The 57671-nt window shown below is 70.5% G+C and carries 46 protein-coding genes, 1 tRNA gene and 2 pseudogenes (1 of these 49 running past the window's edge); 17 read left to right on the top strand and 32 right to left on the bottom strand.

Features of this window, described 5'->3' with window-relative positions:
* Positions 1–951, top strand: the 3' portion of a protein-coding gene (locus tag FHS13_RS04795; RefSeq protein ID WP_184288142.1) for an MFS transporter. It extends 288 nt beyond the left edge of the window; 951 of the gene's 1239 nt are visible here — the last part of the coding sequence; its start codon lies beyond the left edge, outside the window; its stop codon occupies positions 949–951.
* Positions 952–971: 20 nt separating this feature from the next.
* On the opposite strand, the gene FHS13_RS04790 is transcribed toward FHS13_RS04795, so the two are convergent.
* Positions 972–2408 (bottom strand): amidase, encoded by a 1437-nt coding sequence (locus FHS13_RS04790; RefSeq protein WP_184288139.1) that lies wholly within the window; start codon positions 2406–2408, stop codon positions 972–974.
* 168 nt (positions 2409–2576) lie between these two features.
* Here FHS13_RS04790 and FHS13_RS04785 point away from each other — a divergent pair, with 168 nt between their 5' ends.
* Both FHS13_RS04785 and ilvD read left to right on the top strand, forming a co-directional pair.
* On the top strand, positions 2577–3395 hold the full coding sequence (locus FHS13_RS04785) for a nuclease-related domain-containing protein (protein WP_184288136.1): 819 nt from the start codon (positions 2577–2579) through the stop codon (positions 3393–3395).
* A gap of 198 nt (positions 3396–3593) precedes the next feature.
* Positions 3594–5456: a dihydroxy-acid dehydratase gene (gene ilvD, locus FHS13_RS04780; protein WP_184288132.1), complete on the top strand. Its 1863-nt coding sequence runs from the start codon at positions 3594–3596 to the stop codon at positions 5454–5456.
* Between the two features lie 55 nt (positions 5457–5511).
* Here ilvD and FHS13_RS04775 read toward each other — a convergent pair whose 3' ends face one another.
* Together FHS13_RS04775 and FHS13_RS04770 are read right to left on the bottom strand one after the other, a co-directional pair.
* Positions 5512–5718, bottom strand: coding sequence for an FmdB family zinc ribbon protein (locus tag FHS13_RS04775; protein WP_184288130.1), 207 nt, complete (start codon positions 5716–5718; stop codon positions 5512–5514).
* Positions 5719–6022: 304 nt separating this feature from the next.
* Entirely contained in the window at positions 6023–6523 is a 501-nt protein-coding gene (locus FHS13_RS04770) for an HNH endonuclease (RefSeq protein WP_184289127.1), read from the bottom strand.
* Between the two features lie 377 nt (positions 6524–6900).
* Between FHS13_RS04770 and FHS13_RS04765 the strand changes: the two genes are divergently transcribed.
* A complete protein-coding gene (locus tag FHS13_RS04765) occupies positions 6901–8988 on the top strand; it encodes a prolyl oligopeptidase family serine peptidase (protein ID WP_184288127.1) in 2088 nt (695 codons plus the stop codon).
* A gap of 159 nt (positions 8989–9147) precedes the next feature.
* A complete protein-coding gene (locus tag FHS13_RS04760) occupies positions 9148–9585 on the top strand; it encodes a thioesterase family protein (protein WP_184288125.1) in 438 nt (145 codons plus the stop codon).
* Positions 9586–9591: 6 nt separating this feature from the next.
* Here FHS13_RS04760 and FHS13_RS04755 read toward each other — a convergent pair whose 3' ends face one another.
* From FHS13_RS04755 to cobT, 8 genes are all read right to left on the bottom strand, one after another.
* Positions 9592–10110 (bottom strand): globin, encoded by a 519-nt coding sequence (locus FHS13_RS04755; protein ID WP_221442400.1) that lies wholly within the window; start codon positions 10108–10110, stop codon positions 9592–9594.
* Positions 10111–10258: 148 nt separating this feature from the next.
* Complete coding sequence (gene ettA, locus FHS13_RS04750; RefSeq protein WP_184288122.1) at positions 10259–11923, bottom strand: energy-dependent translational throttle protein EttA; 1665 nt, start codon at positions 11921–11923, stop codon at positions 10259–10261.
* A gap of 111 nt (positions 11924–12034) precedes the next feature.
* Positions 12035–13249: a DUF4192 domain-containing protein gene (locus FHS13_RS04745; RefSeq protein WP_184288119.1), complete on the bottom strand. Its 1215-nt coding sequence runs from the start codon at positions 13247–13249 to the stop codon at positions 12035–12037.
* A gap of 91 nt (positions 13250–13340) precedes the next feature.
* Positions 13341–14696, bottom strand: coding sequence for a diguanylate cyclase (locus tag FHS13_RS04740; RefSeq protein ID WP_184288115.1), 1356 nt, complete (start codon positions 14694–14696; stop codon positions 13341–13343).
* 524 nt (positions 14697–15220) lie between these two features.
* Entirely contained in the window at positions 15221–17614 is a 2394-nt protein-coding gene (locus tag FHS13_RS04735) for a YfjP family GTPase (protein ID WP_184288112.1), read from the bottom strand.
* Positions 17611–19503 carry a GTPase gene (locus tag FHS13_RS04730; protein WP_184288109.1) on the bottom strand — a complete coding sequence of 631 codons (1893 nt, stop codon included), beginning with the start codon at positions 19501–19503 and terminating at the stop codon, positions 17611–17613. The genes FHS13_RS04735 and FHS13_RS04730 overlap by 4 nt, the downstream gene beginning before the upstream one ends.
* A 70-nt stretch (positions 19504–19573) precedes the next feature.
* The gene (cobA, locus tag FHS13_RS04725; RefSeq protein ID WP_184288107.1) at positions 19574–20851 is read right to left on the bottom strand and encodes a uroporphyrinogen-III C-methyltransferase; all 1278 of its coding nucleotides are present in this window, start codon (positions 20849–20851) and stop codon (positions 19574–19576) included.
* 189 nt (positions 20852–21040) lie between these two features.
* Positions 21041–23380, bottom strand: a complete 2340-nt coding sequence (gene cobT / locus FHS13_RS04720) for a nicotinate-nucleotide--dimethylbenzimidazole phosphoribosyltransferase (protein ID WP_184288104.1) — start codon at positions 23378–23380, stop codon at positions 21041–21043.
* 156 nt (positions 23381–23536) lie between these two features.
* Here cobT and FHS13_RS04715 point away from each other — a divergent pair, with 156 nt between their 5' ends.
* Entirely contained in the window at positions 23537–24121 is a 585-nt protein-coding gene (locus FHS13_RS04715) for a GNAT family N-acetyltransferase (protein WP_184288101.1), read from the top strand.
* A 55-nt stretch (positions 24122–24176) separates the two neighbouring features.
* Here the strand turns inward: FHS13_RS04715 and FHS13_RS04710 are convergent, their stop codons facing one another.
* A complete protein-coding gene (locus FHS13_RS04710; RefSeq protein ID WP_184288098.1) occupies positions 24177–24464 on the bottom strand; it encodes a DUF6504 family protein in 288 nt (95 codons plus the stop codon).
* Between the two features lie 536 nt (positions 24465–25000).
* Here FHS13_RS04710 and FHS13_RS04705 point away from each other — a divergent pair.
* Both FHS13_RS04705 and FHS13_RS04700 read left to right on the top strand, forming a co-directional pair.
* Positions 25001–27034 (top strand): protein kinase domain-containing protein, encoded by a 2034-nt coding sequence (locus tag FHS13_RS04705; RefSeq protein WP_184288095.1) that lies wholly within the window; start codon positions 25001–25003, stop codon positions 27032–27034.
* Positions 27035–27117: 83 nt separating this feature from the next.
* Entirely contained in the window at positions 27118–28083 is a 966-nt protein-coding gene (locus tag FHS13_RS04700) for a quinone oxidoreductase family protein (protein WP_184288092.1), read from the top strand.
* A gap of 33 nt (positions 28084–28116) precedes the next feature.
* Here the strand turns inward: FHS13_RS04700 and FHS13_RS04695 are convergent, their stop codons facing one another.
* The 3 genes from FHS13_RS04695 to FHS13_RS04685 form a co-directional block, all read right to left on the bottom strand.
* The gene (locus FHS13_RS04695; protein WP_221442398.1) at positions 28117–29181 is read right to left on the bottom strand and encodes an SPFH domain-containing protein; all 1065 of its coding nucleotides are present in this window, start codon (positions 29179–29181) and stop codon (positions 28117–28119) included.
* 53 nt (positions 29182–29234) lie between these two features.
* Entirely contained in the window at positions 29235–29675 is a 441-nt protein-coding gene (locus FHS13_RS04690; RefSeq protein ID WP_184288089.1) for an NfeD family protein, read from the bottom strand.
* A 170-nt stretch (positions 29676–29845) separates the two neighbouring features.
* Positions 29846–32776, bottom strand: coding sequence for a penicillin acylase family protein (locus FHS13_RS04685; RefSeq protein WP_184288087.1), 2931 nt, complete (start codon positions 32774–32776; stop codon positions 29846–29848).
* Positions 32777–33082: 306 nt separating this feature from the next.
* On the opposite strand from FHS13_RS04685, the gene FHS13_RS04680 reads away from it, so the two are divergent.
* Together FHS13_RS04680 and FHS13_RS04675 are read left to right on the top strand one after the other, a co-directional pair.
* Positions 33083–33583 carry a hypothetical protein gene (locus FHS13_RS04680; protein WP_184288084.1) on the top strand — a complete coding sequence of 167 codons (501 nt, stop codon included), beginning with the start codon at positions 33083–33085 and terminating at the stop codon, positions 33581–33583.
* Between the two features lie 897 nt (positions 33584–34480).
* A tRNA-Arg gene (locus tag FHS13_RS04675) sits at positions 34481–34553 on the top strand.
* 437 nt (positions 34554–34990) lie between these two features.
* Here FHS13_RS04675 and FHS13_RS04670 read toward each other — a convergent pair.
* From FHS13_RS04670 to FHS13_RS04660, 3 genes and pseudogenes are all read right to left on the bottom strand, one after another.
* Positions 34991–35350 carry a hypothetical protein gene (locus FHS13_RS04670; protein ID WP_184288081.1) on the bottom strand — a complete coding sequence of 120 codons (360 nt, stop codon included), beginning with the start codon at positions 35348–35350 and terminating at the stop codon, positions 34991–34993.
* A 10-nt stretch (positions 35351–35360) separates the two neighbouring features.
* Positions 35361–35915 (bottom strand): hypothetical protein, encoded by a 555-nt coding sequence (locus FHS13_RS04665; protein WP_184288079.1) that lies wholly within the window; start codon positions 35913–35915, stop codon positions 35361–35363.
* A 367-nt stretch (positions 35916–36282) separates the two neighbouring features.
* Positions 36283–36669 (bottom strand): annotated as a pseudogene (locus tag FHS13_RS04660) (tyrosine-type recombinase/integrase); the annotation flags it as partial.
* Between the two features lie 54 nt (positions 36670–36723).
* Here FHS13_RS04660 and FHS13_RS04655 point away from each other — a divergent pair.
* Positions 36724–37500 (top strand): annotated as a pseudogene (locus FHS13_RS04655) (IS5 family transposase).
* 356 nt (positions 37501–37856) lie between these two features.
* Here the strand turns inward: FHS13_RS04655 and FHS13_RS04650 are convergent.
* Together FHS13_RS04650 and FHS13_RS04645 are read right to left on the bottom strand one after the other, a co-directional pair.
* Complete coding sequence (locus FHS13_RS04650; RefSeq protein WP_184288076.1) at positions 37857–38390, bottom strand: hypothetical protein; 534 nt, start codon at positions 38388–38390, stop codon at positions 37857–37859.
* Between the two features lie 199 nt (positions 38391–38589).
* Complete coding sequence (locus FHS13_RS04645; protein ID WP_246404567.1) at positions 38590–39183, bottom strand: ATP-binding protein; 594 nt, start codon at positions 39181–39183, stop codon at positions 38590–38592.
* Between the two features lie 321 nt (positions 39184–39504).
* On the opposite strand from FHS13_RS04645, the gene FHS13_RS04640 reads away from it, so the two are divergent.
* A complete protein-coding gene (locus tag FHS13_RS04640) occupies positions 39505–40380 on the top strand; it encodes a Scr1 family TA system antitoxin-like transcriptional regulator (protein WP_184288073.1) in 876 nt (291 codons plus the stop codon).
* A 5-nt stretch (positions 40381–40385) separates the two neighbouring features.
* Positions 40386–40580 (top strand): DUF397 domain-containing protein, encoded by a 195-nt coding sequence (locus FHS13_RS04635; protein ID WP_184288070.1) that lies wholly within the window; start codon positions 40386–40388, stop codon positions 40578–40580.
* 12 nt (positions 40581–40592) lie between these two features.
* Here FHS13_RS04635 and FHS13_RS04630 read toward each other — a convergent pair whose 3' ends face one another.
* From FHS13_RS04630 to FHS13_RS21270, 7 genes are all read right to left on the bottom strand, one after another.
* Positions 40593–41732 (bottom strand): lanthionine synthetase C family protein, encoded by a 1140-nt coding sequence (locus FHS13_RS04630; protein ID WP_184288067.1) that lies wholly within the window; start codon positions 41730–41732, stop codon positions 40593–40595.
* Positions 41719–44496, bottom strand: a complete 2778-nt coding sequence (locus tag FHS13_RS04625; RefSeq protein WP_343064905.1) for a lantibiotic dehydratase — start codon at positions 44494–44496, stop codon at positions 41719–41721. Before FHS13_RS04625 ends, FHS13_RS04630 begins: the two co-directional genes overlap by 14 nt.
* An 89-nt stretch (positions 44497–44585) precedes the next feature.
* The gene (locus FHS13_RS04620) at positions 44586–44795 is read right to left on the bottom strand and encodes an FxLD family lanthipeptide (RefSeq protein ID WP_184288064.1); all 210 of its coding nucleotides are present in this window, start codon (positions 44793–44795) and stop codon (positions 44586–44588) included.
* Between the two features lie 11 nt (positions 44796–44806).
* The gene (locus tag FHS13_RS21280; RefSeq protein WP_246404564.1) at positions 44807–45367 is read right to left on the bottom strand and encodes a class I SAM-dependent methyltransferase; all 561 of its coding nucleotides are present in this window, start codon (positions 45365–45367) and stop codon (positions 44807–44809) included.
* A gap of 13 nt (positions 45368–45380) precedes the next feature.
* The gene (locus tag FHS13_RS21275) at positions 45381–46073 is read right to left on the bottom strand and encodes a class I SAM-dependent methyltransferase (protein ID WP_343064904.1); all 693 of its coding nucleotides are present in this window, start codon (positions 46071–46073) and stop codon (positions 45381–45383) included.
* Positions 46074–46311: 238 nt separating this feature from the next.
* Positions 46312–46839, bottom strand: a complete 528-nt coding sequence (locus FHS13_RS04610) for an NUDIX domain-containing protein (RefSeq protein ID WP_184288062.1) — start codon at positions 46837–46839, stop codon at positions 46312–46314.
* The gene (locus tag FHS13_RS21270; RefSeq protein ID WP_343064903.1) at positions 46832–48061 is read right to left on the bottom strand and encodes a helix-turn-helix domain-containing protein; all 1230 of its coding nucleotides are present in this window, start codon (positions 48059–48061) and stop codon (positions 46832–46834) included. The genes FHS13_RS04610 and FHS13_RS21270 overlap by 8 nt, the downstream gene beginning before the upstream one ends.
* Positions 48062–48265: 204 nt before the next feature.
* Between FHS13_RS21270 and FHS13_RS04600 the strand changes: the two genes are divergently transcribed.
* The 3 genes from FHS13_RS04600 to FHS13_RS04590 all read left to right on the top strand — a co-directional run bounded on the left by FHS13_RS04600 (position 48266) and on the right by FHS13_RS04590 (position 49958).
* Positions 48266–48793 carry an NsdA family TPR-like regulatory protein gene (locus tag FHS13_RS04600; RefSeq protein ID WP_484549404.1) on the top strand — a complete coding sequence of 176 codons (528 nt, stop codon included), beginning with the start codon at positions 48266–48268 and terminating at the stop codon, positions 48791–48793.
* Positions 48790–49719: a phosphotransferase gene (locus FHS13_RS04595; RefSeq protein WP_184288053.1), complete on the top strand. Its 930-nt coding sequence runs from the start codon at positions 48790–48792 to the stop codon at positions 49717–49719. The genes FHS13_RS04600 and FHS13_RS04595 overlap by 4 nt, the downstream gene beginning before the upstream one ends.
* Before the next feature lie 77 nt (positions 49720–49796).
* A complete protein-coding gene (locus FHS13_RS04590; protein ID WP_184288050.1) occupies positions 49797–49958 on the top strand; it encodes a hypothetical protein in 162 nt (53 codons plus the stop codon).
* Between the two features lie 634 nt (positions 49959–50592).
* On the opposite strand, the gene FHS13_RS04585 is transcribed toward FHS13_RS04590, so the two are convergent.
* The 4 genes from FHS13_RS04585 to FHS13_RS04570 all read right to left on the bottom strand — a co-directional run bounded on the left by FHS13_RS04585 (position 50593) and on the right by FHS13_RS04570 (position 54958).
* On the bottom strand, positions 50593–50949 hold the full coding sequence (locus FHS13_RS04585; protein ID WP_184288047.1) for an aminotransferase class III-fold pyridoxal phosphate-dependent enzyme: 357 nt from the start codon (positions 50947–50949) through the stop codon (positions 50593–50595).
* Positions 50950–50963: 14 nt separating this feature from the next.
* Complete coding sequence (locus FHS13_RS04580; RefSeq protein ID WP_184288044.1) at positions 50964–52763, bottom strand: ATP-binding cassette domain-containing protein; 1800 nt, start codon at positions 52761–52763, stop codon at positions 50964–50966.
* On the bottom strand, positions 52753–54546 hold the full coding sequence (locus tag FHS13_RS04575) for an ABC transporter ATP-binding protein (protein WP_184288041.1): 1794 nt from the start codon (positions 54544–54546) through the stop codon (positions 52753–52755). The genes FHS13_RS04580 and FHS13_RS04575 overlap by 11 nt, the downstream gene beginning before the upstream one ends.
* A 196-nt stretch (positions 54547–54742) precedes the next feature.
* The gene (locus FHS13_RS04570; protein ID WP_343064902.1) at positions 54743–54958 is read right to left on the bottom strand and encodes a DUF2637 domain-containing protein; all 216 of its coding nucleotides are present in this window, start codon (positions 54956–54958) and stop codon (positions 54743–54745) included.
* Positions 54959–55436: 478 nt separating this feature from the next.
* Between FHS13_RS04570 and FHS13_RS04565 the strand changes: the two genes are divergently transcribed.
* Positions 55437–56276 (top strand): hypothetical protein, encoded by an 840-nt coding sequence (locus FHS13_RS04565; RefSeq protein WP_184288038.1) that lies wholly within the window; start codon positions 55437–55439, stop codon positions 56274–56276.
* Between the two features lie 114 nt (positions 56277–56390).
* Here the strand turns inward: FHS13_RS04565 and FHS13_RS04560 are convergent, their stop codons facing one another.
* Positions 56391–56993, bottom strand: a complete 603-nt coding sequence (locus FHS13_RS04560; protein WP_184288035.1) for a hypothetical protein — start codon at positions 56991–56993, stop codon at positions 56391–56393.
* Positions 56994–57671: the final 678 nt, after the last annotated feature.

Genomic DNA, 57671 nt, shown 5'->3' with positions numbered 1-57671 from the left:
CTGCCGGGATCGCTGTGGTGGCTGTCCCTGCCGCTGGCCCTGGGCACCGGCCTGTTCGGCACCCCGGCGAACCAGGTCGTGCGGGCCCTGTGGCCCCGACTGACGCACGGACCCGAGCGGCAGGCGATCTACGCGGCCGAGGCCACCACGCAGGAGCTGCTGTTCGTGTTCTCGCCGATCCTCACCGCCGGCGTGGTGGCCTTCGCCGGCTCCCGCTGGGCACTGGTGATGCTGTCCTTGCTGGGTCTGCTGGGAGCGGTGGGGTTCGCGCTGGCACTGCGCCGCGCTGGCGTGACGGGCCCGGCCCCGGCCGAACCCGCGGCCGGCGGCGGACCGGGCAGGCGGCGCAGCCTGCTGCGCCGTCCCGCACTGGTGGTGCTGCTGGTGATGTGCATGCTGATGGTCAGCGGGATCATGGGGGTGGACATGGTCATCGTGGCCTGGTCCAACGAGTTGGAGGCCCCCCACTACGTGATGGTGCTCGCCTCGGTGTGGGCGCTGGGGTCACTGGTGGGCGGCGCGGCCGTCGGCGCCATGCGCGGCCGCCCCCACCTGGTGCGGCGCTCTTTCGCGGCGGCGCTGGGCGTCGTCGTCCTGGTGCCCTTCGTGCCGCCGTTCACGGTGCTGCCCACCCCTCTGCTCATCGCGCCGCTGCTGTTCCTGTCGGGGCTGGCGATGGCTCCGATGCTGGCCGTGGTGATGGGCCGCCTCGGCGAGCTCGCCCCGGCCGACCGCAGGGCCGAGGCGTTCGGCTGGATGGCCTCCGCCCTCGGCGCCGGCGGTGCCGCGGCCGGTCCGCTGGCCGGCGCCCTCATCGACGGTTTCGGCATCGCGGGCGGCGTCGTGGGGGCGGGTGTCCTGGTACTGGCCGCCGCTCTGCTGAGCATCTTCGTCCCCGAACCCGAACCCGAGCCCGAGCCCCGCGGTGCCGTCCCCGCCCCGCAGGCCTGACCCCGGGTCCCGGGCGGCGCTCAGTGGTGCCACAGGGGCGGGGCCCGGTGGGACCAGGGGCAGGCCTGCTCCAGCTGGGCGGCCAGGGAGAGCAGGGTCCCCTCTCCACCGTGCCGGCCGGTGAGCATGGCGCCGATCGGAAGGCCGTCGGGTGACAGGTGCAGGGGGAGACTGACCGAGGGGCGGCCCGAGACGTTGTGGACCGAGGCGAACGGGGTGAACTCGTTCATCAGGCGGAACTCCTCCTCCGGACCGCCGCCGGTGAAGTGGCCGATGGGTACCGGCGGCAGGGCCAGGGCGGGTGAGAGCACCGCGTCGTAGGGCTCGGTGGCGGCGGCGAGAGAGCGCACGCCCTGCTGGAGACGGCCCCAGGCGGCCATGAGAACGGGCACCGGAGTGGCGCGGGCGCGCTCGCGCAGCCAGCGGTTGACCGGTTCGAGCTCGTGCTCGCGGGCCGGGTCGACGGGCACGGCCGAGGCCATCGCGGTCCACAGCACCCGGAAGTCGTCCCTGTAGGTACCGCCGAAGTGGGCGTCACCGGGTTCGGGGATCTCCTCGACCCGGTGTCCGAGGGCGTCCAGGAGCCGCAGCGCCTCCTCGTGGGCGGCCAGCACGTGGGGGTGGACGGGGATCTCCGCCGATCCTGTGTGCGCGTAGTGGCCGATGCGCAGGCGGCCGGGTTCCCTCGCGGCGCAGGCGGTGAAGGTTCCTCCGGGCGGCGGAGGCGGGGCCGCGTGGTGGTCGCCGGAGCCGCTGCCCGACATGGCGTCCAGCACGAGGGCGGCGTCGAGGACCGTCCGGGTGAGGGGGCCCGCGGTGGCCAGGCCCATGAGGTCGGCCCTGCCGGGACCGCCCGAGACCCGCCCCCGGGTGGGTTTGAGGCCGACGAGGCCGCAGGCGGAGGCGGGGATGCGCAGGGAGCCGCCTCCGTCGCTGCCGTGGGCGACGGAGGCCAGGCCCGCGGCGACGGCAGCGGCGGAGCCGCCGCTGGAGCCGCCCGGGGACAGGTCGGGGTTCCAGGGGTTGCGGGTGGGCGGGGCGACGGAGTTCTCGGTGTAGCAGGTGGAGCCGAACTCGGGGGTGTTGGTCTTGCCGAGGAAGAGGGCGCCCGCCGCGCGCAGGCGCGCGACCGTTCCCGAGTCGGCGGGCGCGGGGGCCGCCGAGGCGGTACGGGAGCCGTAGGTGGTGGGGACACCCGCGACGGGGTCGAGGTCCTTGACCGCCAGGGGGACGCCCAGGAGCGGAGGCAGGTCGCCCGATGCGTCCATGACCCGCTTCTCCGCTTTACGGGCCTGATCCAAAGCCATTTCCTCTGTGACCGCAACATACGCTCCCAGAGCCGGATCAAGCCGTTCCACCCTCTTCAGGTAGTACTCGGCGATCTCACGAGGAGACAGTTCACGACTTCTGACCAGGGCAGCCACACGGTGGGCCGAAAGGTCATGGACGAGGGTCATGCCGACCCAGGTTAGCGGGCACGGCACCGGGAACCACGGTGATGGAGCAGAAGTTCTCCGAAGCGATCGGCAGAGTTTTCTTCCTTCCCCGTCCAGGTCCGCCGAAAACCGGCGGGCACCGGGAGCAGGGCAGGAAGAGCACGGGAAGCAATGCACTAGGACTCGGGTATGGAACGACACCATCTGGCCGACGTGGAATCGGCGAACAAGGAGCACCCGCCACGGCAGAGGTCCGAACCGAAAAGGCCGGAGGAACTCTTTTTCCGCAGCAAGCGCAAGAATCCGGACGTCTCAGGCGCGAAGGCCCTGTACGGAGCCCTCAAGGAACACGAGACCGCCTACAAGTGGGCCGTCCGGCTCGGCGCGGCCGCCGTGGTCACGCTGGTCGTCGGCCTGGTGCTGGCCGACCTGCTCCTCGGCGCGCTCTTCGGCCTCGCCGTGCTGGTCGGCATCACCTCCTACCAGTCGCGCCGTGAGTCCGAGGTCCCCCGCTGGCGCAAACCCTCCGCCGCCCAGCGCAAGACCGAGGCCCAGCTCAAGGTCATGAAGCAGCTGGGCTACCGCGTGCTGCACGCGCGCGCCGTCCCCGGCGGCAACGGGCAGATCGACCACTTCATCGTGGGGCGTCGCGGCGCGTTCGCCATCGACTCCGAGTCCTGGGACAAGCGCCTGCCCCTGTACAACAAGCTGGAGAAGCTCTACCACGGCCGCTTCAGCAAGAACGAGCGCATCGACGAGGCCCTGGAGGAGGCCAAGCGCGCGGAGGAGCTCATCAGCAAGGAGCTCGGCCGCCCGATCAAGGTGCGCGCCTCCCTCGCCATCTACGGCCCCGGCATGCCGTGGGACAGCCACCGGCTGCGGGGCGTCGACATCATCACCGGCACCAAGGTCCGCAAGTGGCTGCGCACGGGCCGGGACCGGCTCACCGAGGAGGAGATCGAGGAGATCTACCAGGCGGCCCAGAAGGTGCTCCGCCCCCGGTACTGAACCTGCTCCCGGGGCCCGGAAAGGCGTGTCCGCGCGCCTCTCCGGGCCTTCTCCGTGCCCGCCTCCGGCCGGAGATGGGCACGCCGGAGCACCCACGTCTCATTATCCGGATGCTCCGTCTTTCCCATCGAGACCGGACCGCTCCCCCGGGGCGACTACCATCGGAGGGAAACACTCGTCACGACGGGAGTCAGCCCCATGCCACCCCTACGCTCACGCACCGTCACCCACGGCAGGAACATGGCAGGCGCGCGTGCCCTCATGCGCGCCACCGGCGTGGAGCGCGAGGACTTCGGCAAGCCCATCGTCGCCGTCGCCAACAGCTTCACCCAGTTCGTTCCCGGTCACGTCCACCTGCGCGAGGTCGCCGACGTGGTCGCCGACTCCGTGCGCGCCGCCGGCGGCGTCCCGCGCGAGTTCAACACGATCGCCGTCGACGACGGCATCGCGATGGGCCACAGCGGCATGCTCTACTCGCTGCCCAGCCGCGAGCTGATCGCCGACGCCGTCGAGTACATGGTCAACGCCCACTGCGCCGACGCCCTGGTGTGCGTGTCCAACTGCGACAAGATCACGCCCGGCATGCTGCTGGCCGCACTGCGCCTGAACATCCCCACGGTGTTCGTCTCGGGCGGCCCGATGGAGGCCGGCAAGGTCACCGTGGTCGACGGCACCGCCACCACCGTGCGCAAGCTCGACCTGATCAACCCCATGATCGCCGCGGCCGACGAGAGCGTCTCCCAGGCCGAGCTGGACGAGATGGAGGAGGCGGCCTGCCCCACCTGCGGCTCCTGCTCGGGCATGTTCACCGCCAACTCGATGAACTGCCTCACGGAGGCGATGGGCCTGGCCCTGCCCGGCAACGGCACCGTCCTGGCCACGCACACCGCCCGCCGCGCCCTGTACGAGGACGCGGGCCGCCTGGTCGTGGAGGCCGCCAAGCGCTACTACGAGGACGACGACTCCTCGGTCCTGCCGCTGTCGGTCGCCACCCCGGCCGCGTTCGGCAACGCCATGGCCCTGGACGTGGCCATGGGCGGCTCCACCAACACGATCCTGCACCTGCTGGCCGCCGCCACCGAGGCCGGTGTGGACTTCGGCCTGCCCGAGATCGACGAGGTCTCCCGGCGCGTCCCGTGCCTGTGCAAGGTCGCGCCCAACACCGACAAGTACCACATCGAGGACGTCCACCGGGCCGGGGGCATCCCCGCCATCCTGGGCGAGCTGGCCCGCGGCGGACTGCTCGACACCTCGCTGCCCACGGTGCACGGCAAGACCGTCGGGGAGTTCATCGCCGACTGGGACATCGCCTCCGACACCGTCCTGCCCGAGGCCGTGGAGCTGTTCCACGCCGCTCCCGGCGGGCGCCGCAGCACGAAGGCCTACTCCCAGAGCACCCGCTGGGACAGCCTCGACAGCGACCGCGAGAAGGGGTGCATCCGCTCGGTGGAGCACGCCTACACCAAGGACGGCGGCCTGGCGGTGCTGTTCGGCAACCTCGCCCCGGACGGCGCCATCGTCAAGACCGCCGGTGTCGAGAAGGAGCTGTGGACCTTCTCCGGCCCGGCCAAGGTGTACGAGTCGCAGGAGGATGCCGTCGACGGCATCCTCGGCAAGAAGGTCGAGCCCGGTGACGTGGTGGTCATCCGCTACGAGGGCCCCAAGGGCGGTCCGGGCATGCAGGAGATGCTGTACCCGACCAGCTTCCTCAAGGGCCGCGGCCTGGGCAAGGCGTGTGCGCTGATCACCGACGGCCGCTTCTCCGGCGGCACCTCGGGCCTGTCCATCGGACACGCCTCCCCCGAAGCGGCCGCGGGCGGCGACATCGCCCTGGTCGAGGACGGCGACGTCATCAGCATCGACATCCCGAACCGCAGCATCGTGCTGGAGGTCCCCGAGGACGAGCTGAACACCCGCCGCGAGCGCCTGCTCAAGGAACTGGGCGGTTTCCGTCCGCGCGACCGCGAGCGCCCGGTGACGGCGGCGCTGCGCGCCTACGCCGCGATGGCCACCTCGGCCTCCACCGGCGCGGCCCGCGACGTGTCGCAGATCGAGAAGTAGCCTTCCGGCACGCGGAGGGGGCGGGCCCGGCCGGGCCCGCCCCCTCCTGTGTTCCTCAGGAACAGCAGCCGCCTCCGCAGCATCCGCCGCCCCCGCTGCCCGCGGGTTCGGCGGCGCGGCCGCCGACGGCGACCGTGGACAGCAGGCGTACCGTGTCGTCGTGCCCCTGCGGGCAGGCTGCCGGGTCGGCGGAGGCGGCCATCGGACGGGAGACCTCGAAGGTGTCGCCGCATTCGCGGCATCGGAAGTCGTATCTGGGCATGCCCCCAGGATACGACCGACCCCGTCGGCGGTTCCGCCCTCCGGCGCCCCGGAAGGGGCACCGGAGGGCGGAACCGCCGCGAGCGGGCCGGGTGGGACGCGGAGAGTCCCCGGCCCTTTCGCCAGGTCCTGTTTTTTGGATGCTCTCGCCGTATCGGCGGAGCCGATCCCCCGGCGAACGGCCGACCAGGTGTTCCCTTGCGAGGCGGGGAGCGCAGCTCGGCCCGGTGGGCTTCGCAAGCTCTCCGACGCGGCAAGGGGGCACCTGGCGGCCGTGCAGCCCGAGATGATCCAAAAAACAGGGCCTAGGCCGCGAGGTGGGCCATGTACGGTTCCCACTGCGGGTCACCGTGGAGGTCGCCGTTGATGAGCCGCCAGTGCGGTCCCTTGGGCACCTTGGGCGTCACCTGCAGCTCCCAGCCGAGTTCGTCCAGGAACTTGTCGGCCTTGCGGTGGTTGCAGGGCTTGCACGCCGCCACCACGTTCTCCCACACGTGCGCACCGCCGCGGCTGCGGGGGATGACGTGGTCGATGGTCTCGGCCTTCCTGCCGCAGTAGCCGCAGATGTGGCGGTCCCGCCGCATCAGCGCCATGCGGGTGAGGGGGACCCTGCGGGTGTAGGGGACGCTGATGTAGCGCCTGAGCCGGATGACGGACGGCACCTCGTAGGAGCGCGTCGCCGAGTGCAGGAGCTCCCCGGCTCCGTCCTTGTGGACGACCTCCGCCTTCTCCCTCAGGACCAGCAGGACCGCCCTGCGGAGCGGCAGTGTCGTCAGTGGTTCGAAGCTGGCGTTGAGCAGCAGCACGTGTCGGCGGGCGGCGCCTGCACCGCCCTCCCGGCTGCCCCGGGTGCTCATCGCGTCACCCCGGCCGTCGGCGTCGACGGCCGTGTCCTCTCCCCCGCCGGCCGAACCGCCGGTGGGGAGACCTCCCTCTGCGCCGGTTCGGGAACCAGCGATTGCCTATGCTTTGCCACACGGACCTCCCGGTGGTGCCGCCGAGTTGCGTCCCGCACTCAGTTTGCTTGTTCGGAGCGTCTCGGCGCCACCCCAATTTGCGCCGCGCCGCCCAGAAAACACGTGCCGTCGCCTTTTCCGGACAAAGGACAGGCTCGTGAAACCCTGTTCCATGTTCCTGTCGCGTTGTACGGCCAGGGGAGATAGCGGTGGATAGAGTGCGAAGCATGCCTGAACTCCGCTATCCCTCGGCCGAACGTCTCGACCTCGTCGAGAATCTGCACGGCCATGCCGTCGCCGACCCCTATCGGTGGTTGGAGGACGCCGGTTCCGCCCGCACCAAGGAATGGTCAGCCGCCCAGGACACCCTGTACGCCGAGGCCTCCGCCCGGTACCGGGGCCGGGAGCGCTTCGCCGACCGCATACGCGCCCTGATGGGCGCCGGAGCCGTGGGTGCCCCGGTGTGGCGGGGCGAGCGCCGCTTCTTCGGCCGCCGCACCGCCGAGCAGGAGCACGCCGTGCTCTACGTCCAGGACGGTGACGGACCCGAGCGCCCCCTGATCGACCCCGGTGCGATCGATCCCGAGGGCCTCACCACCCTGGACGCGTGGAAGGTCGACCCGAGCGGGCGGCTGCTCGCCTACCAGCTGTCCGAGGGCGGCAGCGAGGAGTCGGTCCTGCGGGTCATGGACGTCGACACCGGCGAGACCGTCGACGGCCCCGTCGACCGGGCCCGCTACAGCCCCGTCGCCTGGCTGCCCGACTCCTCCGCGTTCTACTACGTGCGCAGGCTTCCCCCCGAGGAGGTCCCCGAGGGCGAGGAGGACTACCACCGGCGCGTCTACCTGCACCGGCTGGGCAGCCCCGCCGACCAGGACGTCCTCGTCTTCGGCGAGGGCCGCGACAAGACCGAGTACTTCGACGTCTCCGTGAGCCGGGACGGCCGCCGGCTGATCCTGTCCGCCTCCAAGGGCACCTCCCCGGCCACGGATCTGTGGATCGCCGACCTGGCGGAGGGAGATCCCGGAGCGCCCCGGCTGGTCCCCGTCCAGGAGGGGGTGGACGCCTACCTGTCCGCGCACGTGGGCCGGGACGGGCGCATGTACCTGATGACCGACCGCGACGCCCCGCGCGGCCGCCTGTGCGTCGCCGACCCCGACTCCCCGCAGGAGTGGACCACCCTCCTGCCCGAGGACCCCGGTGCGGTGCTGGAGGACTACGCGCTCCTCGACGGCCCCGGCATGGAACGCCCGGAGCTGCTGGCGGTGTGGAGCCGCCACGCGGTGAGCGAGATCTCCCGGCACGACATGGCCACCGGCGAGCGCCTCGGCATGCTGGAGATGCCGGGCCTGGGCAGCTCCGGCCCACTCATGGAGCGCCCCGAGGGCGGGCACGAGGCCTGGTTCGGCTACACCGACAGCACGCACCCCTCGTCGGTGTACCGCTACGACGCGACCAGCGGGGAGGTGTCCCTGTGGGCCGCGGCCCCCGGCGACGTGGACCTGCCCGGGGTGCGGGTGGAGCAGGTCGCCTTCACCTCACGGGACGGGACCGAGGTGCGCATGCTGGTGATGGCGCCCGAGGAACCCGCCGACGGCCCTCGGCCGACCATCCTGTACGGGTACGGGGGCTTCCGGATCTCCCTCACGCCCGGCTACTCCGCGACCGCTCTGGCCTGGGTGCGCGCGGGCGGCGTGTACGCCGTCGCCAACCTGCGCGGAGGCCTGGAGGAGGGCGAGGAGTGGCACCGCGCCGGAATGCTCGCCGACAAGCAGAACGTCTTCGACGACTGCGCCGCGGCGGCCGAGCACCTCGTCGCCACCGGGGTCACCGACCCCGAGCACCTGGCCGTCATGGGCGGAAGCAACGGCGGCCTCCTGGTGGGCGCCATGGTCACGCAGCGGCCGGACCTGTTCGCGGCCGCCGTCTGCTCGGCCCCGCTGCTGGACATGGTGCGCTACGAGCGCTTCGGGCTGGGCCAGCTGTGGAACGTGGAGTACGGCTCGGCCGACGACCCCGAGCAGCTGGGCTGGCTGCTGGGCTACTCGCCGTACCACAACGTGGACAAGGGCACCCGGTACCCGGCCACCCTGTTCACCGTGTTCGACAACGACACCCGGGTCGACCCTCTGCACGCGCGCAAGCTGTGCGCTCTGATGCAGTGGGCCACAGGGGCTCCGGCCGACGACCGGCCGATCCTGCTGCGCCGCGAGGCCGAGGTCGGGCACAGTGCGCGCTCGGTGAGCCGCAGCGTGGCGCTCAACGCGGAGCAGCTGGCGTTCCTGGCCCATCACCTGGGGCTCTCCGCCGACTGACCCGCGGGGGCCGCGGGGCCGGGTCCCGGCCCCGCGGCCCGCTCGGGAGAGCAACGACACAGCCCGGGGGCGCATCCGGCCGCATGTTTCCCACCGGACCGCTGGGACAATCGAAATGTCCGTGAAACCCCAGGTGGGCAGCGTGAGAGGAACCAGGAAGTGACACAGACCGAGGCCGCGGCGGCCGATACCGGATCCAAGCGGCACGTACACCTGGCCCAGGTCCGCTACGCCGACCTCGACCCCCAGCACCACGTCAACAACGTCCGGATGCTCACCTACCTGGAGGACGCGCGCATCTCGTTCCTGCAGTTCGCGCTCGGGCCCGGGGACGACGGGTTCTTCGGCGCGACGGTGGTCGCCCGCCAGGAGGCCGACTACGTCGCTCCGCTGCTTCCCCGGACCGAGCCCGTCCGCGTGGAGCTGTGGGTGACCGAGGTGCGCAACGCCAGTTTCCACATCTCCTACGAGATCCTCGACGACGAGAAGGTGTACCTGCGCGCCCGCACGGTGCTGGTCGGCTTCGACGTGCCGACGCAGAGCGCCCGCCGGCTCAGCGACCGCGAGCGTGAGTTCCTCGGCCGCTACCTCGTCTGATCCCTCTCATTTGAGGGAGATGGTGACGGCCTCACCGTCGTCCCCCTCGTCGTCGGAGGACACCGACACCCGTGTCGGATTGTCCACGCGGGGAGGCCGGACCTCCTCGGGAACGTTCATCAGGCTGTGCGCGGCCGTGACCATGTACTCCCACAGCTGGCGTTCGAGCACCTCGGGCAGGTCGAGGGAGTCCACCGCGTCGCGCATGTGCTTGAGCCACAGGTCGCGTTCGACCGCCCCGATGCGGAAGGGTACGTGACGCATCCGCAGCCGCGGGTGCCCTCGCCGCTCGTTGTAGGTCCGGGGGCCGCCCCAGTACTGGATGAAGAACAGGCGCAGCCGCTCCTCGGCGGGGCCCAGGTCCTCCTCCGGGTACATGGGGCGCAGCTGGGGGTCGTCGGCCACGCCCTCGTAGAAACGGCGGACGAGGCGGACGAAGGTCTCCTCGCCGCCCACCGCCTCGTAGAACGTCATACGCACGGGCTCCTCGCCGGGGCCCTGCCGGTCATCACGTACGGAAGTCATCGCTCCCAGGGTATGCCACTTCCGCGTGCTCGGGCCGGGCCGTGGGGAGCGGCCCCGGGGGCCCTTGGACTCTTCCCGGGAACGCTGCGGCCCCTCCCCCGTCGGGGGAGGGGCCGCAGCGGGTGTTCGCGGACCGGACGTCCGCGGATCAGTCGCGGGTGAGCTTGCGGTGGGTGACCGCGTGCGGGCGCGCGGCCTCCGGGCCCAGGCGCTCGATCTTGTTCTTCTCGTAGGACTCGAAGTTGCCCTCGAACCAGAACCAGTTGGCACCGCCCTCCCACGCGAGGATGTGCGTGGCGACGCGGTCGAGGAACCAGCGGTCGTGGGAGGTGATCACGGCGCAGCCCGGGAAGTCCAGGAGCGCGTTCTCCAGCGAGCCGAGGGTCTCGACGTCCAGGTCGTTGGTGGGCTCGTCCAGGAGCAGCAGGTTGCCGCCCTGCTTGAGGGTGAGCGCCAGGTTGACGCGGTTGCGCTCACCGCCGGAGAGCACACCCGAGGGCTTCTGCTGGTCGGAGCCCTTGAAGCCGAACGCGGCGACGTAGGCGCGGCTGGGGATCTCGACCTTGCCGACCTGGATGAAGGTCTCGCCGTCGGAGATGCTCTCCCAGACGTTCTTGCTGTCGTCGATGCGGCCCCGGTACTGGTCGACGTAGGAGATCTCCACGGTGTCGCCGATGGTGATGCTGCCCTTGTCGGGGGTCTCCTCGCCGACGATCATCTTGAACAGCGTCGTCTTGCCGACACCGTTGGGGCCGATGACACCGACGATGCCGTTGGGAGGCAGGGAGAAGCTGAGGTCGTCGATGAGCACCCGGTCACCGAAGCCCTTGGTGAGGTTCTTGACCTCGACGACGGTGTTGCCCAGGCGCGGACCCGGAGGGATCTGGATCTCCTCGAAGTCCAGCTTGCGGGTCTTGTCCGCCTCGGCGGCCATCTCCTCGTAGCGCTGGAGGCGCGCCTTGCTCTTGGTCTGGCGGGCCTTGGCGTTGGAGCGGACCCACTCGAGCTCGTCCTTGATCCGCTTGGCGCGCTTGGCGTCCTTCTGGCCCTCGACCTTCAGGCGCGACTGCTTGGTCTCCAGGTAGGTGCTGTAGTTGCCCTCGTAGGGGTAGAACTGGCCGCGGTCCAGCTCGAGGATCCACGTGGCGACGTGGTCGAGGAAGTAGCGGTCGTGGGTGATCGCGACGATCGTACCGGGGTACTTGGCCAGGTGCTGCTCCAGCCAGTTCACACTCTCGGCGTCGAGGTGGTTGGTGGGCTCGTCGAGCAGCAGCAGGTCGGGCTGCTCCAGGAGAAGCTTGCACAGGGCCACGCGGCGCTTCTCACCACCGGAGAGCTTGGTGACGTCGGCGTCCCCCGGCGGGCAGCGCAGCGCGTCCATCGCCTGTTCGAGCTGGCTGTCCAGGTCCCAGGCGTTGCGGTGGTCGAGCTGCTCCTGCAGCTTGCCCATCTCCTCGAGCAGGTCGTCGGAGTAGTCCGTCGCCATCTGCTCGGCGATCTCGTTGAAGCGGGTGAGCATCGCCTTGGTCTCGGCGACGCCGTCCTCGACGTTCTCCAGAACCGTCTTGGCGGGGTCGAGCTGGGGCTCCTGGGCCAGCAGCCCCACGGTGAACCCGGGCATGAGTCGCGCCTCGCCGTTGGACGGCTGCTCGATGCCGGCCATGATCTTCAGCAGCGTCGACTTACCAGCGCCGTTGGGGCCAACGACACCGATCTTGGCTCCGGGCAGGAACGAACCCGAGACGTTGTCCAGGACGACCTTGTCGCCGTGCGCCTTGCGCACGTTGTTCATGGTGTAGATGTACTCCGGCATGCCTCCAAGCCTAGGCCGTCGGGGACCGTGCCCCTGCCACAGAGGGCCTCGGGGCGGTTCCGCTCCGGCTCCGGGAAGGTCCCGGGCACCCCCGCCCCTGTCGCGCACCGCTCACTCCTGCGGATCCCCGCCGTGCTCCCCCGGCCGCTGCGGCGCGAACTCGCGCCACCGCTCCACCGGGAGCCCCCAGGCCAGGGCCCGGCCCATGAGCCTGGCCATCGAGTACTCGGGGTCGGCGGCCAGCGCGACCCCGACCGCCGCTGCCGCGAGCGTGTTGTCGTGCTGCTGCCAGGCGGCGACCGCCAGCAGCGAGGCCGGTGCGGCGCGCTGGTGCTCGGGCAGGTGGCGGGTGAGCCTGGCCCACAGCTCCTGGTGGACGGAGGCACTGTGCTCCGTGATGTCGGCCCAGGCCGCGTCCCGGACCCGTATCCGGGTGAGGTGGACACCGAGCCAGGCCAGCTCCTCGGGGCCGGTGAGGCCGCGGCCCCGCCCCTCCTCCTCGACGGCTCTGCGCACCGCCGCGAGTCCGCGCCGGATGAGGACCTGCTCCCTGCCCTCGGCCAGCATCCTCCCCGCCAGGGACACCGCTTCCTCCGAGGCCGCGTCCTGCTCCGCCCTCGCCGGTCCCCGCAGCGGTTCCAGGATGCCGCGCACCCTCTCCAGGTCTGCCACGGTGTCCTTGAAGGACGGCACCGGGGCGATGCCGCTCAGAACGGCGTCGGCGGGGACCGGGGAGCTGTCGACGTTGACGACGGTGCCCTCCGCCGGACAGCAGGAGGGGATCGGACAGGTGTAGGACCAGTACCGCCCCTCGGTGACCCGCAGGGCGTCGACGACCGTGACACCGCACTCCAGCGCGGCGGTGCGCACGGCGTCCACGTAGGGGGTGACCTGGAGCGCCGGCCCGTAGGCGACCACGAGCACACCGGCGCATCCGTCGGCGACGACCTGCTGGAGCAGGGGCCGGGCCCTGCGCACCGGGTCCACGTCCCGGTACCTGCTGTCGAGGGCGCCGCAGTAGGCGGTGTGGATCCCCTCGCCGCGGATCGCCAGGACGACGATCCCCGGATCGGGGGGCTCTCCCACGAGGTAGGGCATGGTGGCGATGATGTCGGTGGGGTTCCTCAGCTTCAGGCGCGCGGGCGGAGCCGCGCTCCGGCGGGGCGGCGGCACCCGCGAGGGCGCACCGCCGGACGGGGGCCTGTCCGCGGAGGCGCCGTCCGCCGGGCGGGGGCATCCGCGCGGCAGCTCCGGAAGGGCTTCGGAGGCACGGGGGGAGGGGTCGGGGTCGGAGGGGCCGGGGGATCGCTCCTGGTCGAAGTGCATGTATTCACGGTGCGTGATCGAGGCGATGCGCGCAACCGGTCGGAGTGGGGCTGTGGAAAACCGCCTCCGGTGGAGGACGGGACGGAAGTTCCTAGGAGCCGCTCGGCGGGTCCACCTCTCCCCCGCTGCGGGAGCCGGGGATCCTGCCCTCCGGAGCCGTCCGGCCCGCAGGCATACACACCCGGTTGCGGCCGGTCTCCTTGGCCCGGTAGAGGGCGAGGTCGGCGGCGGTGAGCAGCTCCACGAGGTCGTTGCCGTGCTCGCCGACGACCGCGACGCCCACGGAGATGGTGACGGACACCGGCACGTTGTCCACCGTGATCTCCATGGACCCCACCTGGGAACGCAACCGTTCGGCGGCCTGCCACGCCTCCCCTGTGTCGGAGCCGGGCAGGAGCACCACGAACTCCTCGCCGCCGAAGCGCCCGAGCAGGTCGGACTGGCGCAGCTGCTGGGCGATGGTCGTGGCCACCCCCAGCAGCACCTGGTCGCCGAACAGGTGCCCGTGGGTGTCGTTGACCCGCTTGAAGTGGTCGATGTCGACGATGAGGACCGCCGCCCGGCCCCGGGTGGAGCGGGCCCTGGCGATCTCCACGGAGGCCTCCTGCTCCCAGGTGGGCGCGTTGAGCAGTCCTGTCTTGGGATCGGTGCGCACGGCCATCTGGAGCTGCTGGTAGAGCAGGCTCCGCTGGAGCAGCAGCACCGGCGGAACCGCGATGACCAGGAGGTACAGGGAGAGGTGGGCCAGGATGGCGATGGTGACGCCGACGCACAGCTCGACGCAGTCCACCGTGACGGCCTCCCGGTCCCAGAGGGGGCGCATGCCGTGCCTGGAAGGGTTGCTGATGCGCGCGGCTCCGGCGACGATGAGGGTGTTGAGCACCGTGAAACCGGCGCAGCACAGGAGTGCGACGACGACTCCCGGACCGCTGGCGAGGGCCTCGACGGCCTCGGCGTCGCCCCTCAGGCCTCCGACGAGGCTGCCGCTCCAGACGGAGTACCAGGTCACGGAGACCAGGAAGCTGGACAGCCCCACGGAGGCCGCGGTGAAGACCCGCCGGTGCACGAGGGTCTGCCGGGTCCGCTGCTGCAGGAGCAGGTAGACCGGGATCGGAATGATGAGCGAGTACAGCGGGGGCAGCAGGAGGACCACCGGGAACCACCAGGCCCCCAGCAGGTCGCGGTTGAACCCCGCGGGTGTGGGCACGCCCAGCCTGCGGCTGCCCTCCACGCAGATCGCCGCCCCGGCGACGAACGCGACGAACGTGAGCAGGTCCATCGCCGAGAACTCGGTCATCGCGAACGCCATGCCGAACAGGAACAGCGCGGTGAGCAGCACCAGCCCCATGTACACGACGAGCCGCCCGGGCCCCTGGAGGATCGGCCGGCGCGACCGCCCATCGGGGGCGCGCTCGATCGGTGCCGTCGGCTTCTCCGAGATACTCACGGTTCCGTCCTCCTCTCCGCTGTCACCCTCTGCCATCCGTCCCTCACACCGCTTCTGATGGGTCGCCACCCCTTCACGGTTCTTCCTTCGACGGGTCTTTCTCGCCCGGCGTTCCTCTGCTGCCCCTCCGGGTCTCGGCTTCTCGTCGGGTGTCCGCGGAGGAGCAGAGGCGGGACACGAGCGGACACTCCCACACTTTACATTACGTTGGGTAATAGACTAATTGCTTATTGTGTGAGAATCGCAAGCGATGGACCTTTTCGGGGGGACCAAGTTCCCCGAAGGGGTTGGCGAGAGGGAAGTTCTAGGGCATTCTGCTCTGGGGTACGGCGGTAGCCACTCAGGCACGGAGCGTCGAACATTTGGCAACTCCGATCGCCGCACCCCGTCGGCACTCGACAGAAGGAGTACACATGGTCACCTCTGGCGCCACTTGGATCTGAGATCCGCTGTCCACATGAGACGCCCGGGGGCGGACGGCATCCACACCGTCCGCCCCCGGGCCCCTGGGTCCGGCCCTCGGATCAGCCGCCGATCCCCCTCGCCACCTCGTAGGAGGCACGGAACTCCTGGTAGCGCGCCAGTTCGGCCTCCATCGGCTGCACCACCCGCTGCGCCGCGATCTCCCTGATCCGCTTCTCGGCGGCGCGCTCCACCTCCTCCCGGCGCTGCACCGCCGCCACCTCCACGAGGTTTCCGCAGCCCACACCGGTCAGCCAGCCCGCCAGCAGCGCCGCCACGACCAGCGCGGAGGCGTAGGCGAGGAACACCGGGTCGTCGAACAGCTCCAGCCCGGTGATGCCACCGCCGATCCAGCTCACCAGCGCCACGACCGCCCACAGCAGTCCCGCCCCGGCCGTCGCCGCCAGCGCGTACTGGGCGGACCTGGCAACGCCCCACCAGGACGGGGTCTCGCGGGCATCGCCCACCGCGGAGGAGACGGCCTCCCCCAGTTCCGCCGGCAGTTCGGGCACACCCGTGCGCGCGGCGGCCCGCATCCGGCGCCGCCACATGTCGGGCATCTCCTCGGAGACCGTGTCGGCGACCTCCCCCAGGACCTTCTCCAGCTCTGCCTCGTGCGCGTCGACGGGGCCGCCGACCGCGTGTTCGCCGTCCTTGCGCAGGAAGTCGAGCTGCACGGCCGCGAGCGGGTCCTTGCGCAGCTTGGCCACCGCACGAAGGACCGGCCAACCGACCTGGCGCCGGCCGCGCCGCACGTCTCCCGCCTCGACCCCGTCGGCGACCGCGTCGACCCCGGCCGCCTCGGCCAGGCCCTCCTGGACGCGGCCGTGCACCTCCTCGGGCACGACCGCCGGGACCTCCTTGCCGTGGAACTCGGCGAAGGGCTCCACGATCTGGTCCAGGTCCGCGACCAGGCGGTCGACCTGTGCCCGGCGCTCTCCCACGGCCTCGGCCAGGAACTCGCGCAGGTCCCGGATGCCGTGGTCGGTCACGGTGGAGGTGGTCAGGACCCGCGGGTGCACCCCCGACTCCGTCTCCAGCAGGCGCCGCAGGTCGGTGAGGAGTTCCTTGAGCTCGTCCGGCTCCACCCTGTCGACCTGGTTGAGGACGGCGACGGTGACCGCACCGTGCCCGGCCATCTTGGCCAGGTAGCGGTGGTGGACCGCCGCGTCGGCGTACTTCTGCGGGTCGAGCACCCACACGAGCAGGTCGACCGAGCCGATGAGCCGGTCGGCCTCCGCCGTGTGCATGCTGCGCACCGAGTCGTGGTCGGGCAGGTCGAGCAGGACCAGACCGGTGAGCGGGGAGTCCCCCGAGTCCAGGACACTGGTGCGCGAGTGGCGGTAGCGGGTGGGAACACCCAACCAGCTCAGGAGTGCGTCGGCACCCTCGTGTCCCCACACGCAGGCGTGCGCCTTGGAGGTGGTGGGCCGGGTGATCCCCGTCTGGGACAGCTCCAGCCCGCACAGCGCGTTGAACAGGGAGGACTTTCCGCTGCCGGTTCCGCCGGCGAGGGCGACGACGGTGTGCTCGGCGGACAGGCGGAGGCGCGCACCCGCGTGGTCGAGCAGCTTTCCGGCCCGTTCGGTGAGGTCCTGGGGCAGGTCGGAGCGGCCGATCTCGACGAGGGTGGAGAGCGCGTCGAGCCGCTCGATGAGTTCGGCCCGGGTGGTACTGCTGGTGTGCTCCCAGCGGTCGTGCGTGGTCGGCCGGTACTCGTCCTCGTCCTCGTCCGCCGAGGTGTTCGGCCCCACGGCCCGGAAGGCCCCGGAGACCGCAGAGGGGCCGGGAACCCGCCGGGGCAGGGGGGCGGACGCGTCGTCCTCGGCCTCGGAGGCCTCGTCCGGGCCGGGACCGGGCACCCGCGCGGAGGCACCGGGCCGGGTCGGAGCGTCGGGACCGACCGCTGTCTCCGGCCCCGCGGCCGTGTCCTCCGCCGCCCGGGTTTCCTCGACCTGCCCCTCCTGCGGTTCGGGGCGGGCCGGAGGGCGTTCGCCCTCCGCTCCGCGCGCCGCCGGCGGAACGGTCGCGAAGGTGCCGCTGGTACGTCCGGCGATCCGGGTGTCGTCGGCGGCCTCGGCGAGACTGCCGACCCAGCCGGCGAGGCCGTCGGGGTCCTCCTCCTCGCGGGGCGCGCGCCGTTCACGGCCGGCCTCGGCCGGGGGCCGCGCGTGTCTGCCCGACTGCTTCTGGGGCTGGACGGCGGCGGGGTCCTGCGCACCGCCCTCGTCGGGACGCTCCTTGGGAGCGCCGGAGGGGTAGCCCGCGATCCCGTCGTAGGAGGGCTCCTCGGAACCCTCGCCGACGTGCGCGTGCTCCGGATGTTCGGGAACCGGCATGGTGTAGCCCCGCCACGGGCCCGTCCCGGAGGCGGTCGGTCCGTCCCGACGCGCCTCCTCGGACTCGGCCGCTTCGGGGTCCACGTGCGCATGCTCGGGATGCCTGGAAGTCGTCATCGTGCTATCTCAAGGTTGTACGTGGCCTGGTAGAGCTGTACGGCGGTGTCCTCGGAGGGGATGCCGGCCGACGCCAAGGCGCTGTCGAAGGGAACGCGCTCCCGCTGGAGCAGTCCGAGGACGCGGCGGCGCAGGTTGTCCCGCGCCGTCGCGCCGATGCTGCGGAGCGACTGGGCCCCGAACAGCCCCTTGAGCAGGCGCTGCGGAGATGTCCCGGAGGTGTCCGCCGCGTGTGCGCCGCCTCCGGAGTGGGACTGCTCGTAGCCGAGCAGGTCGATGATCAGGATCAGGGTGACGATGTCGGGGTCGAAGGTGACGAACCTGGCCACGGAGCGCTTGGTCGCGCCGCTGGCGGTCGTCATCTCGGCGATCTCGCGCTGCCATTCGGCGATCTCCTGGCGGGTCTGCTGCGCCAGGAGCCCGGTGCCGGGCTGGTTGAGCGCCCGGGAGGCCATCGCCTGGCCGCCGGGCACCTCGCGCCAGCGGCCCTCGATCTCCTCGGAGGCGTGCTCGCAGGCGGAGACCACCAGGGCCTCCAGGGCGTCGCGGACCGCGTCCTCCAGCGCGGCGACGCGCTGGCCCCGTTCGGCCTGCTCGGCGCGGCCGCTCCTGCGGGCGCGCTTGCCGCGCAGGCTGCGGGCCAGCTCACCGCTGGCGGCGACCTCCTGCCAGCGGGCCAGCAGCGGCCCCCGCAGGAGGGAGCCGTCGCCCAGGCCCGTGTCGATGCGCCGGCGGGCGGTGGCGTAGGCGTCGTCGACGGCGCTGCCGAGCGCGCGGCCGGCCTCGATCTGCGCCTCGACCTGGCGGGCCAGTTCGGGAATGCGCGTGCGGAAGCTGTCGATGACGCCGATGAAGGTGCGCCGGGAGACCCGGTCGCGCTGCTCGGCCTCCCCCGCCACGTCCGCCAGGAACTCGCGGATGTGGTCGGCGACGTTGGAGGTGAAGCGCTCGCCCTGGATCTGATCGGTCTCGGGGATCGCGAACCGCGTCGCGCCGCCCAGGCCGTTGGCCTCCAGCATCGCGCCGAAGTGGTCGAGCAGCTGGCGGCGGCCCTTGCGGGGAACGCGGGAGAGCACGACCGAGAGAGAGGTGTCGCGGTCCCGGGCGACCTGGAGGAACTCCCACACCCGTGCGTCGGCGTAGCGGGTGCTGGTGGTGACGAAGACCCACAGGTCGGCGGCGTCGAGGAACTTGGCCGCGAACTCGTGGTGGGCCGCGACGGCCGAGTCGACGTCGGGCGTGTCGAGGAGCGCCACCCCCGGCGGCATGGCCTCCGTCGCGGCGAGGACGAGCATGCCGTCCTTGCCCGGCATGGCCAGGCCCTGCTGCCGCACGCGCGGCAGCGACGGGATGAAGGACGCCTCGCCGAACCAGTCGACGTCGGCGGGGTTGCACGCCAGGACCGGGCTGTTGGTGGTGGGCCGGCGTACGCCGGTGGTGGTGACCTGCTCCCCCACCAGGCTGTTGACCAGCGTGGACTTGCCTGCCCCGGTGGAACCGGCGACCGCGATGAGCAGCGGGATGTCGGGGCGGCGGACCCGGGGCAGGACGTAGTCGGTGAGCTGGGCGAGCACGTCGGCCTGGAGGACGCGCCCCTCCTCCGACCCGGGCAGCCCTTCGGCGAACTCCAGGTCGCGGATCTGTCTGCGCAGCGTCTCCAGGATCTGTTCGAAGCGGCCGTCCTCCGGGGCGGGGGCACGGTGCTTGGCCGGTCCGGCGGGAACCGGGACGGTGGGCCCCCGGCGGGCCTGGGCTATGGCCCTGGGGTCCTCACCCGGTCCGGGTGCGGAGGCGTGGGAATGCTGGTCCGAGGTGGCGGCCGGTCCGGTACCGAACCGGCCGGTGGGACCGGATCCGGAGGTGTCCGGAGCGGCCGACGGCCGGGTCATGATCGGTGTGCCCTCCTCATCGCTGCTGACGTTCCCGCCGGAACGAGCGGTACACGCCGTCGACGGGGTACTACTGGAGATCGCGCCCGGTCGCCAGTCTGGATACGAACTGGTTACCTGTGTGCAGTATCTCAAGTTCCCGGGCTGTTGTGACCACATCTCCGATGATCACCACAGCCGGTGACCGGACACCGGCCGACCTGGCCGCGTGCGCGATGGTCGCCAGCGTACCTGTCAGAACCCTCTGTGAGGGCAGTGTTGCGTCTTGAACCACCGCGGCGGGAGTGTCGGCGTCCCGTCCGCGGGTCGCCAGGAAGTCGGCCACGGCGGCCAGGCTCTCCGTGCCCATGAGTACGACGACGGTTCCGCCGGACCGGGCCAGTGCCTCCCAGTCGACGGTCGAGCGGGGGTCGCCCGGGGGGACGTGGGCGGAGACGACGTGCAGGTCCTGGGCCACGCCGCGGTGGGTGGCGGGGATGCCCGCGGCCGCCGGCGCCGCGAGCGCGCTGGTCACGCCGGGCACCACGGTGACGGGGACTCCGGCGGCGGCGCAGGCGGCCGCCTCCTCGCCGCCGCGCCCGAACAGGAAGGGGTCGCCCCCTTTGAGGCGGACGACGAACTTCCCCTGCCTCGCCCGGTCGACGAGGATCCGGTTGATCTCCTCCTGCGCCATGGAGCGCCCGTAGGGGACCTTCGCGGCGTCGACGATCTCGACGTCGGCGGGCAGCCCGTCCAGGAGCGAGGTCGGGGCGAGCCGGTCGACGACCACGACGTCGGCCTGGGAGAGGAGCTGCCGGCCGCGGACGGTGATGAGGCCGGGGTCGCCGGGGCCGCCGCCGACCAGCGCCACTCCGGCGAACCGCTCGCGGCCCCGGCGGACGTCGAGGGTTCCGTCGGCCAGGCCGCCGACGACGGCGTCGCGCAGACCCGCCGAGCGACGGGGGTCCCCGGAGGCCACGACCCCGACGGTGACGCCGTTCGCGCTCCCGGAGGCGGGCGTCCAGGCAGTGGAGGCGTGCCGGTCGTCGGCGCGCACGCACCAGATGCGGGCGCCCTCGGCCTCCTCGGCGACGGCGGCGTTGACCACGGGGTCGTCGGTGGCCGCGTGGACCAGCCAGTAGGGGGGAGCAGCGGGCCCGGCGACGTCACCGGGCTCGTAGGTGCGCCGGAGCCAGGTGATGCGGCCGCCGTCGGCGAGGTCCTCCAGCGCTGCGGACACGTCGGGGGCGACGAGGGTGACCCGCGCACCCGCTTCCAGGAGCACGGGGATCCGGCGCTGGGCGACCCTGCCCCCGCCGGCGACGAGGACGTCGCGGCCTTCCATGCGCAGACCGAGCATATAGGTCATGGGACGCGCCCTTTCCGGTCGTCCGTTCCGGTCCCCGGCAGCGGCGGCGGGATCCCGAGGGGAGGGGAGATTCACCAGTGATTGCTTCAACGTACCTTGTCAGCACGTTGTTACGTGCTCGTAAAAAAGGGGGGTGCGCCGGATGGAGGGCCGCCCGCACCGCCGATCCGGGTGCGGGCGGCCTCCGCGTCACGGGGCGGTGGAGACCCCGGCGTCGTCGAAGGTGGCGACGTCGCGCAGGACGCGGGCCGCGCTCTGGAGCAGGGGCAGGGCCAGCAGGGCGCCGGACCCCTCGCCCAGGCGCATCTCCAGGTCCACCAGCGGGCGCAGGCCCAGGTGCTCCAGGATCAGGCCGTGTCCGGGCTCGCTGGAGCGGTGCCCGGCGAAGAATGCGCTCACCGACTCCGGGGAGATGGCCGCGGCGGCCAGGGCGGCCGAACCGGCGATGACGCCGTCGAGCAGGACGGGCACCCGCAGCGCCGCGCCCCCGAGGACGAAGCCGGCCAGGGCGGCGTGCTCCAGCCCGCCCAGCGCGGCGAGCGTGCCGATCGGGTCACCGGCGTCGACCGGGTTGGCGGCCAGGGCGCGCCGCACGACCTCGATCTTGTGCTTGTACACGGTGTCGTCGGCCCCGGTTCCCCTGCCGGTGGCCCGCTCCGGGTCGGCGCCGGTGTAGGCGCAGACCAGGGCGGCGGAGGGGGTGGTGTTGGCGATGCCCATGTCACCGGTGATGAGGCAGCGGTTTCCGGCGGCGACCAGGTCGCGGGCGATCTCGATGCCGCTCTCGAGGGCCTGCATGGCCTGCTCGCGGGTCATGGCGGGGCCCTGGGTGAAGTCCGCGGTGCCGCGCGCGACCTTGCGCGGCAGCAGCCCGGGGGCGCGCGGCAGGTCGGCCGCGACGCCGACGTCGACGACGGTGACCTCGGCCCCCACCTGGGCCGCGAAGGCGTTGACGACGGCTCCGCCCCGGAGGAAGTTGTGCACCATCTGCCCGGTGACCTCCTGCGGCCAGGAGCTCACCCCTTGGGCGTGGACGCCGTGATCGCCGGCGAACACGGCGACGGCGGCCGGTTCGGGCACGGGAGGCGGGCACTCACCGGCGAGCCCGGCGAGCCGGACGGACACCTCCTCGAGGACACCGAGGGAACCGGGCGGCTTGGTCATCCGGTTCTGCCGGTCCCTGGCCTCCTCCACCGCACGGGTGTTCAGGGCTCCGATGGCGGTGATGGTCTCCTCCAGCAGGGTCGTGGGCTTCTGACCCGGCAGACCGCGGCGACCGTAGCGGTCGCGGTGCACCGCCCAGGACAGGGGGCGCCCCCGGGTCCATTCCGAGACACCCGGCCCGGGCTCGGGTTCGGCGGGGAACTCCTCGACGTAGCCCACGCACAGGTAGGCGACGACCTCCAGGTGGTCGGGGAGTTCGAGGGCGCGGGCGACGTCGTGCTCGTCCACGAGGCCGACCCAGCCGACGCCGAGTCCCTCGGCTCGGGCGGCCAGCCAGAGGTTCTCCACCGCGAGCGCGGAGGCGTAGGAGGCCGGTCTGGAGTGGCGTCCGGCCGCGTGGTGGACACCGCGGGCGGGGTCGACGGTGACCGCGATGTTGAGGGGCGCCTCCAGGACGGCCTCGACCTCGAGCCCGGGGACGGCGTGGGAGCGGGTGCCGGGCAGGGCCCGGGTGTACTCCTCGCGCTCGCGCGCGGCGAGGTCCCGGACGCGGGCGCGCAGGCCGGGGTCGTCGACGACGACGAAGTCCCACGGGCGGGAGCCGCCGATGCTGGGGGCCTGGTGGGCCGCCTCCAGGACGCGGGTCAGCACGTCGTCGGGGACGGGGTCGGGGCGGAAGCCCGCCTCGATGTCGCGCCGGTCGCGGATGGCCCGGTAGACGGCGGCGCGCTCGGCGTCGCCGTAGGCGTGTCCGGGCGCCGTCGCCGCGGACGGTGTCGGACGTGCCTGGGGCGGGCCCATGTGCTGGGACTCGGGCGCTGCTGCTTCGTGTAGGTGCATGCTCTGTTCTGGTTCGGTGGTCACGGAACCTCGGTCCGCGTCTCCCCCGGCGGCCGTCGCCGCCGGGGAGCCGGGTCCGGGCGGGCCCGGTTCCCGGGGGGCCGCGGAGGTCTCGGGTGCGGGGGGCGGAGAGGCGGGTGCGGAGGGCTCGGGAGCCGGCGCGGAGGCCTCAGGGGCAGGTGCCGGAGTCTCGGGCGCGGGGGCCTCGGGCGCGGGCGCGGGAGCCTCGGCGGCAGGTGCCGGGGGCTCGGCGACGGGCACGGTGGGCGCGGCGGGAGGCTTCGCGGCGGGAGGCTCTGCCGCGGGAGGTTTCGCGGCGGACGCCGGCGCCGGTTCGGCCGCGGGCTGCCTCACCTGCCGAAAGGGGTTCGCGGACGGGCCCGCAGCGCTCTGCGGCCGGGCTCCCCGACCGCTCTCGGGCAGCCCGTCGAGCAGGCCGCCGAACGTACCGGCGCTCGCGCGGGACGGCGGTTCGTGCCCGCCCTCCCCGCCGCGCCGGGCGTCCTCCCGGTCGTCGTTGGTCATGATCGCTCCCCATCGGGTGTGTCGACTGCCCGCTCAGTCCCTCATTTGTCCGTTAAGCGTAGTCCGAGAGCGCATGTGGAAAATCTGTGGGGGGCTTTCGGCTCCTGCACATAGGGTGAGCGCACACGCCGTCGATGACCTGGAGAAGGACCCAGCGTGAGCAGCACCCAGCAGAAGCCGATCCTGCCGTCCGTCATCCTGGAGACGGAGCGCCTCCGGCTGCGCGCCTTCGTCGAGGCGGACATCGACGACGTGTACGCGAGCTGCACCGATCCCCTCCTCCAGAGGTGGATCCCCCTCCCTGCCCCGGGCCTCCCCTACACCCGCCGGGACGCCGAGCAGTGGTGCCGTGAGACCGCCCCCGGGATGCGCACCGGCGGCGACGGCCAGCAGTGGGCCGTGACGGAGAAGGGCTCGGACCGCCTCCTCGGGTCGATCGGGCTGGTGCGCACCCTGTGGTCGGCGATGAACACGGAGATCGGCTACTGGTCCGCACCGTGGGCGAGGGGGTCGGGGTACACCTCCGAGGCTGCCGTGGCGGTCTCCCGCTGGGCCCTCGAACAGGGCTTCCGGCGCGTGGAGATCAAGGCCGCCCCGGGCAACACCGCCTCGTGCCGGGTGGCGGAGAAGGCCGGGTTCACCTTCGAGGGGGTCGAACGCAGCGCCATGCCCCTGCACGAGGGCCGCACCGACCTGGCCGTCTACAGCCTCCTGCCGGCCGATCTGGCCGCGGCGGGCTGACGGCGGGGGCCGGCGCCTCCGCACCCGCCCCGGGCACGCGTTCGCCCCCGGGCGCTCAGCCCCGGACCCGCGAGAGGAACCACCGTCCCGTCGGCGTGTCGTGGCGCAGTTCGTACACCCCCCGCGCGTCGGCCGCTCCCGCCTCCACCCTCCAGTGCCGGCGTTCGGGCACCTGGGCACTGCTCTCGGGCGACCAGTCCGTACGCAGGGTCACCCAGTGGTCGATGATCCTGCGCACGCCGTACACCCTGCCGTTCCACGTGAAGCGGACCGGACGCCCCTCGTCCTCGGTGACCGCGATCTCCGTCCTGTGGCAACGACCCACGGCACTTCCCCTCGGCATCGACCCCTCCGGGTTCGGGTACGGGCCGCCGGACCTGCTTCCCATGGGGAAGACACGAACAGGCGTTCGAACATGTGTTCCCACACTAGCGAATCCCGCGGCTCCGCGGAACCGTTTCGGCATCTCCGGCATCAGCGAATACAGGGGGCGGATCCCCTGGCGCGCACAAGCGCCCCGACCTGGCTCTTCCACCCGGCGGAAGCTCCGCGACACGGCGGACACCGGCATCGATACGCTTGTCGGGAGCCACCTCCCGGTCCGCACGAAAGATCCCGGCTCGCCCCCTCCTCCGCCCCGGGGCGGAGGATTCCCGTCCTGTGCCGCCCGGTCGCCCGGCAAGCGGCCGGGGCCGACGCGGTCGGCACCGGCCGGAGGGGAACCGGCCCGGTTTCCCCTGAGAAGAAGGAGGTTGCTGTGCTGGCTCGGTCCTCGCTCGGCACGTTCCCACGCCATGACCCCCCGCCCGGGCGCCCTCGCGGTCCGCGCGGCCGGACCCCCCTCCGCCCCGAAGGGCCCCGCATCCTCCGGAGGAAACCGTGACGTCGAACGGGCAGCACACCGGCAGACCCCTGCGCGCGAGCGATCCGCGCGCGCTCGGCGGGTACCGCATCGTCAGCCGCCTCGGCCGGGGCGGCATGGGCACCGTCTACCTCGCCGAGGACGCCTCGGACCGCCTCGTCGCCGTCAAACTGATCCACCCCGACCTCGCCGAGGACGAGACGTTCCGCCGGCGCTTCGCACGCGAGGTCGAGTCGGCCCGGCGCGTGGCCCGCTTCTCCACGGCGGGGGTGATCGACGCCCGGCTCGACGAGGAACCGCTCTTCATCGTCTCCGAGTACGTCCCCGGCCCCAACCTCCACGAGGCCGTCCGCCGCAGCGGCCCCATGTCCGGCGGCACCCTCGACAGCCTGGCGATGGGCGTGGCCGCGGCACTCACCGCCATCCACGGGTCCGGGGTGGTCCACCGCGACCTCAAGCCCGCGAACGTGCTGCTGTCGCCGGTGGGCCCCAAGGTCATCGACTTCGGCATCGCCCGGGCCCTGGACGGCTCCGACGGCGCGGCCACGCGCTCCAGCCAGCTCATCGGCACCCCCTCCTACATGGCTCCGGAGCTGATTCTCGGGGAGCAGCCGACGGCGGCCGCCGACGTGTTCGCCTGGGGCTGCCTGGTGGCCTTCGCCGGAACGGGCGCGGCCCCCTTCGACGCGCCCACCGTCCCCGCGGTCCTGCACAACATCTCCTCCGCCGAGCCGCGCCTGGAGGGCCTGGACCCGGGCCTGCACGACCTGGTGTCGGCCGCGCTCGCCAAGGACCCCGCCGCGCGGCCGACCTCCCCGCAGCTCCTGGCCCGGCTGACCGGGCAGGAGGAACCCGCACCCTCCGAGGTCGACCGCACCATCGTCCGCGGCTGGGATCCGCCCGGCGGCTCCCCCGTCGCGGGCGCTCCCCCCGAGAGCGCCCCCGTTCCCGGCCACCGGCCCGCCGACCGGGAGGCGCCCCCGCCTTCCGACGCACGCCTCCAGCCGCCCGCTCCGGCCGCGCCACCCGCTCCGGCCGCGCCGCCCACTCCGGCCGGGGCGCACGGGCAGCGCCCGCACGGTGGGGCGCCGGGCGGACACGGACAGGCGGCCCCTCCCCCGTACCCGGCCCCCGGGCACCCGTCCCCGCCGTACGGTCAGCCCGCGTTCGGCCCTCCTTCCGGGCCCGGAGCACCCCTTCCCCCGGCAGAGCCGAGGAAGCGGGGAAGAGCGATCGTGATCGGCGCCGCGGCCGTCGCCGCCGTGCTCGCGGTCGGCACAGGTGTCGTGGCGCTGATGAACGGCGGCCGTCCCGTGCCGGACTCCGTCCCCCTCTACGAGACGGACTTCAACGTCGACCAGGAGTGGCAGAACGACGGCTACTCCCCCGGTGAGTCGGACGGCTACTGGCCCGAGAAGCGCGGGCTCCTGCTGCGGCTGGAACCGGACGACGAGACCAGCCGGGGCATCCCCGCACCCGTGGAACCGCCCGAGGGCATGCCCGACGGGGTCGTGGTCAGCGCCACGGGATACGCGGTCGAGGGTCCGGGCGAGGCGGTGTTCGGCGTCCGCTGCTGGGACAGCGAGAACGACGGCACCCGCACCCAGTACGAGGCCCTGCTGCGCCACGACGGCCTGCGCGCCGAGATCCGCCGGATGAACGAGGACCAGGGCGACCGGACGCTCGCGCAGACCACGGAGGTGGACGGCTTCTCCCCCTACCCCCTCTACGACGAGGAGGCCCGGACCGACGACTACGATCCCCAGCGGCCCTACAGGTTCGACGCCGAGGCGGTGCCCACCAACACCGTCACGCTCTCCTGCCACCACCGCGCCGCCGAGGACGGGGCGGGCGAGCGCATGGAACTGTCCATGTGGGTCAACGGCGAGCACGTGCTGGAGGTCGTGGACGAGGATCCCCTTCCCGACCCGCCCGAGGACGAGGACGACCGCCGCCGGGTCGGCATCGTGACCCGCACGGGATCGGGGCCCGAACCCGTCGCCGTGCTCTACACGCACTTCGGCGTCGCCGAGATCACCGAGGAGTCCTGAGGCCCTCCGGGCGCGGTCGTGGCGGCGAACCGCGCCGGGCTGGCATGATGCGGGAAGATCCGGACCTGAGGAGCAGTGGTTCCATGCGCGCCATGGTGATCGAGGAGAACGGCGGACCCGAGGTCCTGCGGCCGAGCGAGGTTCCCGACCCCGTGCCGGGGCCCGGGGAGGTGGTCGTCGACGTCACGGCCCGCGGGGTCAACTTCATCGACATCTACCAGCGCAGCGGCCTGTACGAGGTTCCGCTCCCCTTCGTCCCCGGCATGGAGGCCGCGGGTGTCGTCACCGCCGTCGGCGAGGGCGTCGAGGACCTGTCCGCCGGGCAGCGCGTCGGCTGGGCGATGGCCCCGGGGGCCTACGCCGAACGCGCGGCGGTCAAGGCGTCCCTGGTGGTCCCCGTCCCCGACGGGGTGTCCGACGAGCAGGCCGCCGCCCTGCTGCTCCAGGGCATGACCGCCCACAGCCTGACCCACTCGGTCCACCCGGTCTCCGAGGGCGAGACCGTGCTGGTGCACGCCGCGGCGGGCGGTACGGGGCTGCTCCTCACCCAGCTGGCCAAGGCGCGGGGCGCCCGCGTCATCGGCACGGTGTCCACCGAGGCCAAGGAGCGGATCGCCCGGGAGGCCGGCGCGGACGAGGTCGTCCGCTACACCGAGACCCCCGTGGCCGAGGCGGTGCGCGAGCTCACCGGCGGCGAGGGGGTGGCCGCGGTGTACGACGGCGTGGGCCGGGACACCTTCGACGCCGGCCTGGCGTCGCTGCGCCCGCGCGGCGTACTGGTGCTGTTCGGGCAGTCGTCGGGGCCGGTGGCGCCGGTGGACCCGCAGCGGCTGAACGCGGCAGGCTCGGTGTACCTGACCCGGCCCTCCCTGGCCCACTTCGTGGCCGACCGCCAGGAGCTGCTGGGCCGGGCCGGGGACCTGTTCTCCCTGCTGGCGCAGGGCCGGCTGGACGTGCGGATCGGGGGGCGCTACCCGCTGGCCGACGCCGGCCGCGCCCACACCGATCTCGCCTCGCGCCGGACCAGCGGCAAGCTCCTGCTGGTCTGAGCTCACCGCGGCGGGGGCGGTGTCCCCGCCGCGCTACTCCCCGCTGCTGCGCTGCCCGGGCGGGGTGCCCGCCCTGCGCACGTCGCTGCGCGCGTCGTCGACCGCGCGCTGGGCCGCCTCGGCGGCGTCCACCGCGGCCTGCACCGCCGAGGAGCGGTGGGGATCGGGCGCGGCGATCTGGGCCGGACCGTCGCTGTCCTCCTTCTCCGTGGAGGGCGTGCCCGCGGCGGCGTCGCCGGCGAAGGCGTGGCTGACGTTCTTGATCGCCTCGGTGAACTCACCGGGGATGACCCAGAACGTGTTCCCCTCGCCCTTGGCCAGGTCCGGCAGTGTCTCCAGGTACTTGTAGGCGAGCAGCTTGGCGTCGGCGTTGTTGGCGTGCACGGCTTGGAAGACCCGCTCGATGGCCTGGGCCTCGCCGTCGGCGCGCAGAATGGCGGCCTGCTGCTCTCCCTGCGCCTCCAGGATGGCCTGCTGGCGGGCGCCCTCGGCCCGCAGGATGCGGGACTGCCGCTCGCCCTCGGCGTGGAGGATGGCCGCGCGCTTGTCGCGGTCGGCGCGCATCTGCTTCTCCATCGCCTCCTTGATGGTGGGCGGCGGGTCGATCGCCTTGATCTCGACCCGGTTGACCCGGATGCCCCACTTTCCGGTGGTCTCGTCCAGGACTCCGCGCAGGCGCGTGTTGATCTCCTCGCGCGAGGTGAGGGTGCGCTCCAGGTCCATGGAGCCGATGACGTTGCGCAGGGTGGTGACGGTGAGCTGGTCGATCGCCTGGATGTAGTTGGCGATCTCGTAGGCGGCGTCCTTGGCGTCGGTGACCTGGTAGTAGAGGACGGTGTCGATGTTGACGACCAGGTTGTCCTCGGTGATCACGGGCTGGGGACGCGAGGTGAAGACCTGTTCACGCAGGTCGAACTTGGTGTTGACGCGGTCGACGCCCGGGATGATGAAGTTCAGCCCCGGGCCCAGGGTCCGCGTGTAGCGGCCGAAGCGCTCGATGTTGTACGCCCGTGCCTGCGGCACGATGCGAATCGACGCCAGGGCGAGGGCGACGAGCAGGACGGCGATGATGGCCAAGGGTACGGCCGGGTCGATCATTTCTCAGCTCCTGGCCTGGGTGTCGGGAATGCGGCTGCGGGCCCGTACCGCGCTCACGGCAGGGGCTCGCGGGGATAGACCACGGCGGTGGCCCCGTCGATCTCCACGACGTCGACGTGTGTTCCGGCCGGGATCACCATGTCCTCGTCGATGCTCCGCGCCGACCACTCCTCCCCGGAGAGCTTGACCAGGCCGCTGTCGGCATCGACCTGCCGGAGGACGACCGCGGAGCGGCCCACCAGGGCCTGGGCCCCCGAGAGGACGCGGGGGCCTTTGTCGGACTGGCGCCGCACCAGGGGCCGGACGACGTAGATCCCGGCGGCGGCCGCGGCGGTGAACCCGAGGATCTGCACCGCCACCGGCAGACCGAGGGCGCCGAGCAGCGCGCCGGCCAGCGCGGCGACCGCCAGGAGCCCGAGCACGAAGGTCAGGGTGAAGACCTCGGCGATGCCCAGCGCAGCCGCGAGGATCAGCCAGAGCACCCAGGCGTCCATGTGCGGCCCTCCATCGGGTTGCGGGTACCCCTTATCTACCCGCACAACTCCCGCAGGGCAAGTGCTTTCGCGTCCCGGCGGCCCGCCGGGTCGGGGGGCTCCGGTTCCGGACGGCCGGACGCGGCCCCGGCCCCCTCGGGGGTTCCGGGACCGCGTCCGGCCCGCCCGCGCTACCTGCCGCCGGAGAACTGGTAGACGAGCTGGTAGGTGGGCCGGTTCTGCCAGGCGATCGGCCACATGTTGATGCCGCCCACGGCCTGGTGGATCACCGTGTCGGCGCACAGCTGGTCGCCGGCGTCGCAGTGGGCATCGCCCGGGTAGACCTCGCCCGCCGGGGTGGCGGCGGCCTCGGCGAGCGTGTCGAGCAGCAGGGTGCGGCACTCCTGCACGTCGCCGCCACCGCAGTAGGCCTCCTCGCCCAGGGGCCCCTCGACGCCGTGGCCGAGCAGGGTGCGCAGGTCCTTGTCCACGTAGGACCACCACCCGTACTGGAAGGCGGAGCCGCGGTGGGGCTGGCCCTGGTTCAGGCTGCCGGGCTCGCTGCCCCCGGTGGCGCCCGAGGGCGACTCGTCGGTCTGGGAGACCCGGGTCAGCTCGGTGTACAGGTCCTCGCCGAGCTCCGGCTCGAACTGGGCCCGCACCAGCAGCGGCCACCAGGCGTCCAGGACGCGGATGGAGTCGGCGTAGGAGTAGTAGCCGGCGTCGCGGAACGGCTCGCGCCGCAGCGCACCGGCCTCGTGCCACGTCCGCAGGCCCTCCACGGCGGAGGCGAGCTCGGGGTCCTCCACCTCCGCGGTGTCGATGACCTCCAGGAGCAGCGGCAGGACCTCCTCGGCGCGCAGGTCGGCCGTGCCCGCCTCCATCATCGTCCGGGTGAGGCTCGCGGTGGTGAACTCGTGCCCGCCGGCGATCAGCGAGGACACGCGCGAGTCGAGCAGGTCGCCGCGGTGCACCGATCCCGTGGACCAGCCGGAGGTGTATCCCTGTGCGGGCTTGTTGTTCCAGTTGACGATGTAAGCGGGGTCGACCGCCTGCGGGTGGTCCTCCGGCGGGTGGAGGTCGGCGTCGTTGGTCTGGGGGTCCCAGCCCGACCAGCCGGCCCCGGAGTAGGCGTCGACGGGCAGGTTGGGGTTGGTGCCCTCGGTCCGGACCGGGTTGGCGCCGGAGTTGACGAAGGCGATGTCCTCGTGGTCGACGTAGTGCCAGTTGAACGCGTAGCCGATGTCGGAGGCCGCGTCCGTGAACGTCTCGGCCGAGGTGATCTCGTCCGGGTCGTTGAAGCGCTGGAACCCGATGATCGAGTCGACCTCGTGCATGTAGGTGGAGCGCCGGGTCGTGAACGCGACGGGCTCCCCTCCGACGGTCGCGAAGGAGTGCACCAGGCCGAACTCCGAGCGCAGCGAGGTGAGCGTGTAGCCGCCGGCCGGGGTGCTGTCGGCGACCGTGGGCTCCCACGTGTTGGTGACGCTCAGCTCCTCGAAGGGCACGCAGTCGCCGGAGCCGTCGACGTAGGCGCGCGAACCGGTGGTGGGTTCGGAGCCGTCGGTCTCGCACAGCGCCACCGCGAAGGTGTCGGTGAGGTCCTGGCCCGCCGAGGTGGCGCTCCAGGCGTAGTCGACGCCGCGCCCCATCTGGACGTAGAAGCTCACGCCCGCGAAGGAGGCGCCCCGGGCGCTGATGCCCGGCCCCCGGAGTTCCTGCAGCATGAGGAGCTGGGGTGAGAAGTAACCGGTCTGGGGGCCCATGACGGCGACGGGGTTGCCGCTCTCGGTGTGCTCTCCCGAGACCAGGAGGGCGTTGGACATGCCGCGCGGGTCGGTGAAGCCCTCCGGCAGCACGCCGTCGTCGAAGATGCCCTCGGCGGCGGAGAGGTCGCCCTCCTCCACCATCTCCTCGAGTTCCTGCTGCTGGGCGGCCGGCAGGTCGTCGTTGGTGGGCGCTTCCTCCCCCTCCTCGGGGGCCTCGACCGCGGCGGCCGGGGGTTCGGCCGCCTCCGCCGCCCGCGCCCCGGTCGCCGCCGATCCGTGCTCGCCGTGGACGATGTCGTAGTACTCGACCGAACCGGGGTCGGGCAGGACCTCGCCGACGGGGTCGTCGGGCGTTCCGCTGTAGGGGAACTCGCCGGGGACGCTGACGACCGCCTCGGGGTCGTTCTCCATCCGCCAGGCCTGCCAGAGCTCCCGGCCCTCCTGCGCGCCGTAGCGGTCCTGGAATCCGGCCAGGACGACGGCGGACCGGACCTCGCCGCCGCCTCCGCCGCCGAAGATCCCGCCGACCATGGAGGCGATGCCGACGACGTCGGTGGCGGTGAAGGGTTCGATCTCGCCGGCGTTGGTGATGGCGTTCTTGTGGCCGGTCAGGACGTACTCGCCGGGGAAGTTGCGCCTGCGGTCGGCCTCGGCGATGTAGGCGTTGACGCCCTCCAGATAGGCGTCGACGTCGGCGAGGGCCTGCCGGCCCCTCTCGCCCTGCGCGGCGACCCGGTCGATCTGGGCCTGCTTGTCCTCCTCGGTGTAGGGGGCGCCCCGCCACAGGTCCTGCTCCATGCCCCGGTTGCCCTCGGCCCCTCCGGCGAAGGAGGTGAGCTCGCCCCGGCCGATCCGGCGCAGGACGTCCATGAGGAAGAGGCGGTCCTCGGCGGCCACGTACCCGGCGCCGAACATGGTGCCCTCGCGGGTGGTGCCCTCGACGTGGGGGATGCCGTGGGCGGCGTCGCGGGTGACGGTGACGTCGGCGCGCGGCCGGTAGGTGCGTCCGACGTCGTCGGGGTCCACTCCGAACGTGGCGTCGAGGAAGAAGTCGTCCAGCCCTTCCTCGGTGAGGCCGTCGTAGTGGTGGACGAGGTTGTCGTACATGTCCAGCTGGCTGGAGGAGTGCCTCGGCCGGGTGCCGAAGGCCTGGTGGCCGAGGATCTCCACGAGGGTGGCCGTGCCGTCCTGGCCGGCCGGAAGGATGTCGTGGCAGCCCTCGGGGGCGCAGTAGTCCGGGACCGGGTCGGCGGCGGCGGGGAGTGCGGGGAGCACGGAGACGGTGGCGGTCGCCACGGCGAGCACGAGGCCTGCGGCGCCCGCGCGTCTCCGGCGGTCGGGGGAAGGGGGCATGTGGATCACCACCTGTGGGTGCGGGCGATGGTCAGCGGCATGCTAAGCACGGGAACGGAAATCGCGAAAGAGTTTCATGTTTTGGCGGGGCGCCCGGACCGCACCGTCGCGTGGCCCCGCACAACGCTATGTTTGGCGTGACGTACGACACACACAGCGTGAACCTTCCGGGGCGTCCCCCGGCAGCCCCGCGCGCCCGCCCGGCCCGTGGCCGGAAGTGGCCACATCCGGCCAGAGCGTGCATTTCCGGCACCCGGTATCGGCCGACCCCTGATGCCTCCCCCCGCCTTTGAGAGAATCGAGCCCATGGACCAGCACCCCACCCCCGGCCAGGGCGAGCCCTGGCAGCAGCCGCACGACCCCGGCGCCGCGCACTGGGACGCGCCGCCCCAGCAGGGCTACGGCAACTCCCTGGAGCCCCACGGCGGTTACGTGCCGATGCAGCCGGACGCCCCGCACGAGGCCGTTCTCTGCACCATCGGCGACATCGCGTTCACCCAGACCACCGTCATCACCCCCGGCGGCCGCTTCCCCCTCAAGGGGAGCGTGTGGACGGTCACCGACATGAGCCGCACCGAACGCAGCACCCCGGTCTGGGCCATCGTCGTGGCGATCCTCGTCTTCTGGTGGACCTGCCTGCTGGGCCTGCTCTTCCTCCTCGTGAAGGAGCAGAGAACGAGCGGCCACGTCCAGGTCACCGTCCAGAACCACGGCCACTACCACGCGACCTCCGTCCCGGCCTCCTACCCCGGCCTGGCGGAGCAGATCAACCAGCAGGTCAACTACGCGCGCAGCCTCGCGGCCTGAGGCCCCACAGGGACCGGAAGGCCGTGCGGATCCTGGCTTGCGGCCCCGCGGGTTCCGGGCCGCGAAGACGCAGGTTTAATACGCAGAGTAACTATGAATACAGAGGGTGACGTAACTTTCCCGAAGGAGAGAGCTGATGCTCGTCACCCTTGCCCACATCGCCATCCTGCTCGGCCAGTGGTGGTACCTCTGAGCGCACGCCACGAGGGCTTCGCCGCTGCCCGGTGCGGGGTACGGGGGCGGCCGTGTGGGCCGAGCGGCTGCCCTCGCCCCGGCAGGTCGAGGCGGTGCCGGCGGCTCCGCGCTGCCGCACGAAGGCCGTTGGGGTGCTGCTTGCAGGCTCGTGTACGGCAGCCGGTGCAGGATGCGGGTGTGCGCTGCACGGACAGGTCCGCACAGGCCAGGGGCTCGGCGCGGGGCGCCGGCCTTCTGCTGCGGTGGCCGTCCGTGCGATTGCCCGCCGTGCCTTCGGCGTGGTACCGCACGCCGGCGTGCCTACCTGCTGCGGACCCACCGGCCGGGGCGTGGCAGTGTAGAAGGCGAGGCGCCTGCCGATCCCTCTTCCCGGGAGGCGGGGACACACCCCGCGACCGGACAGGGATCCGCATGCGGGCCCGGCCTGCCCGACGCCGAGCAGTTGGCGAAACACGTGGGCGCAGCGCCGCAACGGGTGTTAATCACCGGTAACGTTGTGTACGGGGTCACGGGAGACCGTTTTGGCGGGGCGAGTACGCCAACGAGGGACAACTACGAATCACCGTAGTTGATGAAGCTTTGCCCAGCCGTGGGCGGGATCGCCGGAATACCCTAGAATGTCTGCCCGAGACACCGTCAACCGCGGCACCCACCCGGCCGCAGGTTCCGTCTCCGGCACACCGCGGCCGACAACCGAATCAGGCACCCGTAGCTCAGTGGATAGAGCACCGGACTTCTAATCCGACGGTCGCAGGTTCGAATCCTGCCGGGTGCGCCCCAAAACCCCAGGTCATAGGGGGTGCGCGAGTCGAGCAGGCGAGACGCGCGGCCCTGATCGGGGTCTGAAATGCTCCGTGTGTGCTCCGCAGTGCAAGGTCCAGTACAGGTGGAGAAGCACCTCGCGGAGCATTTTGCCGTCCCGTAACACTGCGGGCGCGCCCCAAGTCCGACCCCGGGGTGGCCCAGTGCCCGCCCACCGACACAGGCGCCGCCCCGCGCAACGACAGCGCGGCCGCTTCCGCCGCCGCTTTCGCCACCTCCGGAAGCACCGACTGGTACTCGTCCTGCATGAAATGGACGGTCGTGTGGCCGAGTTCGCCCGAGGCCGCCTTCAACGTCCGACCCCGCCGAACGCGAGCGAGGCTGCCCTGTGGCGCGGCCCGCGCAACGTGATCGGCGGCAACCTCCTGCCCTGGAGGTGTCGGCCCTGCGTTAAACACTGCGATCGGTCCGCGGTGGAGCATCCGGCTGTGCGTACACCCCGGCCGGGCCGATCACCAAGTGCCGGTGGCCCTCCGGAGCGGTCTCGACGGCTTCCTCGATATGGACGAGGAGCAATCGAAGCGCACCGATCTCAGGGGTGGTGTCCGGGAACACTTCGCTGATGGCCTCCATGGACCGCAGATGCTCCCCCAGCGTGAGCGGATCCACATGCAACACGTACGGCGGATCCAGGTCACGGCCCTGCCACCGGCGAAGAAGGACACCCACCCGGTCTGGAGCCTCCTCGGCCGAGCCGTCATCCAGGTTGAGCCGGTGCACGAGTTCGGTGAACAGAAGTGTGTCGTGCATACGCCTTCGCTTACCCTCGCCGGGGATAGGCCGTGATGATGTTGCGTGACTCGTTGGCGACGGATACCACAGGCCGGTAGGTCCTGACGACGTTCCCGTCGCCGTCTCGAATCTGCACTGGCGCCGTGAACGCATAGGTGTCGTTCCCAGCCCTGTAGGAGACACTTTCGGGTGCGATAAGAATCTGTTCGATCGCGAAGTCAGCGAAAGACCTCCAGTTATCTCCTATCTGGGCGGCGATGTTGTTCCAGTCATCCATGTGCCTGTCCTTGATATGGCGATACCCCCAGCCTTGCGAGCCACATTTGAGGTAGGCGCTTTTTCCGGACGGGCCGCCGTTTTTAGTGAAAGTACGGACAAGCTTGTGGCTGTCGTCCCGCGCCCCGCAGGCCGCCCATGTCTGAGAACGCTCCTGCGACGGTCGGTATTCGACTCCGTTGATCTCTACGTAGTAGTCCTCGACTGTGGCCGCTGGTAGAACATGTGTGGCATGGGCCTGTGGCATTGAGCCAAGGAGGGCGAGTGCCATCAGGATGGCAATCACACCGGGGATCTTTTTGAGCATTTCGGGCGAACTCCTCGAATCCCGCATTCGATGGATGGAAGCACACCGGGCTCATTCCACGATCCGACCGCGAGAAACCCAGCTTCGCGAGGTGCGTATCCTTGTGCGCATGCCAATATGTCTCCTTGATGGGAGATCGTCCCAAGGCAGGAAGCTATGCTCGGATCACCCGAAAGAGACCTCACCACCGGTTTCGGAAGAAAACGGAGTGGAACCGGCTGCAAGGCCCAGCTCAGCCCAGGAGACCTTTGATCCGATGGTCCACCAGCCCCGGACGTGAGGAAGCCCCAGGCCAGAACGGGTGAACCCGTCTGCTGACCTGGGGTGAGAGCCGCTCCCTCGCTCCTGGTGTGCTCCCCGGTACCGTCTACCGCACCGGCACCAGACCACTCACCGGTGCCGAAGTGCCGCGTAGGAGCGCAGCGGTCGCCTCAGCCGCCGCCTTGGCCACCTCGGGGAACACCGTCTGGTAAGTGTCCTGGGTGAAATGGGTCGTGGAGTGGCCCAGCTCGGCCGAGACCACCTTCACGTCCGTGCCCGCCGCCAGCGCCATCGAGGCGGCCCCATGCCGGAGCCCGTGCAACGTGATCGGCGGCAAGCCGGCCGCGCGGGCGATACGGGCGAACCAGTCACTCACATGCGAGGGATGCCAACCCGTCCCGTCTTGGCGGGTGAACACCAACCCCGAGTCCTGCCACTCCGAACCCGCCTTGAGGCGGGCCTGGTTCTGGAACTTCTTCCAACTGTTTCGTACCGGGTTCTTTAGAGCTCATCTCATTTGGATTCTCGGTAATCTGGCCGCGTGTCGATGGTGGAACGCCTTGTGCCTGATGAGCTGTGGGAACTGTTCCAGCGAGTGGTGCCCGAACCGCCCACCCGTCCCCAGGGCGGTGGCAGGCGCAGACATGGCGATCGTGAGGTGCTGGCTGCGATCATCTTCGTGGCCACCAGCGGCTGCACCTGGGCCCAGCTCCCGCCCGTGTTCGGCCCGTCCGGGCCTACGGCACACCGGCGCTTTGCCGAGTGGACCCGGGCCCGGGTCTGGGCCAAGCTCCACCGGCTCGTGCTGGACGAACTCGGTGCCCGCGGCGAGGTGGACTGGTCGCGGTGCGCGATCGACTCGGTGAACATGCGAGCCCTCACAGGGGGGACCTGACGGGTCCGAATCCTGTTGATCGGGCAAGAAGGGGTCGAAGATCCATCTGATCACCGACCGGGCGGGTCTACCCCTGTCCGTGGCGACCTCGGGGGCCAACACCCACGACAGCCAGGCCCTGCAACCCCTGGTGCAGGGGATTCCCCCGATCCGGTCTCGTCGTGGCCCACGACGTCGTCGCCCGGCCAAGCTGCACGGCGACAAGGGCTACGATTACGCCCACCTGCGCCGGCGGGGGATCGTGCACCGCTTGGCCCGCAAGGGCGTGGAGTCCTCACAGCGGCTGGGATGACACCGGTGGCAGGTGGAGCGCACGATGGCGTGGCTGGCCGGGTGCCCCCGCCTACACCGCCGCTACCGGCCGACCACTTCCTGGCCTTCACCGGCATCGCCTGCACACTCATTTGTTACCGCAGACCCACCAAATGAGATGAGCTCTAAGTCTGGATTCCTACAGGCCCACCCGCAGGGGCGTTGACCTGCACTGATAACGGGCTGAAGGTGGGACGATCAAGGTGACCCCACCGATCGGCGGGGTCACTGGCCCCCGGAAGGGCCCACCCATCGGCGGCGTTGTCGGCCCTTTCCCGGCCCACCCTGGTCAGCTTCCCTCGGAGGCTTCCGGAACGCCTCCAGGCCGCTTCGACGGTCAGAGAAATCACCTCGGGTTCCTTCTTCCCGACCATTGACCGAGAAGTCCGCGACGACACCCTGCAGCTTCAGAGAAGCGTCGGAGGGCGTCTCCTCCCGCAGGAGGAGACGCCCCCAGTTCGTCCAGGTCTTTCTCAGCCCCGCAGCGCCAGATAGGCGCGGATGCGGTCGGTCAGCTCGGCGAACTCGTCCTCTACCGGCTCGGGCTCGACACCCGAAGCTGGGGCTGGGTAGTCCTCCGGTTCAGCCGGGCGGGGGCGAGGAACGGCCGCGAGGTTGAGGTACGGGCGCACCAGCGCCCCGGCGATCAGGTCGGGGGCGGTGTCCACCCGGTCCTCTTCCTCGAACGGGGCGGAGCGGCCGCGGTAGGCCTGTTCCCAGCGGGCCGAGGCAGTCGAGGCTCCTGCTGCCCAGACGTGCTGTTCGGGGAAGCCGGTCGGACCGGCGGGCAGGTTGCCACCTCGCCTGCGACGCTCAGAAGCATTGTTGGAGATCGGCGCTGCGGGCAACGCGCGCGGAACCCGGCGGGGCAGCCGGGGCGGTCGGGGCGGTCGGGGGATGAAGAGTGCGGCCAGGGCGGTGGCCAGCAGCACGGCAGCCAGGGCCCACACGCGCCCGGCCATGCTGTCGCAGGGCCGCCGGTGACGGCCGGTAGTAGGGTGTTCCACGGTCTCCTCCTGGTTGCATCAGGTGGTGATCTCGCCCCGGTCCGGTGTTGGAGCACCGGTCGGGGCACTTGTGTTTTTCAGATGTCGAGGCCTGCCTCGGCTCGGGTGTCCTTGGCCCGTCAGGAGCTGCGCTTCCCGCAGTGCCGAGCGCCTCTGGAGGCCCTCGCCCCGATTTCCGGGGGGTTCTTGAGGAGCCTTCTCAGGCGGCCTGGGTCCACCGGTTGTCGGTGAGGTCGTAGGCGAGGAAGAACCACACCTGCCGCAGGTCGGCGATGCCGTTGTCGCCCCACCCGGTGGCCAGGGCATCGAGCATGGCCAGCCCGCGCCCGTGCTCGGCCTCGAAATCCAACCCGCGCGGATCGGGAACCAGGGGATGGGTTTCCCCGGCCGGGGTGGTCCGGCCCGAGACATCGCCCTGGTCGGTGCAGGTGAGGTGGAGCCCACTACTGCGGCGTCGGCAGGTGAGCGTGTACCGGCCGTGGGGGCGTCCCGAGCGGGAGTGCGTCAGGGCGTTGTTGACCAGCTCCGAGCCGAGCAGGGTGAACAGGTGCCGGTAGTCGGCGTCGCGGTGGGCCGCGCAGGTGTTGAGGAAGGCACGCACCAGCGGGAGGAGTTCGAGGCTGGACCCGAACTCGTAGCGGCGGGTGGTGTAGGCGCCCCGGTCGGGGTCGTGGTGGAAGTAGTGCCGGGCCCGGGCGGGGACCAGGTCCCACAGCGGCAGGGTGGCCTGCGGCAGCGGCGGAAGGTCGATGATGCCCGGGTCACGGGGTGGTACGGCGCTCATGGGGACCATGGCGCGATTCCTTTCTCTGAGAGGAACGTCCGGCGTGTGCCGGCGCTCGGGCCTCGTGCTCCTTGTGCATGGCACGGAAGGCTTCAACACGTGCGCGTCCATCGAGGGTTGTAAAGCCAGCGGTGAGCAACCCGTCGGCCGTCTCCTCGAAGCGCGAGAGCGTCCGGCGGGTACGGTCACCGCACAACCAGCATGCACGACTTCATTACGTGTAGCAATCTTTTCTCAGAGAAAAATTTACGCATAGGAACTATGGCATCCTGAGTTCAAGTCCCCACGGCCCCGCTCAGAGGGCCGTTTACGCGATCACCGGGAGCTTTCGTGCCTGACGAACCGTCCCTGCGCCAGCGCTGGTTGGGAACCCGCCTGGAAGCCCTGCGCCGCGAAGCGGGCTTCTCCCTCCAGGAGGCCTCGCGCGCGGCCCAACGGTCGACCGCTTCCCTCAGCCGCATCGAGAACGGTGTCGTCGCCCTCCCCGCACGCGATGTGCGCCCCCTGCTCGACGCCTACAGGGTGGAGAACCGTGACACACGGGAGACCCTGATCGCAGTGGCAGGAGAAGTGGAGGCCGAGCGCAGGGGTTGGTGGGTCGAGCACAGCGACACCCTGTCCCCCTCCTACCTCGACCTGCTCCGCCTGGAGGCGACAGCGTCAGAGGTGCGCACCTACGAGACCAGCGTGATCCCGGGACTGCTGCAGCACGAGGACTACGCCAGGCGCGCCGTGGCCCTTACCAGCAGCACGGAGCTGAGCGAGGACGCCTTGGAACGGTTCATCGCCGTGCGTCGACAGAGGCAGCAGATCCTCCACCGGGACGAGGAGCCGACCGCCCTGCACGCGGTCATCCACGAAGCCGCGCTCCACCAGACCCTGGGTGCTCCCGAGGTGCTGACTGAGCAGTTGGTCCTGCTGCGGGAGCTGATGTCCCGTCCTCTGATCACCGTTCAGGTCCTGCCCCTGTCCGCTCCTCACCCGGCCTTGGCCGGCGCGTTCACCCTGGTGGAGACGCACCGGCTGACCTGGGTGCACGTGGAGTTGCAGACCAGCGACGTCTACCTGGAGGCGCCGCAGAGCGTGGCCCCCTATCTCGGCTGCTTCAAGGTGCTCTCCGAGCGGGCGCTTCCGCCCGCCGAGTCCGTCAAGGCGATCAACGCCAGGCTCGATGCCCTGACGTCCGCCGGCTCTACCGCAGAATGATGATCATGAACAGCACACTCCGTTCTTCCTGGTACAAGAGCAGCTACAGCACAGCGCAGTCGAACTGCGTCGAGGTGGCCGAGAGCGTGGCCGGGAACGCTGTGCGGGACTCCCGGCACCCCGAGTTCGGCCATCTGGATTTCCCTGTCGGAGAGTGGTTCGGGCTGCTCGTCCCGCTCAAGCAGCAGGTGGAACCGTAGCCTCCGCCGTGTTCAGACGAGGAGTAGGCAGCGGTCCCAGGCCTGGGTCGGTTCTCTGCCCGCCAGCGCCATGGTGGTCCCTTCCTTTCCTTCCAGCAGCCCCGATTCCCGGTGAGGGAACGGGGCTGCGGCGTGTGCGCGCATGCTCGTCAGATGTCGGTCCAGCCGCTGGCCCGTTGGGGCTGTGGGTTGGTCTTCGGACATGCGGTAGAGGACTTGGAGGACCCCGGCGGGGCCGTGGCACAGGCCGCCGTCGATGAAGTGCTTCACGATGTCGGGGTCGGACAGGCAGGTGTCCATGACCTGTTCGGTGTGGAGGCGGCGGGTGGTGTCCTGGAGGGCCAGGGCCGCGAGTTGCTGGGTTCGGGCGATGCCCGGAGTGCCGTAGCACCAGGAGGGCGTGCCTGGTCTGGTGAGGGGCGCGGGGTGACCGGTGGCGACCCATCCGGGCCACCAGGTGCGTTCGCCGTCATGGTGTTCATGTTCGTCCAGCTCGGCGCACAGCCGTTCCATCGCTTCGGTGTGTCCGTCGACAGTGCGTCCGTTCCGGTGGGTGAGGGCGAGAAGGCCCAGTACTCCGCTGATGCCGTGGGCCACACCCAAATTGGTGTGCCCTTCGGGGAAGTCCGGGTCCGGGTGTGCACGAGGTCCGTGGCGGACCCACCAGCCGGGTCGCTCGCGGTGCTCGTGGCGGACCGGGCGGGTGAGCCGCACCAGGTAGCGCAGGACGTCGTCAAGAAGGTCACCGTCAGGGTCGATGCTGCCGAGGGCGACGCCGATACCGGTGAGTCCGGTGATGAGGTCGTACTCGGCGAAGGAGGTAGGTCGGCGGTCCTCGATGCGCCGGGTCGCGGCGGCCAATCGGTGCCGGGTGAGGGCGATCAGGTGCTCGCGAACTGTGGCGCGGGCACCGCGGTAATCCCCGGGAGGGGTCAGGGAGAGCACGAAGCCAACCGCGGGCAGACCCTGGAACAGGGTGTTGCGGCCAGCTGGGTCGATGGGGCCGTCGGCCAGCGCTGTACGCAGGAGGGTGTGCACGGTCTCGGGCGGTGAGCCGGTGGCCAGGTACAGCAGGGCCGTCCCCAGCGTTCCGCCGTTCAGGGACAGAGGCGACGTGTCCGTGGCGGTGAGGGTGCTCTCAGGTGCGGTCATGGTCGGAGGGCTCCAGATGGCGGCGTGCCAGGACGAGGGCCCGGGTGAGGGCGAGCAGGTCGTGTTCGTCGTCGCGGTCGGGGCCGTGGACGCGGTTGTGGTGCATGTGCCACAGGGACGGCACGACCCGCAGCGGGTGGTCCAGCCGCTCCCGGTAGGCGGTCAAAGCGCAGTCGCGTTCGTCCCAGGTCGCGGTGACCGGAGCGGGGAGGTCGGCGGGGTGGGTGAGCAGGTGCCGGGCGGCGGCCAGGGACGTTCGGTCGACGGGGTTTCGGAAGCGGGGCAAGGCATCGACGATCCAGGTGGTGTCGGCGCCCATGGCGTCGGCGATGCGCAGCAGGGACAGGGCCGCCAAAACCCGGCTCCGGGAAGGGTCGCCGTACGTGGTGTGGTGCTGAGCGAGGACTGCGCGGCTGTCGCGGACGAAGACGTTCTCGGCAGCCTCCATGGCGGGGCCATGGCCGTAGCGGTCGTGTTCGGGACGGTAGGTGTGCAGTGCCAGGTCGTGGAGAAGTCCGGCATCGGCCAGGTCGTGGCTCCAAGAGGTGACGACCTGGTGGGGAGCGGTGTGGTCGGCGGAGCGCAACCGGAGCCGTAAGTGCGGGCCGTGATGGTCGCGGTAGCGCACGAACCAGCAGCGGAATCCTTCCCCGGCACGGTGTTCCAGAGCGGGAAGCTCAGCCAGGATCTGGGAGAACAGGGACGGGTCGGCGTACAGGTACGCGGAGACCCATGAGATTCCGAGTGCCTCTCTGTCCGGTGCCGTGCGGACGGTGACCGCGGCCCGAGATCGTGTGGGTGGCCCGGTAGTGCCGGTGGGGAGGACGAGTTCGTGTGCGTGGCCGTCGCACCAGGCGAAGTCCTCGGGGGACGGAGTCTCGACGAGGATCGCGTGACCGTGTCGGTCGAGGTGGGCCTCCACGAGGGAGCGGTGGGCGGCGGCCTTCAGGTCCAAGGGCAGGTGGCGTTCGCCTTCGACCAGTGCTGTGTAACGGGGAAGCGGCAGGTGGAGGCGAGTTCGGACGGTCGGCCAGGTGGCGGGGGTCAGACGCCAGCGGGCCGGAGTCAGGACGGTGCGGCCGGCGCGCAGCCGCGGCAGGAACGGCACGTGGAGCAGCAGTTCGGGCCAGGGATTGCAGGTCAGGTAGAGGGCGGTGCGTGCACGCGGTAGTTCGGTGACGAATCGGGCCAGGGGGTGGGTGTAGCCGAGGACGTTCAACGCGGTTGGGTGGAACGGCTCCAGTACCCGCCCGGTGGGGGTGTGGATCAGGCGCAGGTGATCGGAGTCGACCTGCACGGCGAGGTCGCCGGGCTGGAGAACCTCGGTGTCGGAACCGGTGGGCGGGTGAACGTCGATGGCCAGCACGGTGGGGGCAAGGGCGGGTGTTCTGCACAGGTGGGCGGCGGTGTCGGCCATGGGCGGGGCGAGCACCTGGACCGGGAGAGCGCCCCGGGTGAGGGTGGGCAGATCGGGGCCGGCAACAGTGGCGGCCATGCCGTCAAGATGGGCGAAGCGTCCGGTGAGGGTACCTGCGCCTTTGGAAATACCGGTGACCCAAAGCCGGTAGCGGCCCTGGTCCACGTCAGCCGGTGAGGCGGCAGCCAGGTGGGCACGAATCTCGGCGTGGGCGGGGACGGCTTTCGGCGTGGACGCGGTCAGGTGCACCCAGGTCGGGTCGTCAAGGTCCAGTTCCGTGTGGCCGTGGAGCGCAGCGGTGGTCGCGGCTTCCACGAGCGCCGTGTCGAGTTTTCCGGGTGCCGGAGGTAGCGCGGGAAGGCGCGTGTGCCGGTAGGAGGAGGGGTAGCCCAGGCCTGCCGGGCCGGTCAGGGCGAGCAGGTCGATTTGAGCGTTCTGGCCGTAGGTCTCCAGGCAGCGCCGGTGGTAGTCGACCCAGGCGGGAGGACCTTCGGGGTGTGGAGACAGACAGGCGGCAACAGCAGCGGCGCGGGCCGCTTCCTGTGCCACGTTCCGGGGAACGGTGACGGTGGCGCGGAGCCGGACATCAACCGCCTCTGTATCCGAACCTCCCTGGGAGAAGTCGCTCTGAGGTGGAGGTGGTGCTGTCACCGAGCTGAGGAGCAGGCGTTGTTCGAGGAAATGGTTCACCAGAGCGGTCGTCTTCTCCTCAGGGGCATCAGGGAAGGCGGCGGTGAGTGTCTTGTGCAGGTGCGTGAGCGGGACCGGTGTATGTGCCGTTTCCGCCAGCAGGGAGACGGCCGAGGTCAGGCGCAGTGAGACCGCGGCGGCCTGGGCAGGGGCGTGCGGGTGGGGACGGTGTTCCAACCGCAGGCGATTCCCGTGGACGCGGGCGGTCTGTGTCAGCACCACGGACCGCTCCGCTCCCCCGCTGCCTTCCGGGAACTGGTCCTGTGCCCGCCCGGACCGGAGCACTTCCTGATGACGCCCGCACCAGGTCACAGAGGTCTCGGTGCCCAAGGTAAGAGGGGCGACGCCGGCGAACAGCCCGAACGGTGTCGCCCGGCTATGGGCACGCAGCAGATAGCGCGCCACAGCGAAAGCGGTGCGTCGTACTCGTGCTTCCTCCACCGGAGCGGGCTCGGCCATGCGCCGGATGGCCTCGGTCAGGGAAGGGCTGGCGATGTGCAGTGCCCTCATCAGTTCGTGGTCATCACCGAGGCCGGTGATCCAGGTGCGCAGCTCGGCCGGTGACCTGGTGGCGGGGTCGGGGCAGGGAGGAAGGCGGGTCCACGGTCGGGTCGCTGCGCGCAGGGAGGGGGTGATCGTGGTGAGAGGGGCGTACACCGGTACTCCGTTCCAGGTCGTAGGGGTGAAAAGAGGGGCGCGCCCCACCCCGCTGGGATGAAAGGGCACGCCCCGGTGCGCGGGGTGGATCAGCCGTTGTTGGTACAGCTCGGGGAGCAAGCGGACTGGCAGGTCTTCCCGCAGCCGTCGTTGGTCATCGACCACAGGGACTGGTCCACGACAGGGACCTCCACCCGCAGGTCGAGGTCGAACGGATCGGTCGCCGTGGTGCGCAGAGCGCGGTCACGTCCGAGGGGCACCAAACCGGTGCTGGTGCGGTCGACGATGAGGGTGCTCATCAAGGGGCTCCTTAGGTGTCACTCGAGGGCCTACGGTCCCAGGTCAGGACCGTGTGGGTGTGTCGTTTGGGCACGACCCGCCCTGGGGGCAGGTCGGTGGTGGGAATGGAGGTGGGCAGCAGCTCGATGTGCGGGCCGGGGCCACCGCGGTGGTTGCGGTCCCACCGGCTGATCAGATCGGTCAGTTGCCGGGCGACCGGGGTGGCGTGGGGGCCATGGCCGACAGCACCGAACTCCCACCTCTCCTGGCCGGAGATCTTGCGCAGAACGCGGTAGGCGAAGCTCGCTCCGTCGTTGTCGACCAGGGCCGGCGTACCGGTGAGGACGATGGGGCGGATCAGCCCGGCCTGGATGGCCCCGCGCTGGGCGGTCAGCAGCGCCCAGCCATCGGCCACCGAGGCCAAGAACAGGTCCAGGCCGTCGGTGGCCTCCTCGGCTCCGACCGTCACCCCGGACCAGGACTCGGCGGGGTCGGTGGTGAGGGCGGTGCGCAGCGCCTCGATGTCGGGTTGCGGCCCGTCCTCCAGGCGCAGGCCCACCTGGGCACCGTCGGGTTCGTGAAGCAGGGGCATAGGCTCCCAGTACTCACCTGCGCCCTGCATGCGGACGAACCCGCAGGGGTCCACGGCCACGGCTCGCCAGTGCCCGTGGGCGGCGGTACGTTCCAGGGTGAGGCAGCGGGTGAGTCCGCGTATCCGCATCGGGACGACCAGGCGCCCGTCGGGGGCGAGCTGGGTGTCCCAGGCGGGGGGGCAGGTCCCACGCCCCGGCGGTGACGATGATGCGGTCGAACGGGGCGCGGGCAGCGAAGCCGTGCTCTCCGTCGGCGACCGCCAGGTGCACTCCTTCGGCCGCGGCGTCGGCCAGGAGCTCTTCGGCTCGGACGATGACGTCGGAGTCGATGTCGATGGAGGTGACCTGGCCGAAGGGGCCGACAAGTTCGCGGATCAGGGCAGCGTTGTAGCCGCCGGAGCCGATCTCCAGGACGTGCTGCCCCCGGCCCAGGTCGGCCCGGTGCAGCATGGTCGCGATGATCGAGGGTGCCGAGACCGAGCTGAGGGCCAGCCCGTTCTCCTCTTTGGTGACCACGGCCTGTTCGTGGTCGTAGGCCTCGGCGGTAGGGAGCCCGGGCAGGAACCTGTGCCGGGGTACGGTCCGCAGCGCCCGCTCCACAGCCGGGGACAGGGGTGGCTGTCCGAGCCGGGCGTGGTCGGCGGCGATGGCGTCGACCATCGCCTCGCGCGCCCGGGTCGTATCGGTCGTGGAGGTGGCGGACACAGGGTCTCCCAACGATCGGCGGCTGCCGACGGCCGGCCACGGGAGCCGTGCCGTTCGGCGGGACAAGGACGGTTGCAGTGTCCCGCGCCGGAGGGTGGCGACCTATGCGCACGCGCATATTCTGCGTGTTCGATTTATGCGCGGTGTTCGATTCAGGGGGTCTCGTGTGGGGCGATGACCTGATCAGCGCAGCTGGAGTACGGACCGCCGGTCGGATCGAACCCGGTGGCGGAGGTGCTCACCTGTCGGGGGCGAGATAGACGGTGGTCTTGTTCTCCAAAGCGAGCAGGGCCTGACGGGTACGGGCCCAGACATCTTCACGAAGGCGCTGGGACGCCTCCTCGGGGGTGAACCATCCGATGGCGCCGACCTCGGGATCCACCGGGTGCAGGTTCTCTGCGCGCTCGGGTGTCAGCGTTCCGCCATCGAAGACGAACATGAGCAGGTCGTCCCAGGGATCCCGGGGTGGCGTCCACTCCACGCACAGCAGGTCCCCTGGAACGAGGTCCAGACCGAGTTCCTCGCGCACCTCGCGCAGGGCAGCCTCATGAGGGGGCTCGTTGGCCTCGGCCATGCCTCCGGGGAGGTCCCAGAAGGGTTTGTAGGTGGGATCGACCAGTAGCAGGCGGCCCTGTCCGTCGTGCAGGACGACTTTGGCGGCGACGCGCTTGCGGGCCTGGAACCGGTTGCCCTCGGCCAGTGTGCGACGCCAGGCCGCAGGATCGCGAACGTAGAGGGGTTCCTCTCCTCTGTCGCCGTCAGCCATCGTGTGCCCCTTCGTCCGTTCGTCCGCTCCGGTGCGAGGCCTGTGCCGGCGACCCGTGTGGAGCTTTCCCCGTCTGAGACAGCACGGTAGCGACTGCGGGAACGTTGCGATAAGAGGCCAACGCCGCACGTACCTCCTGGAAGCGGGCGCCGGCCACGGCCGATCCGACCTCGGTGGTCACAGTGCCCGCTTCGGCGACGAGCCCGGCTGCCTCCTCTGCTTTGCGTTGACCGATCAGGGCTTGGGCCAAGGTCAAAGAGGCGAGCAAGCGGGCCCGTACCCTTTCGGGGGAACGCAGGCTCAGGGCGTGGTGGGCGTGTTCGGCGGCGGCGCCGTGGTCGCCCAGGTCGCACATGCTCCGGGCTGCCTCACCGGCCAGCGACGCCAGGTCGAAAGGGCTGGTCCACTCCGAGGTGGGCGGGGAGACCGGCACGGACAGCAGGTGCTCGCCCTGGCGGAGGAAAGTCCGAGCAGTGGTCGTGTCTTTGCAGGCGGCGTGGGCGCGGGTCAGCATGGCCAGGACCCTGCCGCGCAGGGCGGTGTCCTCGGTACCGTCGAGGTGTCGCCAGGCCTGCTCGGCAGCGAGCAGCGCGTTCTTGGTGTCGTCGCGGTGCAGTGCCAGGTGGGCGCGACTGGCCCAGATCTGCGCGGTGAGAGCTTCTGTCCCTCCGGCTCGGGCAAGGTTCAACGCCCGTTGGAAGTGATTGGCGGCGACGTCATCGCGGCCTGCGTCGTGGGCCATCCATCCGGCCATCTCAGTCAGTCCTGCCGCGGCAACGAAGGTGGCAGGGGTGCCGCTTTCCGAAACCAGGGCAGGACCGATCCGGGAGGAGAGGTAGCGCATGACCAGCGTGTAGAGATGGCCGCCACCCGCGCGCTGGTCCGCCAGCCGGAAAGCGGTGACGGCTTCGGCGGTAGAGCCCTCCACGACATTCCGCCACAGAGAACCGAGAACAGCGGAACCGTCAACCCCATCCCCTGCACCGATGCCCGCCTCTGGCGTTGGCGACTCGGCAGAGCTGGCAGCCCGGGGCTGAGGAAGGTGAGGTTCTTCCGTTTTCAACGGTGCCCCGAGCCCTTGAAGGGCCTCGATGGCTTTGCGTCGGTCGGTCAGCCCGCGGCCCGCTTCGGCCCGAGCGATCGTGCTCTGCGCCACCCCGCACATCCGGGCCAGTGCTTCCTGCGACAGGCCCTCGACGTGGTGCCGCAGGAAGCGGATCACACTCCGAGCATCACGGTCTCGAACAGCAGCAACGATCTCAGGGGCACGCCACACCAAGGACGGGATACAGGTGCAGCCTCCTCGGACTCCGCCGCGTGGACGACCGCAGTTACCGCACACAGGGGCCCCTTCGGAAGGAGAAGCACAGGGATGACCACAGTAACCAAACTCCAGCGAACACTCCGGTCCCTGCAACTCGAGTAGATCGCCACTCAGGACCCCGGATGCGAGCGCACCGTGGCACTCATGTGCGCCAACGCGGCATGGGCCTACGCCGTTCTCGACGACGAGAAATGTTCCCTGGACTCCCTCGCCCGGGCCCACGACGCCTTCGCCTGCGCTGATGCGGACACCGCCCCGTGGGTGTGGTTCTTCCACGAGGCCGACCTCGACGCCCTGTCCGGCGTCGTCAACGCCGCGCTCCCCTCCCGCTCCCCCCGCACGTACACGGCCGCGACCGAGCACCTGTACCGGGCCGTGGAAGCACGCAACCCGGACATGGGACGCAGCCAGGCCTTCGAGCTGACCACCCTGGCCACCGCCCACCTGCGCAACGGCGACCCAGACCAAGGAGTCCACATCGGCCAGCAGGCCGTCGACCTCGCCCGCCGCGTCCGCTCCGTGCGCGTTATCGACCGCCTCGCCCCGCTCCAGCAGGCCGCACTGGCCTACCGGCCCCGAGGAGAAACCGCCGATCTGGCCGCCGATATTGCTACCCTTCGCGCATCATGAGCACCACTCCCACCCCCTCCGCCGGCCCCCGTTTCGCCCTCACCCGCGACCGCGTCCACGAGGTCCTCGCCGCCTTGTGCGAGGAAGCCGGGATCGGCTCCCGTGCGGCCGATGACGCCGAGCTGATCAAGTTCACCAACAACGCCGTCTACCGCCTCCCGGGGGTGGGGCTGGTCGTGCGCATCGCCGGATCGGCCACCGTCGCCGAACGCGTCCCCGTGGTCATCGAGGCGGCCCGGTGGCTCGCCCGGCACGACGCCCCGGCGGTGCGGTTGGTCGAGGAGATTCCCCAACCGGTCCGGGCCGCCGGTGCCACGGCGACCTTCTGGCACCTGGTGCCCTCCACCGGGCCTGAGCCGACCGGCGGCGACCTCGGGCGCATCCTCCAGTACATCCACGCCCTGCCCGCCCCGGGGTTCACGCTGCCCTCGTGGGAACCGTTCGATCGCATCCGCAGCCGCATCGCCGACGCCGAAGGACTGAACGAAGCCGACCGGGTCTTCCTCACCGAGCGCACCGACCACCTCCAACTCCAGGTTCAGGACCTGGAGTTCGAGCTGCCCGCCGGGGTGCTGCACGGCGACCCGTTCATGGGCAACCTCATCCCCGGCCCCCAGGGCCCAGTGATCTGCGACTTCGACAGCCTCAGTCACGGCCCCCGCGAATGGGACCTGACACCCGCCGCGGTCGGCAAGGTCCGCATGGACTACCCCGTGGACCACCACACCCCGCTCGCGGCCGAGTACGGCTTCGATGTTCTCACCTGGGCCGGATTCCCCGTCCTGCGCCAACTCCGCGAACTCAGACTCGTCACCAGCGTCCTCCCGGTCCTCAACACCAACCCCGACCTGCGCGCCCAGTGGCAACACCGCATGGACACCCTCCGCCAGGGGGACACCAGCACCCGCTGGTCCACCTACCGGTAGGCAGCGCTGAACATGTCGGGTGTCGGAGGCGGTCCCAGCACACACCAGGGTCTCCATCGAACTCGGCACGAAACAAGGTGCATGCCATCCGTTTCCACGGCCTGCGTCCCTGGACTGTGCCCCTGCTCCAGGAGCAGGGCTCGGGCCTCGTCGGGGCCAAGGAGCTGTTGGGCCACGATCACATCAACGTCTACACCCACAGGCTCGACCTCCAATACCTGGAGCATCGACGGCCTTGACGATGCCCTTGGCCAGGACGATGGCCCTGACGGCCTGTCTGTCACAACGGCCGGCCGTTGACGTTGCCGTCGAGTGCCTCCAAGGCCCCACCGGAGATCAATCCGGAAATGCCGATTTGATTTGATCGGCTTCTCGGCGGATCGGGCCGACACGTGGAATCCGGCCCCACCACCATTCATCGTCCGACCTCCCGCCCCCATCGAGACGAAGAGCGATTTCGAATTCATCATTTTCAGTGAACTTCATAAATTTGGAGTCAACATCACCGAGAGCCCTCTTGAGCATCTCAAGAGAATCCGGGTCAACTTTTTTATACCCCGAGACAAGCAACTCCTGATCGCAAGGGCAGCAATGAAATCCCAGACTCCCCACACCGTTCTGCCGGAATCCGGAAGCCCGACCTCCGCCTCAAGTCTGAGAACATGCCCGTGCCATGCTTTGAGCAGATCAAGCACCGTCAGCTTGCGCCCTGGGGAAATTCGAACGGAGACATCCTCCAGTCGACGGATGTCCACATCCGCCAAGAAGCATTCGAGCCACTCACCGCTTCCACTTGAGTTCATCTCTTCACTTCTCGGAGAAATGCGAAGTAGGCTTCCACGGTAGATCCCAGCTGATAATCACGCGCATACCCTACTGCCTGGCCGTCTTCATGGCGGCGTCGTTGGCGGAACCGCCCGACGTGGTGAAGAGGACCTGGTCGTAGTGATCCTCTCCGCAGACTCCGAGAAGCGCCTGGGCAGCGTTGATCGCGGGAGCGTGGGCGCTACGGAAGAGGCTCAGGTAAGAGTGGTCGATCAGGACCTTCCCCACCGCCTCGGCGATGCGTTGGTTTCCGCAACCCATGTTGGCGTTCCACAGGCCGCTGGTCGCGCACAGGCGCCACTGACCATCGGCGAAGAGGATACGGGGCCCTCGGGCGTGTGTGGCCGTGCGCTCGGGTGCCCCGAAGCCGCTGGGCCGTCCCAGGCGTTCCTCCAGAGGGGACAAGGGAGCCACGGTGCTCACTTCCCGATCCGGTAGGCGCGGGCCTGGATCTCGTACAGTTCGGCGTAGCGCCCGCCCAGCGCGAGGAGTTCCTCGTGGCTGCCCTGTTCACACACTTCGGCTCCGTTGATGACGATGATGAGGTCGGCCATCCGCACGGTGGAGTAGCGGTGGGAGACCAGGAGCGTGATGAGGTCTCGGTCTTTGAGAGCTCTGACGCGCTCCGCGTACTGTTCGAACAGCAGGTGCTCGGTCTCGGCGTCCAGGGCGGAGGCGGGTTCGTCCAGAAGCAGGAGCAGAGGCTGGTCGCGCATGTAACCGCGGGCGAGCGCGACCTTCTGCCACTGCCCCTGGGACAGCTCGGCTCCCTCGGCCCAGGTGTTGCCGAGCTGGGTGTCCAGCCCACGGTCGAGTCGGTCGACCAGGGTGTGGGCGTCGGCCCGTTCCACCGCCCGTTCGACGGCCTCCTCGTCCTCGGCCCTGGCCAGATCGCCTACCCCTATGGACAACCGCAGCGGGTACTCGAAGCGCGCGAAGTCCTGGAAGGTACCCGAGAGCCGTTCCCGCCACGCGTCGGCCGGCATGTCGGCCAGAGAGACGTCGTCGACCAGGATTCGTCCGGAGTCGGGTTCGTACATCTTCGCCAGGAGCTTGACCAGCGTGGACTTCCCTGCCCCGTTCTCGCCAACGACAGCCACCACGGCCCCTGCCGGCAGGTGGAGCGTGACATCGTTCAGAACGCGCCGATCCGTCCCGGGGTAGGTGAACGAGACCCTGTCCAGGGTGATGCCGGAGCGTATGCGTTCCGGCGGAGAGGCCGGGCTCCGCTCGGCCGAGATGGAGGACAGTTCCTCCAGCCACAGCAGACGGCGCCCTCCCTCCAGCCAGATCGTGCGGAGGAAATGGACCTGGCTGAGCGTCTGGCCGATGTACTGGGCCAGACGGCTGCCGGCGGTGAGGAGCAGGACGACCTCGGCCGCCGAACCGTCGCCCAGTGCCACTCCGGCGACGGAGCCCAGGAAGGCGCAGCTGAAGACTGTGAGGGCTGCCGACTGCCACGCCGTGGTCGTCCAGCGGGCCCGGGCCATGGCATGGTGCCGTGCGGCCCATGCCCGGTGGCGCCCTTGGCGGACCCGTTCTCTGGCGCGGCCGACACGGAGTTCACGTCCGGGGGAGGCGTTCGTGCCCAGCAGGAAGAAGTGGCGTGCCAGGCGCTCGTGGTGTCCGACCCTTTCCTCCAGGGCGTGCTCCACCCCTCCGCGCCAGTGGGAGACCACGGCGGTGGGCACTGCGAACAGACCCAGCAGGCCCAACAGGGGGTGGATGGTCATCAGCAGTGCCACGGTCAGGATCAGGCGCAGGATCGCGCCGACCGCCTGGAACAGGTACTGGTAGACCTCGCTCAACGTGTCCGCGTGGTCCCGGATGAGCTGGACACGGTTGACGTAGGAGGGGCGTTCGTGGTGCTCCAGGGAGGGGATGCCGCTCTGGAGCCGGACCACGTGCGCTTCCATGAACACCGCGGTGCGGTCGGCGAAGCGACGGTTGGCTCTCTCGCTCAGCAGGCGCAGCAGCCAGCTCATGACCGCCAGCACGCCCAGGAGCACGGAGGCGGTGACCACGCCGAGCTGTTCCCCGGAGAGCACCGCGTCCGCGAGCATCGCCAGGGCGGCGGCGATCAGGACGTCGGGGAGGGCAGCACCGACCGTCGTCACGAACGCGACGGCGATGAGCCCCGGGGAGGCCGTCCAGCCGAGGCGCAGCGTGCGGTCCAAGCCCCGCCAGGACGAGGGCAGGGGGTGGTCTTCAGCGGGCACGGTCGGCTCCGTCCTGTTCTTCGTTGAACCGCGTGGCCTGGAGTTCGAAGAGCCGCTTGTAGGTGCCCCCGAGAGCCATGAGTTCGTCGTGGCTTCCGAGTTCCACGACCCTGCCCTGGTCCACGACGCAGATCCGGTCGGCGCGCCGGACCGTGGAGAAGCGGTGGGAGATGAGGACGGTCGTGCACCCCCGGGTGGCCTCCAGTACGCGGTCGAAGACCTCGGCCTCGCCGCGTACGTCCAACTGGGCTGTGGGCTCGTCGAGGACGACCACTCCGGCTCCTCGGCTCACGGAGTACAGGACCCTGGCCAGTGCGACGCGCTGCCACTGTCCTCCGGACAGGTCGGTGCCGTTCTCGTAGCCTGGGGAGAGGATCTTGTCGAGATCGCGCAGGTCCGCTGCGCCGGCGGTCGTCAGGGCTTGGAGGACATCGTCGGAAGTGGCTTCGGAAGGAGCCACATTGTCCCTGAGCGAGAGCTCGTAGCGGATGAAGTCCTGGAAGATCGCGGTGATCCGGCGGCGCCACGATCCCAGGTCCAGGTCCCTGAGGTCCGTGCCGTCCACCTCGATCGTTCCCGAGAGCGGGTCGTAGAGGCGGCACAGGAGCTTGACCAAGGTTGACTTTCCCGCGCCGTTGACACCGACGACCGCCAGCGAACCGCCGGCGGGAATGGTGAGGTCGAGGCCGTCGAGGACGGGTGCGGACATGCCCGGATAGGCGAAGGTCACGTCGCGGAACCTGATCTCCGCCGCGGGCATGCCCTCGGCCGGGGTCTGTCCGGAGACCACGCTGTGAGCCGCGGTGCCCGACGACATCGTCCTCTCCACGCGCAACACCGCCGCGACTCCGTCCGAGGCCAGGGAGAGAGCCCAGTTCAGGCCTCCGAAGGCGATCGCGCTGGCTCCCACCGCCGCGTAGGCGAAGGTGCTCGCCTCACCCAGGCCGATGGCGCCCGAGGCGGCGTCTCGTCCCAGGAACCAGAAGAACAGTCCTCCTGAGATCGTCAGTACCGCCACTGCCCAGCGCATCGGCTTCTGCCGCAGCCGGGTTGTGTGCCACCGCAGTTCGACGAGAGTCCTGCGTTCCGAGGCGAAACGGTCCGTCAGCCAGCTCGCGAGGCCGAAGAGCCGGATCTCCTTGGCTGCGGGAGAGTCCACGGCCAGCCTGTAGGAGTACTCGGCTCGACGTTGGGCGTCGAGGACCTCCCCCGTGTTGCGGTCCCACTGGGTACTCTCACGGAGCAGCCAGTGTGTGGAGAGCCAGGCGCCTCCCACCAGGAGCGGTGCCCACCAGGCGTAGGCGGCCAGGACCACCGCATGCGCCAGGCCCGAGATCACCTCGACCAGGCCGCCCGCAATGAAACCCATCGACATGTGCAGGGGCGGACCGGTCATCCCGAGGTCGAAGTCCCGAGCGGCGGTCAGCTCGTCCATGTGCTCGCGGTTCTCCAGGTGCGCGACGCCCTCGGGGGCACCCGCCGCGACGAGCAGGCGATCGTGCAGACGGTCGGAGACGTGTTCCCCCAGGAGGGAGCCGATCTGGTTGTGCAGGGGTGTCAGAAGCTGCATCAGGACGAAGACCACGCCCATCAGGAGCAGCGGTGTCAGCAACGGGGTACCGTTGGCGACGGCGCCGACCAGCTGTCCCACGGCCACAACGAAGCCGGCGGGAAGAACTCCCTGGCACAGGATCAGAGCCCACCACATCGCGGTCAGCCTCGGGTGGGACTTCCACAGGGTGCCGAAGAAAATCCATTCCCTCCGAGCCTTGAGCAAGGCCATCGGGCTGCTCTTCCCAGGGTGCACCACTTCGTCGGTGGCAGGGATGGACACCCTGTGCACCAGCCTTTCGTTCGGCGGGCCTTGATCGAGGGGCAGGCCGCTTCGCACGATTGTCAGATCTTGAAAAGAAATCAGCGCGGCATGTCCGCACCGTACTGGATCAGCGATGTGGGCCTATCTTCGGCCTCGCCCGGTGTCAACACAACATAGTGGGGCAAATGGTGCCGAGGGCGAGCAGAGTCCAGGGCAGCAGACCGCCCCGACGGCCATGGCGGGCGTCGCCCAACAGGGTCATGGAGGCGCCGACGATCATGCCGCCCACCGAGAACGGGGACAGGGCGGCGCGCCATTCGGGTTCGCCGTGGCGCAGGGCGAGTGCGTACATGTGCGAGTAGGACACCACCGCACTCACTCCCCCGCACCCGAACGCTCATCCCGCGAACCGCGGTACCCGTCCCTGCGCACCTTCGCGTGAGCAGGAAGGAGTTCGATCTCTGGCCCCTCGATCACAGGCTGAAGATTCATATTGTGTCGAGCTGGGTGCGCCACACAACCCCGGTTCACAGGGATTGCACAAGAACCTCGCACGAGGCCCTCTCGGCGTTCCGGGTCGATGTGTGTTCCATACGCGCTCCCCGGTACAAGGCGGTCCCCACTTCCGGAACACTTTGCCATCCCATGGCCTTGCGTGCCCGCCCCCGGGTGCTCCGTGTCCGCCCCCAGCACCCCTTGCCGGGCCGACCGAGCGCATCAGCCACCCAGAACACCCCGCTACGGGCATCGCCCCGTCCGAACACCAGGCTTGTCACCCGCCGGCACTACCCTGCCCTGAAACAGCGACCGACTCCCATGATCGAGGCCCTGCCATGTCTCGCCCAGGCCCCGCAACGATGCGCGACCAGATCCTCGACGCATTCCCTGAACTACACGAGCATGCGAAACCCGCGCTTCTGTTCCACCCCCGCCTGGGGGACCCGGGCCCCGGAAACAGTTCCATCGGCGGACCGCTCCTGTGGCCCGAAGACGAACCCTGGCCCACATGCTCCCTCGGCCACCACATCGACGGAGCCCCGCCCGAGAACGGCGACGTCCACTTCGACGACCCGCTCTTCCTCCAACCCGTCCTTCAACTGTTCGCCCGCGACCTGCCCGACGGTCACACCCTCCCCGGCGGAGCCGACCTCCTCCAAGTCCTGTGGTGCCCCAACGACCACCCCGACCCTCCTGACGCCTTCGGCCTCCACTGGGGCCCTTCCCTGGTCGTCCGCTGGCGCTCCACCATCGACATCACCAACGTCGCGGACGAGCAGCCCCGACCCCATACCGTCACGAGTTACTACGAGGGGCTGCCGGCGTGCGAGCTGACCATCGAGGCCGTGGAGGACCATCCCTGCATCGTCGACCTGCCTGAGGAAACGGTCCACCTCATCGACGAGGACGCAGAAGCGTGGGGAAACGAGATACCCCTCGGCTCCACCGCCATCCCCTGGCTCACCTACGTGGACCACATGGGAGCGCGTGAGGGGATGAAGTTCGGCGGCTATCCCTCCTACGGCCCCACCGCTCCGTTGCCGATGGCCTGCGAATGCGGTGCCGAGCTGGAGCACCTGTTCCAGATCGACAATCCGGAGAACGGCCCGATCGACCTCACGCTCGGGCGCGGAAACTTTCTGTGCGTCTACCACTGCCCCCGATCGAACGACCATCCCCACCGCATCAGGCTCCAATAACCGAGCCAAGGGATTTTTGCTCCGATGGGTGGTCGGCTCCGTCCACAAGAGACCCGCAGCCTCCCGTTGTGCGACTCATGCGGCAGAGCATCGGTGCCGTCCGTTCTGGTGCTGTCAGAGCGTGTCCTCGACCAGCCAGGGCAGCGGTATTCCGCAGTCGAGTGCCCGTAGGAGGTAGTCCACCAGGGAGCACCCCTCGCGCCACAGGGCCCAGCCGTAGGAGACCACCACGGGCCAGTCGTCCGGGTCTCCCACCGCGTGCCAGTAGCCCACCGCCCCGGAGGGGTGGGTCCCCCACGGTACGAGCTCGAAGCGGCCCGGAGCCATCGAGAACACAGAGCGCTCGCCGCTGTCCGCGTCCTCCAGCACCACCTGCCCCGGCTCTTCCAGGCTTGTGCGCATCGCCTCCGCGGGCCTGGATTCCCCTTCCATCAGGGCCCTGCCGTCGGTGGTCGCCGAGATCTCCTGTTCCAGCCGTGTGCGCAGGTTCAGCCGCGCGGGTGAGCCCACGGGGAAGGACACCTCCTCCAGCCGGGGGATGTACACCTCCAGGTTCCCCACCCTCAGCTCCTGGCAGCGGTCCGACAGCATCTTGAAGTCCGCCGGTAGGCGCTGTCCGAGCAGCATCTCGATCAGCTCCCACTCCTGCTCCTGGCGCGGGTACTTGCGCCAGGGAGCCCTGGTCCTGATGAGCAGGGCCTCGACTCGTTCGTCCAACCCCACACCGCTCTCCTTCGAAAACCGAGGATCCGAAATCCCGGCCGCAACTTCCGGCGGCCGTACGCCGGGGTAGCGACAGCCTTCGAAAGCCGGTACCAGGAGCTGAGGGTTTCCCCAGAGGAAGGCGAGGACATCACCGGAAGCGAATCGCAGTGCGGCCCCTTCGACCCAGGTGTAGGAGAACACGTCCTCCAGGGTGCGCAGACGCACCCCCGGACGGTCCTGGATCGCGCACCCGCGCTCGGCCAACAGGGCCCGGATCTGGCCCACGGCTCGTGTGATGGTGGACCGATCTGCCTCACAGAGCAGGCCCAGGACGGTGTGGGGCAGGTCGTGGCGCGGGTGGACCAGGGTGACCACCAGGTGATCGACGAAGACCGACCGGTGCCGGGCGCCGGCGCCGGCAGCCCGTTTTCTCACCCTGTCCCGGACCCGGTACCGGTGGTCTTCAACCGCTGTCTCCCAGGGTTGGGCCAGTTCTTCGACAAGTGCGGCCAGGTGGTGTCGGGAGATGCCGGTGGGCCAGGACCGCACGGTTGAGTTTGATCGCCACGGCCAGAGCATGCCACGGCCCTTCAGTTGTTTCGTGCCGGGTCTGATGGAGGCTTTCATTCCTGGGAAGGATGAGAGTCATGGCAGCACCGAGGAAGTACCCCGATGAGCTGCGCGAACGCG

The sequence above is a fragment of the Nocardiopsis algeriensis genome, from assembly GCF_014203695.1.
In the GTDB taxonomy this organism is placed as follows: Bacteria; Actinomycetota; Actinomycetes; order Streptosporangiales; family Streptosporangiaceae; genus Nocardiopsis; species Nocardiopsis algeriensis.
Note: the sequence above shows the minus strand (reverse complement) of the source record. Positions and strands in the feature narration are given on the sequence as shown.

Excerpts from the sequence above, each read along its gene's own strand:
- FHS13_RS04685 (WP_184288087.1), bottom strand. The coding sequence starts at position 32,776 with ATGCCCCCTTCCCCCGACCGCCGGAGACGCGCGGGCGCCGCAGGCCTC.
- FHS13_RS04735 (WP_184288112.1), bottom strand. The coding sequence starts at position 17,614 with ATGACGACTTCCAGGCATCCCGAGCATGCGCACGTGGACCCCGAAGCG.
- FHS13_RS04630 (WP_184288067.1), bottom strand. The coding sequence starts at position 41,732 with ATGACCGCACCTGAGAGCACCCTCACCGCCACGGACACGTCGCCTCTG.
- FHS13_RS04670 (WP_184288081.1), bottom strand. The coding sequence starts at position 35,350 with ATGCACGACACACTTCTGTTCACCGAACTCGTGCACCGGCTCAACCTG.
- FHS13_RS04635 (WP_184288070.1), top strand. The coding sequence starts at position 40,386 with ATGAACAGCACACTCCGTTCTTCCTGGTACAAGAGCAGCTACAGCACA.
- FHS13_RS21280 (WP_246404564.1), bottom strand. The coding sequence starts at position 45,367 with ATGCCCCTGCTTCACGAACCCGACGGTGCCCAGGTGGGCCTGCGCCTG.
- FHS13_RS04700 (WP_184288092.1), top strand. The coding sequence starts at position 27,118 with ATGCGCGCCATGGTGATCGAGGAGAACGGCGGACCCGAGGTCCTGCGG.
- FHS13_RS04690 (WP_184288089.1), bottom strand. The coding sequence starts at position 29,675 with ATGGACGCCTGGGTGCTCTGGCTGATCCTCGCGGCTGCGCTGGGCATC.
- cobT (WP_184288104.1), bottom strand. The coding sequence starts at position 23,380 with ATGACCAACGACGACCGGGAGGACGCCCGGCGCGGCGGGGAGGGCGGG.
- FHS13_RS04575 (WP_184288041.1), bottom strand. The coding sequence starts at position 54,546 with ATGGCCTTGCTCAAGGCTCGGAGGGAATGGATTTTCTTCGGCACCCTG.
- FHS13_RS04620 (WP_184288064.1), bottom strand. The coding sequence starts at position 44,795 with ATGAGCACCCTCATCGTCGACCGCACCAGCACCGGTTTGGTGCCCCTC.
- FHS13_RS04765 (WP_184288127.1), top strand. The coding sequence starts at position 6,901 with ATGCCTGAACTCCGCTATCCCTCGGCCGAACGTCTCGACCTCGTCGAG.
- FHS13_RS04565 (WP_184288038.1), top strand. The coding sequence starts at position 55,437 with ATGCGCGACCAGATCCTCGACGCATTCCCTGAACTACACGAGCATGCG.
- FHS13_RS04790 (WP_184288139.1), bottom strand. The coding sequence starts at position 2,408 with ATGACCCTCGTCCATGACCTTTCGGCCCACCGTGTGGCTGCCCTGGTC.
- FHS13_RS04730 (WP_184288109.1), bottom strand. The coding sequence starts at position 19,503 with ATGACCCGGCCGTCGGCCGCTCCGGACACCTCCGGATCCGGTCCCACC.
- FHS13_RS04645 (WP_246404567.1), bottom strand. The coding sequence starts at position 39,183 with ATGGTCCCCATGAGCGCCGTACCACCCCGTGACCCGGGCATCATCGAC.
- FHS13_RS04775 (WP_184288130.1), bottom strand. The coding sequence starts at position 5,718 with ATGCCCAGATACGACTTCCGATGCCGCGAATGCGGCGACACCTTCGAG.
- cobA (WP_184288107.1), bottom strand. The coding sequence starts at position 20,851 with ATGACCTATATGCTCGGTCTGCGCATGGAAGGCCGCGACGTCCTCGTC.
- FHS13_RS04785 (WP_184288136.1), top strand. The coding sequence starts at position 2,577 with ATGGAACGACACCATCTGGCCGACGTGGAATCGGCGAACAAGGAGCAC.
- FHS13_RS04595 (WP_184288053.1), top strand. The coding sequence starts at position 48,790 with ATGAGCACCACTCCCACCCCCTCCGCCGGCCCCCGTTTCGCCCTCACC.
- FHS13_RS04710 (WP_184288098.1), bottom strand. The coding sequence starts at position 24,464 with ATGCCGAGGGGAAGTGCCGTGGGTCGTTGCCACAGGACGGAGATCGCG.
- ilvD (WP_184288132.1), top strand. The coding sequence starts at position 3,594 with ATGCCACCCCTACGCTCACGCACCGTCACCCACGGCAGGAACATGGCA.
- FHS13_RS04745 (WP_184288119.1), bottom strand. The coding sequence starts at position 13,249 with ATGCACTTCGACCAGGAGCGATCCCCCGGCCCCTCCGACCCCGACCCC.
- FHS13_RS04665 (WP_184288079.1), bottom strand. The coding sequence starts at position 35,915 with ATGCTCAAAAAGATCCCCGGTGTGATTGCCATCCTGATGGCACTCGCC.
- FHS13_RS04610 (WP_184288062.1), bottom strand. The coding sequence starts at position 46,839 with ATGGCTGACGGCGACAGAGGAGAGGAACCCCTCTACGTTCGCGATCCT.
- FHS13_RS04755 (WP_221442400.1), bottom strand. The coding sequence starts at position 10,110 with ATGACTTCCGTACGTGATGACCGGCAGGGCCCCGGCGAGGAGCCCGTG.
- FHS13_RS04680 (WP_184288084.1), top strand. The coding sequence starts at position 33,083 with ATGGACCAGCACCCCACCCCCGGCCAGGGCGAGCCCTGGCAGCAGCCG.
- FHS13_RS04695 (WP_221442398.1), bottom strand. The coding sequence starts at position 29,181 with ATGATCGACCCGGCCGTACCCTTGGCCATCATCGCCGTCCTGCTCGTC.
- ettA (WP_184288122.1), bottom strand. The coding sequence starts at position 11,923 with ATGCCGGAGTACATCTACACCATGAACAACGTGCGCAAGGCGCACGGC.